The sequence below is a fragment of the Sphingomonas sp. CCH21-G11 genome (assembly GCF_001555965.1).
In the GTDB taxonomy this organism is placed as follows: Bacteria; Pseudomonadota; Alphaproteobacteria; order Sphingomonadales; family Sphingomonadaceae; genus Sphingomonas.
Genome location: NZ_LSHX01000001.1, coordinates 1 through 50582, shown reverse-complemented (window position 1 = coordinate 50582; position 50582 = coordinate 1). Strand labels below are relative to the sequence as shown.

The following is a 50582-nucleotide window of genomic DNA, read 5'->3' as shown; positions in this document are numbered from 1 at the left end:
CGCCGCCCGTGCCGGCCACCCAACCCAGCGTCGCGCCCGCGCCTGCCACACCCGCGCCGCCGATCATCCTGCTGCCGCGCGACCAGCTCGCCGCGGCCGACATCGCGCGCGCCCCCGCCGCGCCCCCGACGGCCGGACCACCGGCACCGCGCCGCGTCTATGGCCCGCCCGACAATCGACCGCCCTCCAACGACACGCCGCGCGTCGCGGGCAGCGGCCCCAATGGCGAGCCGCTCTATGCCGCGTCCTGGTATCGCGAGCCCTATGACGACGAACTGAGCGGATACCTGTCGACGGCCAAGGGGCCGGGCTGGGGGCTGATCGCGTGCCGCACCGTCCCCGACTATCGCGTCGAGGACTGCTATGCGCTGGGCGAGGGGCCGGAGGGATCGAACATCGCGCGCGCGGTGCTGGCGGCCGCGTGGCAATTCCGCGTGCGCCCGCCGCGTCTGGGCGGGCGGCTGAAATATGGCGAATGGGTCGCCATCCGCATCGATTACGGCACGCGTGCAAGGCTGCGCTGACGCATGGCGCTGTTGTCCCGCGCTGGGTCTGGCCAGTTTGCCGTAAGGTAAATCGGAGAAACAGGCGTCGGTTGATGGGCTGAGATCAAGTGCATGCACGGCACACGTAAATAATGGCCGGATCGGGCTTGTCGTTGCGGCCGATTCTTGAAATAAACCTCATATCGGCCAGCGCGTTCATCGGATTGACGCCTTTGGGGATTGGTGCATTTGACGAGCCTCTATTTCGTCGCGCCGGGCAACCTGGAATGGCGAGCGCAGGAATCGCCGCGCCTGATCGATGGGGGTGACGCGCTGGTTCGCCCGGTGGTCGCGACGACGTGCGACATTGATCCGCTGATCATCTCTGGCCGCGCGCCGCTGCGCGGGCCGTTTGCGATCGGTCACGAAGCGATCGGCGAAGTGGTCGAAGTCGGGCGCGATGTTGCCGGTATGCGCCCCGGCGACCGGGTCGTGATGAGTTATTATGATGCGTGCGGCCACTGCGCGCGCTGCGGCCAGGCGCGCCCCAACCGCTGTCTGGAAAACAGCCCGGACCTCGTGCGGCGCAACTGGCATGGTATCGGCTTTACGCCGACGGGCTATTTTTCCGACCTCGTCCGGGTCCCGGCTGCGGACTATGCGCTGCGCGTCCTGCCGGCTGAAGTCGAACCGACCCATCTCGCCAGCCTGGGCGACAATATCGGTTTCGCCTGGGAATATGTCGTCCCGCATCTCGATCGCACCCCGGGCGCGGACGTGCTGGTGATGGGCGGGTCAGGGTCGATCGGGCTCTATGCCGTCGGGATCGCGATCGCCGCCGGCGCGAACGCCGTCACCTATGTCGATCAGGTGCCGGCTCGGCTCGCAATCGCCGAACGCTATGGCGCGACCGTCGTCGAGGGGCCGCCCCCCAGGTCAATTGGCAGCTTTCCGATCACGGTCGATGCCAGTGCCGACGCGGCCAGCCTGGTCTGCGCGTTGCGCTCGACCGAGGTCGAGGGGCATTGTTCGTCGGTCGGCGGCCATTTCGCGCCGGTCGAACTCCCCCTTTTCGAGATGTACGCGCGTGGTGTCCATTTCTACACGGGACCCGGGCGCGGCATTCCGAATGTCGATCCCGCGCTGGCGTTGATCCAGTCCGGGCGTTTCGATCCCGCGCCGGTGACGAGCGGGCTTTTTCCGTTCGACGATGCAGCCAAAGTGCTGACCGAGCCCGGATTGAAGCCGGTCTTCGTCCGATGAAGCGCCAGTGGGTGCCGGGACTGTTCAGGCCCGATCAGTAGAAGCGACGGAGCGTCAGCTCGCGGACGCGGCCGTCGCACAGGGCGAGCGTCACCACCCGGCCGGGCGTGTCGGTCAGCCAGGTCACGTCGGTGCTGCCCGTCGGGCCGGGGGTCACGTCCTTGCCGTCGACCGCGCAGATCAGGTCGTCGACCTGCCACCCCGCCTTTGCGGCCGGGCTGTTCGCCATGACGTGCAGCACCTTTAGCCGCCCGGTCTGCTGGCCGAGCAGCAAGCCGCTGGTCGAGCGTTTGGGTACGTCGAGCGCACGAGCGCCGGGCACGAAGATCATGTGGCCCGCCATGGGGTCGAGCAGCACGCGGTAGCGCATCAGAAAGCCCGAGCCGATCCGCCCGGTCGTGCCCGTGCTCGCCGCAAAGCCGCTCTGCGGTTCGATGCGGACCTCGACATTGTGCGCAGCAAGCGTGGCGACGCGCAGCTCGGGGACGATCGCCATCTGGGACACCACGGGGCCGCCCAGCCCGTAAGCGAGCGTGGTGGTGAGGCCGGGGGTGGCAACTCGCGCGCGCTGCCAGACGGGCCGGGTGACGGTGACCGACGAGCCGTCGCCGGTATCGATCAGCACCGGTCGCACGGTTTGTGCGCCCAGCATCAGCTCGCTGACATAGACCTGGCGGTCGGCGGACAGCCGCAGCGGCGCGCGCGCCCCGGTATAGGGCAGGCGACCGCTGGGCAGCAGGCGAAAGCGGCGCGCATCATAATCGATGTCCAGCGCGCAGCAGGACAGGATGTCCGCCCCGACCAGCGCGTCGATCGGCGACGCGGTCGCGGTGGCGGCCGCGGCGAGCGGCAGGATGCCGACCCGGCCGCCGGTGCGCGTCAGTCCGCCGATGCGGACCTGCCGCGCCTGGCCCCAGCGCAGGTTGATCTGGCCGCCGATCGCGATGGCGCGACCTTCCCCGGCGGGGGCCAGACCCGCACGGCCGGCGAATTCGGTCGACACGACGGTGTGACTGACCCCGGTGTCGAGGATCGCGCGGCCGGCGACACCGTTGATCTCGACGTCGAACAGCAGCTGGTTGCCCGGTGTCGTCTGAAACGCCACCCAGCGCGCCTCCGCATCGGGGGCGAGCGTGACGGCGACGGGAACAGGCGTGGCGGCCTCGACCGCCTTCGCCCGGCGCTGGACCGGTTCGGCCCGGCTTGCCGGAACCGCCGACGCCAGCAGCGTGGCGGGAATCATCAGGACGCAGCAACGCATTCGCGGCACAGCCTAGCGCGCGCGATCGCCGCTCGCCACTTCCGAATTACCCGCGAGGATCAGAGGCAGGCTTCGAGCAGTGCCTGGTCGAAGCCGAACTGCTTGGCCTTTTCAAGCGTGTAGGGACGCAGGCCCATCGCGCGATATTCGCCGATGATCTTGCCGTCGGCGCTTTCGTCCAGATACTCGAACTTGAAAAGCTCCTGCGTCACGATCACGGGACCTTCCATGCCGATCACTTCGGTGATGTTGGTCACGCGGCGCGAGCCGTCGCGCAGGCGCTTGACCTGGACGATCAGGTCGACCGAGTCGGCGATCTGGCGGCTGATCGCTTCCTTGGGCACCTTGATGTCCGACATCATCACCATGTTCTCCATACGCGCCAGGCATTCGCGTGGGGAATTGGAGTGGAGCGTCGCCATCGAGCCGTCATGGCCGGTGTTCATCGCGGCGAGCAGGTCGAAACACTCGCTGCCACGAATTTCGCCCAGGATGATGCGGTCGGGACGCATACGCAGCGCGTTCTTGACCAGATCGCGGATCGTGATCTCGCCCTGGCCCTCCAGATTTGGCGGGCGGGTTTCGAGCGGCAGCCAGTGCGGCTGCTGCAGCCGGAGTTCGGCCGCGTCCTCGATCGTCAGCACGCGCTCGCCCGGGTCGATCATCTTGGACAGGGCGTTGAGCATCGTCGTCTTGCCCGAGCCGGTACCGCCCGAGATGACGATGTTGAAGCGGCTCGCGCCCGCGACCTTGAGCGCGGTCGCCATCTTCTCCGACATCGATCCGCCCTTGGCCATCATGTCGAGCGTGATCGGCTTGGCGGAAAACTTACGGATCGAGATCGCGGTGCCCTTGAGGCTCAAGGGCGGCACGATCACGTTGACACGGCTGCCGTCCTTCAGGCGGGCGTCGGCGAGCGGCGTCGTCTGGTCGACGCGGCGGCCGACCTGGTTGACGATACGCTGGGCGATCTGGAACAGATGCTCCTCGTCGCGGAACTGGATGTTGGCGATCTCGAGCTTGCCCTTGCGCTCGACAAAGGTCTGGTCCGGCCCGTTGACCATGATGTCGCTGATCGCGGGGTCGGAGAGCAATTCCTCGAGCGGCCCCAGCCCGAGCAGCTCGTCGACCAGCACCTTTTCCAGCGCGAACTGTTCGCGGCGGTTGAGGGTGAGCTTCAGCTCGGCGAGCACCTCGCCGATGATCGGGCGAAACTCCTCGGCCAGCTCGTCCTTGTTGAGCGTGGCGGCGGCTTCGGGATCGACGCGTTCGAGCAGGCGCGGCAGCACCTGTTCCTTGATGCGGTGGATCGAGCTCTCAAAGCCCTCGACCCGGCTGTTCGCGGCGTCGCCCGACGCCTGCTGGCGTTCGTCGAGCCGCGCCATCGCGTCGAGCCCCTGGGCGCTGACCAGCGGGCTGATCTCTTCGCTGGGGCTGGCACCGGGGACGGGGATCTGCGGGAACTGCGTTGCGACATCGGGTTCGCCGGGGCGGGCCGGACCGCCCTGCATCGGGCGCGCCACGCCGAACGAAGGGCGCCCGCCGCCCGCACCATTTACGCCACTGCGTCGCCCGAATGCGTTCACGTCTGTCTCTCGCCCGGCCAAAACTATTGACCCCAGCGATAGGCGCGAACCTTTTACAATTGCCTAACCACGTCGCGAAACCGTCGGTCCGGCGGCGCGGATCAGGCCTCGGCGCGCTCGGCGAGCACGGTCAGGCCGCGCGCGTTAACCTCCGCAAAGCCGCCTTCGATGCGGATCGTTTCGGGTTCGCCACGCTCGGTACGATAGATGGCGAGCGCGCCGTCGCGGATCGTCGACATCAGCGGTGCGTGTCCTTCCAGCACACCGAAATCGCCGTCAGTGCCCGGCACGACGACCATATGCACCGATTCGGAGCGAACGAGCTTTTCGGGCGTGACGAGTTCGAAGTGGAGCATTTGTCGGTCCTTCTCCCTCTCCCCCGTGGGGAGAGGTTCGGGGAGAGGGGGTGCTGGAAGAGGCGGCGTCGGGCGTTTGGCCTTCCCCTCTCCCAACCCTCTCCCCACGGGGAGAGGGCGATGTTCGTTTACGCCTCGCTGGCCATTTTGGCGGCCTTGGCGATCGCTTCGTCGATGCCGCCGACCATGTAGAAGGCGCTTTCGGGCAGGTGGTCATATTCGCCGTTCACCACCGCCTTGAACGACTTGATGGTGTCTTCCAGCTGGACGAACTTGCCGGGGATGCCGGTGAAGACTTCCGCGACGTGGAACGGCTGGCTGAGGAAGCGCTGGATCTTGCGCGCGCGGCTGACCGTCAGCTTGTCCTCTTCCGACAGCTCGTCCATGCCAAGGATGGCGATGATGTCCTGAAGCGACTTGTACTTCTGCAGCGTCGACTGGACGGCGCGCGCGGTTTCGTAATGCTCTTGGCCGACGACGCGCGGCTCGAGCACGCGCGAGGTGGAGTCGAGCGGATCGACCGCCGGGTAGATGCCCAGCTCCGAAATCGCGCGGTTGAGCACGGTCGTCGCATCCAAGTGGGCGAACGAGGTGGCCGGCGCGGGGTCGGTCAAGTCGTCGGCGGGCACGTAGATCGCCTGCACCGAGGTGATCGACCCCTTGTTGGTCGAGGTGATGCGCTCCTGCAGCGCGCCCATGTCGGTCGACAGCGTCGGCTGGTAACCCACCGCCGACGGGATGCGGCCGAGCAGCGCCGACACTTCCGAACCGGCCTGGGTGAAGCGGAAGATGTTGTCGACGAAGAACAGCACGTCCTGGCCTTCGACATCGCGGAAATATTCGGCGATGGTCAGGCCAGAAAGGGCCACGCGCGCGCGTGCCCCGGGGGGCTCGTTCATCTGGCCATAGACCAGCGCGACCTTCGATCCTTCGCTGATCGCCTCGCCCGCCTCGTTCTTGGCGATTACGCCCGCGTCGAGGAATTCGTGATAGAGGTCGTTGCCCTCGCGGGTGCGCTCACCCACGCCCGCGAACACCGACGTGCCGCCATGCCCCTTGGCGATGTTGTTGATCAGTTCCTGGATGAGCACGGTCTTGCCCACGCCCGCGCCGCCGAACAGGCCGATCTTGCCGCCCTTGGCATAGGGCGCCAGCAGATCGATGACCTTGATGCCGGTGACGAGGATGCTGGCTTCGGTCGACTGGTCGACGAACTCGGGCGCCTTGGCATGGATGGGGGCGGTGGTTTCCGCGCCGATCGGGCCGCGCTCGTCAATCGGCTCGCCGACCACGTTCATGATGCGGCCCAGCGTCTTGGGGCCGACGGGCACGCGGATCTGCGCACCGGTGTCGGTGACGGTCTGACCGCGGGTCAGGCCCTCGGTCGAGTCCATCGCGATCGTGCGAACGGTGTTCTCGCCCAGATGCTGCGCGACTTCGAGCACCAGCCGGTTGCCGTTATTGTCGGTTTCGAGCGCCGACAGGATCGCGGGCAGCGTGCCGTCGAACTGCACGTCGACGACGGCGCCGATCACCTGGGCGATACGGCCGACATTGTTGGTGGTCCCGGCGGCGCGGGTCATTTCAGGCGCGGTTGCCATCTGCTTGTCCTTGGTCTGGCTGATTGTCCGGCGCCTTAGCGTCCGGACGCGTGAAAGTCACGGTGATGCGGCGCACGCCGTCCTCACCTTCGGTCGTATCGATCCGCACCGGCGTGCCGGCGATGCGGGTTTCGGCATCGGCTTCGCCAGCGACGGCGGCCAGCGCGTCGCCGGGTTCGAGGTCGAACTGGAACAGGAAATCGCCGATCACCTTGGCAAAGCGGCCCTTGGCGGTGTCGGCATAGTCGGGATCGGTCAGCGCGAGGGTGAAGTCGATGCGGTCGATCCGCGCCGCCGTCGCGCCGCTCACCTCGACCGTGCCTTCGTTCGGGGCCGGGCGATCCGATTGCGACAGGATGATCGGCTCGCCCCTGGTCGCGGCACCCTCGCCGGCCTGGCCATAGTCGGCGAGGCGGAAGCCGAACTGGTTGAGCGCGGCGACGGTGTCCGACGGCACGCCGAACACGCGGTCCCATTGCTTGAGGTCGGCGGTCGAATTGACCAGCTCGGCTTCCTGCTCGCGCACGGTCGGCTCGGCCGGCTGCGAATTGCAGCCGCCCAGCACCGTCGCCACCAGCAGGATCGCCAGCGCCGGCCGCATCAGAGCGCCTCCGCTCCCGAAATGATCTCGACCAGCTCGGTGGTGATCGCCGCCTGGCGCGTGCGGTTATATTCGATGTTGAGCCGCTTGATCAGGTCGCCGGCGTTGCGGGTCGCATTGTCCATGGCGGTCATCTTGCTGCCCTGCTCGGACGCCGCATTCTCGCGCATCGCGCGGAACAGCTGGATCGCGACGTTGCGCGGCAGCAGGTCGGCGAGGATCGATTCCTCGTCGGGCTCATATTCGACCACTGCGCCGCCATCGGTCGCCGGCGCGCCCTCGGCCGCTGCGGGAATCGCGACGGGCAGGATCTGCTGCTCGGTCGGTTCCTGGGTCAGCACCGACTTGAAGGTCGAATAGAACAGGTGCGCGACGTCGAACTCGCCGGCGTGGAAACGCGCGATCAGGTCGTCGGCATAGCCTTTGGCATCGGCGAAGCGCAGCTTGCCGAGATCGCCCGGCTCGATCGAATGCACCATCTGGTCGCGGAAGCTGCGCGCCAGCACCGCGCGGCCCTTGCGGCCGATGGTGTAGAACTTGACCGTCTTGCCCTGGGCGACCAGCTCTTCGGCACGGCGGCGCGCGAGGCGCGCGATGTTGGTGTTGAATGCACCCGCCAGCCCCTTGTCGCTGGTCGCGACGACGAACAGGTGCACCTGGTCACGCCCGGTGCCCGACAGCAGCAGCGGCCCGCCATCCTTGCGGCCGACGCGGGCGGCGAGCGAGGCGACGACGGCTTCCAGCCGCTGGGCATAGGGACGCCCGGCCTCGGCCGCGTCCTGGGCCCGGCGCAGCTTGGCGGCGGCGACCATCTTCATCGCCTTGGTGATCTTCTGGGTCGACTTGACCGACCCGATCCGCATTTTCAGTGCCTTGAGCGAGGCCATGTTACCCTTTTCCTCCCTCCCCCTGGAGGGGGAGGATACGAAGACTTGCCGGCGTGCCGGCTAGTCGAAGTTGGAGAGGGTGGTGCCTGTGGCGGCCCCTCTCCCAACCCTCTCCCCGTGGGGAAGAGGGCTTTCAAATCACGCGAACGTCTTGCCGAACGCAGTCAGCGCGTCCTTCAGCTTCGCCTTGGTGTCGTCCGACAGGTCCTTGCTGTCGCGGATCGCGCCGAGCACGTCGGCGTATTGCGAGCGCATCGCGCTCAACATCGCGGCTTCGTAGCGGACGACGTCCTGCACCGCGACCGCGTCCAGATAGCCCTGGGTGCCCGCGAAGATCGACACGACCTGTTCCTCGAACGGCATCGGGTTGAACTGCGCCTGCTTGAGCAGCTCGGTCAGGCGCGCGCCGCGGTTGAGCAGCTTCTGGGTCGAGGCGTCGAGGTCGGAGCCGAACTGGGCGAAAGCCGCCATTTCGCGGTACTGCGCCAGCTCCAGCTTGATCGAGCCGGCGACCTTCTTCATCGCCTTGGTCTGCGCGGCCGATCCCACCCGGCTGACCGACAGGCCGACGTTGATCGCGGGGCGGATGCCCGCGAAGAACAGGTCGGTTTCGAGGAAGATCTGGCCGTCGGTGATCGAGATCACGTTGGTCGGAATGTACGCCGACACGTCACCCGCCTGGGTTTCGATGATCGGCAGCGCGGTCAGCGAACCCGAGCCATGGTCCTTGCCCATCTTGGCCGCGCGCTCGAGCAGGCGGCTGTGCAGGTAGAACACGTCGCCGGGATAGGCTTCGCGGCCCGGCGGGCGGCGCAGCAGCAGCGACATCTGGCGATAGGCGACCGCCTGCTTGGACAGATCGTCATAGACGATGACCGCGTGCATGCCGTTGTCGCGGAAGAACTCGCCCATCGCGCAGCCGGTGTAGGGCGCGAGGAACTGGAGCGGCGCGGGCTCCGACGCGGTCGCGGCGACGACGATCGAATATTCCATCGCGCCCGATTCCTCGAGCTGGCGGACGATCTGCGCGACGGTCGAACGCTTCTGGCCGATCGCGACATAGATGCAGTAGAGCTTCTTGGATTCGTCGTCGCCCTTGTTCGCTTCCTTCTGGTTGATGAAAGTGTCGATGGCGACGGCGGTCTTGCCGGTCTGGCGGTCGCCGATGATCAGCTCGCGCTGGCCGCGGCCGACGGGGACGAGCGCATCCAGCGCCTTTAGGCCCGTCTGCATCGGCTCGTGCACCGAGGTGCGCGGGATGATGCCGGGTGCCTTGACCTCTACGCGGCTGCGCTGGTCGGCGACGATCGGGCCCTTGCCGTCGATCGGGTTGCCGAGCGCGTCGACGACGCGGCCGAGCAGGCCGCGACCGACCGGCACGTCGACGATGGTGCCGGTGCGCTTGACGACGTCGCCTTCCTTGATCTCGCTGTCCGACCCGAAGATCACGACGCCGACATTGTCGGCTTCGAGGTTGAGCGCCATGCCCTGGATGCCGTTGGCGAACTCGACCATCTCGCCGGCCTGGACATTGTCCAGGCCGTGGATGCGGGCGATGCCGTCGCCGACCGACAGCACCTGACCGGTTTCGGAAACCTGGGCTTCGGTGCCGAAGCTGGCGATCTGGTCCTTGATGACCTTCGAGATTTCTGCGGCGCGGATATCCATTGCGAGTGCCTTAACCTTTCATCGCGTGCGCGAGTGCGTTCAAACGGGTGCGGATCGAGCTGTCGATCATCTGGCTGCCGATGCGGACGACCAGGCCGCCGAGCAGCGCGGGGTCGACCGACAGGTCGACGGTGACGTCGCGGCCGGTGCGGGCGCGCAGCTGCTGCTTCAGCGCGTCGACCTGGGCCGGGGCAAGGGGGTGGGCGGAGACGACTTCGGCCGTCGTCTCGCCGCGATGGCGCGCGGCCAGCATGCGGAAGTCGCGCACGACCCGCTCCAGCTCGCCGAGGCGGCGGTTCTGGGCGAGCACGCCCAGCAGGTTGCGCGTGATCTCGCCGAGCGCCAGCGCGTCGGCGGCCGCCGCGATCGCGCGGCCGGCTTCGGTGCGCCCGACCACCGGGCTGGTGACCAGCCGGCGCAGCATATCCGATTCGCGCAGCCCCTGACGCACCCGATCCAGGTCGGATTCGACCGCGTCGATCGCCTTCGCCTCGCGCGCAAGCTCGAACAGTGCGATGGCGTAACGTCCGCTGATCGTTGCCTGAATACCGCCGGAAATATCCACGGGTCGCGGGTTCCTCTTAAGGGATCGGGTTGGTCCCATGGGGAAAGGGGGCGCCGGTCGGGCGCCCTCTAATGGGTCGCGGCGCGGTTAGCATCGGGTTCGCCGCGATGCAAGCGGGGCGCTGGCGGCGTGCCGACGCCGTCCCGGGCGGCGCGACGCGGCATCGCTGCGCGCCAAATCGCTTTGATCGCAATTGGCGGGACGGCGGGGCCGGTGCGGCGCTATATCAGGTCTGCATGTCCACGATCCTTCCCGATCCCGATCAGGCGATGGCCGCGTTCGAACGGCGCGACCGCGCCTGGGACGGCCGCGTCATCATCGCGGTCACCACGACCGGCATCTATTGCAAGCCGAGTTGCCCGGCGCGCCACCCGCGCCGCGAGCATGTCCGGCTGTATCCCGATGCCGATGCCGCGCGAGCCGCCGGTTTCCGCGCCTGTCTGCGCTGCAAACCCGATGAGGTCGGGCGCGAGCGCGTCGCGGTCGCCCGCGCCATCGACCTGATCGAGGCGGCGGAAGACGCGCTGTCGCTCGACGCGCTGGCGGGGCGGGTCGGCTATGCGCCCCACCATTTCCACCGCGTGTTCAAGCGCGCGACCGGCGTGACGCCCGCGGCCTATGCCCGCGGGCTTCGCGCGCGCCGCATGACCGCCGCACTTGCCGAGGAGGACCGCGTGACCGACGCCATCTACGAGGCGGGCTATTCCGCGCCCAGCCGCTTCTACGAGACCGCGCAGGCGCGGCTGGGCATGACGCCGAGCGCATGGAAGCGCGGCGGCGCGGGCGTCACCATACGCTGGACGGTGGCGCCGACGAGCCTGGGGCCGTTGCTGGTCGCCGCGACCGATCGCGGCATCTGTCGCGTGTCGTTCGACGAGGACGGCACCGCACTCGCCGCGCGTTTCCCGAATGCCGAACTGGTGCCCGGCGGTCAGGCGCTGGCGGAGCTGGTCACTCGCGTGGTCGCGATGGTCGAACAGCCCGGCCGGCATGTCGACCTGCCGATCGACGTTCGCGGCACCGCGTTTCAGGAAGCGGTGTGGCAGGCGCTGCGCGACGTGCCGCCGGGCGAGACGCGCACCTATGCCCAGATCGCCGCCGCCGCCGGCAATCCCAACGCGGTGCGTGCCGCAGGATCGGCCTGTGGGGCCAATCAGGTCGCGGTGCTTATCCCGTGCCATCGCGCGCTGCGCAGCGACGGGACGCTGGGCGGCTATGCCTATGGCCTCAAGCGCAAGGAAACGCTGCTCGAACGCGAGCGCGGCTGACGCCCGGGTTCAGCGCGCCCCTGCCGGTGCAGGCTTGCAGGCATAGACCAGCTTTTCGTTGGGCAACGGCGGCAGCGCGGCGCGGATCGCGTTTTGTGAATCGGCGAGCGCGGACTGCGCACCGGCATCGCCGTCGCATTGCCGGCCGTCGCGCGCGCCGCGCAGCCGGCGCGCCTCCGCCATCTGTGCCGCGCTCAGCAGATAGCGGGTGTTGACATAGACGCCGCTTGCCGGGGTGAAATCGAGCACCGAGACGGTCTGCTCCTCATCGGGTACCAGCACCCGCTGCCAGCCGGTGCCGGCGCGGACATACTGGGTGCGGCCGTTGACGCAGCCATCCTCGCGCCAGTCGAGTTCGACGTCGCCGCTGGTCGAGACGGTCACCCGGCTGCGTTCGGGCTGGAGCGTGCAGACCAGCCGTCCCTGCGGCGTCGCCGCGACGGGGGCCGGCGCGGGTTCCGCCGGCTCGGGCACCGCGGCCGACGCGTCGAAATCGGGGCGCAGCAGGAACAGCGCGACCGCGCCGATCATCAGCACGCCGCCGCCCGCCGCACTCCAGATCGCCGGGCGGCGGCGGCCGCGCGTCTCGAGCAGGCCGGCACCGCCGACCGCCATCGCGCCCAGCACGAGCAGCACCGCCGCGCCCGCGATGAAGTTCTCGCGCACTTCCTCGTTGCTGGCGCGCGCTTCCTCGATGGCCGCCTCGCGCTCCGACGCGGCGCGCGACAGGCGCGCGCGCTCGGCCGCAATCGCCTCGGCGGCGGCGCGCGCATCGGCGTCGCGGGTCTGGGCCAGCTGCTCCTCGATGCCGACGCACGTGCTCGCCACGGTCGCCACCTTCTGCCCCGCGCCGCGCAGGAACCCGGTAAGCTCGCTGTTGGCGACGGCGAAGCCGAAACCGGCATCGCCATCGTCGGCGCGGGTCAGCGCCGAGTTGACGCCCAGCACCCGGCCGCAGCGGTCGAGCAGCGGGCCCCCCGAATTGCCGCGCGCGATGTTCGCGGTGTGCAGGATCACCATCGTCCCCGCGAGCGTGCGCAGCCCGGAAAAATTGCCCTGGGTCCGCACCGGACTGACCGGCGTGATGAAGTCGGCCGCCGACCGGGCGGTGGCAAGGTCGACATTGCCCGGATAGCCGAGCGCCACCGCCTCGCTGCCGTCGCCGGGCGGGCCGGTGAACAGGGTGAGCGGGGGCAGTCCGGGACCGTCGAATTCGATCAGTGCCAGGTCGCGCTCCGGATCGACCGCGATCAGCCGGCCCTGGAACGACTTGTCGCCTTCCGACGGCACCACGCCGATGACGACATTGCCGGGATAGCGCGCGGCGGCCTCCACGACATGGGCGTTGGTGACAATCCGATTGGGCGCGACGGCAAAGCCGCTGCCGTGACCGAAGCCGACGACTTCGTCGTCCATGACCGCGATCGTGACGATGCGCACCACCCCGCGCCCCGCCGCGGAGATGTCGTCGGCGCGCGCCGGCGGCGCGGCGAATAGCCCCGCCAGGCATAATGCCCCCGCAACGATCCAGGCATAGCAGCGCGACATTCGATCCTCCGACCCGTCCCCGTCGCCGCTTTCGGGCAAAGCGCGCCGCGGTTCAAGCGGTCGCAGGGGCATATCGGGCGTTCGCGTCTTCGTCCGGCCGGGCATGCGCCCGCACGGGGCCCGTCACTCCGCGATGAAGCGGCGGACGATGTCCTTGGCGACGCGGATCGGACGGCGGGTCGAGGCGTCGAGCGCACACCAGCTGCTCTGCACTTCGGCCAGCACCTCCTCGCCGCGGCGAATGACCGTGGTGAAGAAGGCGCGTGCGCCCTCGACCCGCTCCGCGATCACGGTGGCGATCACGTCGTCTTCGAGGAAAGCCGGGCGGCGATAGGTGATTTCGTGCTTGAGCGCGACCCAGAGGTGGCGGGCCACTTCCTCCGCCGGCGCGACCTTTTCCCAATAGGCGACGACCGCGTCCTGCACCCAGCTCAGATACACCGCATTGTTGACATGACCCATATGGTCGATGTCGCCGGGGGCGATCGAGACGCTGTGCCGGTGGGGAACCGCAATTTCGGGCATGTCCATGGCATGACCCTGCCGGACAAAGGTGTCAATCGGGTTAGCGGGAAATCAGCTCCGTTCGACCTCGCTGACCGCGTCGACCGCGCGCAGCCCGGCGATCAGCCGCATCAGATGCGTTGAATCGCGGACCTCCACGTCGATCGTGTTGGTGTGGAAGGTGGTATCGCGATTGTCCATGCGCAGGCCGAGGATGTTGGCCTTGTGCTGGCCGATGATGGTCGCCACTGTCCCCAACGCGCCGGGTTCGTTCTTCAGCGTGACGTTGATCCGCGCCACGCCGCCTTCCGCCTTGTCGCCCCAGTTCAGGTCGACCCAGTCGGCGTCGCTCATGTCGCTCAGCACATGGCAGTCGATGGCATGGACCTCGATCCCCTCGCCGGGGCGGCGGATGCCGACGATGCGGTCGCCGGGCACCGGGCGGCAGCAGTCGGCAAGGTTGAAGGCGACGCCCGGCGTCAGCCCCTTGATGATGATTGCGTGACGCTGCGGCGGGACACCGGCATCGGCACCGCTCGCCGAACCGGGCATCAGCGCCTCCATGATGGTCGCGTCATCCCATTTCTGGCGGGCGATGGCCTCCATCAACGCGGTGTCGTCGGCGACCTTGAGCCGCCTGAGCGCATCCGCCAGCGCATCGTCGCCGAGCTTGGCGGGCAGGCGGTCGACGATGTCGTCGTAGAGCTTGCGGCCGAGCGCGACCCGCTCGTCGCGTTCCTTGTGCCGCAGGTGCCGGCGGATCGCGGCGCGCGCCTTGCCGGTGATCGCGAAGTTCAGCCAGTTCTCCCGCGGGCGCTGCGCCTTAGACCGCAGGATCTGGACCTGGTCGCCATTGGCGATCTCCTCGCGCAGCGGCACGACGCGGCCGTTGATCTTGGCCCCCACCGCCTGGTCGCCAAGGTCGGTATGGACGGCATAGGCGAAATCGATCGGGGTCGCGCCCTTGGGCAGCTGGATCAGCTCGCCCTTCGGCGTGAAGGCGAAGATGCGATCCTGGTACATCGCCATCTTGGTATGCTCGATCAGCTCTTCCGGACTTTCGGCATTCTCAAGGATCTCGATGAGGTCGCGGATCCAGCGGACCTGGGTATCGGGGCGGACCGCGTCCTGCTTGTACGCCCAGTGCGCGGCCAGCCCGTATTCGGCCTGGGCGTGCATCTCGCGCGTGCGGATCTGCACCTCGATCCGCGTGTCGCCGGCATGGATGATGCTGGAATGGAGTGACCGGTAGCCGTTTCGCTTGGGCGTCGAGATATAGTCCTTGAACCGGCCGGGCACCATCGGCCAGCGGCGGTGGATGACGCCGAGCGCGCGATAGCATTCCTCCTCGGTCGCCACGATCGCGCGGAACGCCATGATATCGGACAGCTGCTCGAGGCTGATGTGACGCTCGGACATCTTGCGCCAGATCGAATAGGGGTGCTTCTCGCGTCCCGACACCTCCGCCTCGATGCCGCCGCGCGACAGCAGCGACCCGAGGCCGCTCGCAATCTTCGCGATCTTGTCGCCGCCGTCCTGCTTGAGCGATTCGAGCCGGCGGGTGACCGACTCATACGCTTCGGGTTCGAGCTGCTGAAAGGCGAGCGTCTGCATCTCCTTCATGAACTCGTACATGCCGATCCGCTCGGCGAGCGGGGCATAGATGTCCATCGTCTCACGCGCGATGCGGCGTCGCTTTTCCTCGTTCTTGATGTGATGGAGCGTGCGCATGTTGTGCAGCCGGTCGGCAAGCTTGACCAGCAGCACGCGGATGTCGTCCGACATGGCGAGCAGGAACTTGCGCAGATTTTCGGCCGCGCGCTCGCTTTCGGTCTGCGCCTCGATCTTGCTGAGCTTGGTCACGCCGTCGACCATGCGCGCGACGGCGGGGCCGAACTTGCTCAGGATCTCTTCCGGCGTGGCGACCGTGTCCTCGATGGTGTCGTGCAGGATCGCGGTCGCGATCGTCTCGTCATCGAGATGAAGATCGGTCAGGATGCCCGCCACCTCGATCGGATGGCTGAAATAGGGATCGCCGCTGGCGCGCTTCTGGCTGCCATGCGCCTGCATCGAAAAGACATAGGCGCGGTTGAGCAGGGCCTCGTCCGCAGACGGATCATAGCCCTTTACCCGTTCGACCAGTTCATATTGGCGCAACACCCGGCCAAGATTGGCCGGGTGCCGCTGCTTTGCAATATTTGTTTTTGCGGTTGCGTGGCCGCCGCGCGAATTACTTGGCGCGCGCGTTGCACTTTTCCATCGCGGCGGCGTCGAACGCCGAGCCGTTGGCGGTGAAGCTGGCGAGCTGGCCCATTTCCTTGGCCGCCAGTTCGCACATGACCTGGTCACGATTGCCGGCCTTCGGCGCGGCGCAGGTCGCCCCGTCGCACTTCCACACAACCGAGCGGGTGACGAAGCTCGCCTCCGTCGGCGCGACGGCGGGAGTGGCGGTGTAATAGGACTTGGCGAGCGCCGGGGTGGCGCCGAGCACCAGGGCCGAACCGGCAAGCGTGAGAGCGAGCAGATGACGCATGAGGACCTCCATCGACGGCTGGGGAAGAAAGTTTCGATTCGCTACTTACAACGATGTCGTTAAAGCCTCGCGATATAAGTTGCAAGTAGAAACTTTTGCTGCGATGCAGTGTCTTTGTTGTTTTCATCCCGCGCCAAAAGCGGATAGAATAGAGGGCTATGGGTCATTCCGGATTGCGCGAGCCGCTCCGCGAGCTCGCCAATAACTGCAGCCTGCCGGCGGCGCTTGAGGCGATGGGTGAACGCTGGTCGTTCCTGATCCTGCGCGCGGCCTTCAACGGCCTGCATCATTTCGAGGAATATCAGTCGGAACTGGGCATCGCCCGCAACATCCTGGCCAACCGGCTGGCCCGGCTGGTCGGTCACGGCATTCTCGAGCGCCACGCGCTGCCCGAGGACCGGCGCAAGATCGCCTATTGCCTGACCGAAAAGGGCTTTGCGCTGCTGCCGACCATGGTCGCGCTGCGGCAATGGGGCGAGCGGTGGGAAACCGGCACGCCCGCGACGCCGATCCTGGTCGACAGCCGGGATATGAAACCGATCGCACCGGTCGCAGTCCACGCGCATGACGGCCGGGTGCTCAGCAAGGAAGACCTGCTCTGGGCGCTTCCCGACGACGTGAACGGGCGGGGCGGGCTTTAGCACCTCCGTTTCTCGACTTCGCTCGAAACGAACGGTCGGTGGCGAGTGAGCCGTTACCAGCCTTTAGATGCACTCCCCCGCTCGTTTCGAGCGAAGTCGAGAAACGCAGATCGCTCAAGCCACCCGGGTGTCCAACGCCATCAGCGCCGCACGCACTTCGTCCGGGATCGGCGTTGCGCGGCCGGCGGCCAGATCGACATGCGCGCTGACGATCTCGATCACCGTATGCAGCGCACCCGTATCGGCGTGGACCAGCTCGACGCGCGTCGTCATGCTGGAATTGCCGATGCGGTCGATGCGCACCCACGCCTCGATCATGTCGTCGTAGCGGAAGGGCGCTTTGTACTGGACGGTCGCCTGCACGACGTTGAACTCGGCCTCGGTCCAGACCGGCCCGAGCGCGTCCATGCCGCTCCAGCGCCAGAACTCGGTGACCGCGACATCGGCATATTCGAGGTAGCGCGAGTTGAAGACGATCCTCTGCCCGTCGATCTCGGCATAACGGACGCGAAAGCGGGTGGAGAAGGCGAAGCCGGGACGGGTCATGGTGCGCGGCAGTGGCGCAGCCCGGGCGCTGAGACAAGGGGCACCCAGAGTGGTGAGAGGCCCCGGCCTCCGCCGGGGCGACGAAATCTGGGCGTCGTCCCGGCGGAGGATGGGACCCTCGACCGATTACGCGCCGCGCCTCATCCCGCGTTGGCGGCCGGGGTGTTGACCCCCATCGACTGGAGATATTTGCGCACGTTGCGCGCCGCCTGGCGCAGCCGCTGTTCGTTCTCGACCATCGCGATGCGAACGTAACCCTCGCCATTCTCGCCATAGCCGACGCCCGGTGCGACCGCGACCTTGGCGTGGGTGAGCAGCTGCTTGGAGAACTCCAGGCTGCCCAGATGCGCAAGTGCCGGGGGCAGGGGGGCCCAGGCGAACATCGACGCGCGCGGCGGCGGGATGTCCCAGCCGGCGCGCCCGAAGCTTTCGACCAGCACGTCGCGGCGCTTGTGATAGAGCAGGCGATTGGCCTCGACGATGTCCTGCGGCCCGTTGAGCGCCGCGCACGCCGCCGCTTGGATTGGCGTGAACGCGCCATAGTCGAGATAGGATTTCACCCGCGTCATCGCCGCGATCAGCCGGGCATTGCCGACCGCAAATCCGATCCGCCAGCCGGCCATGCTGTAGGTCTTGCTGAGCGAGGTGAATTCGACCGCGACATCCTTGCCGCCCTTGACCTGCAGGATCGACGGGGTTGGATGGCCGTCATAGTAAAGCTCGGAATAGGCCAGGTCGGAGAGGATCCACAGCCCCTGGTCCTTCGCGAACGCGACCAGCCGCTCGTAAAAGGCGAGGTCGACCGTTTCGGCGGTCGGGTTGGAAGGATAATTGACCACCAGCACGCTCGGCCGCGGCACGGTGAACGCCATCGCGCGTTCCAGGCTTTCAAAATAGCGTTCGTCGGGCGTGGTCGGCACCGCGCGGATCGTGGCACCGGCCAGGATGAAGCCGAAGGTATGGATGGGATAGCTGGGGTTGGGCGCCAGCACGACGTCGCCCGGCGCGGTGATCGCGGTGGCGAGGCTCGCCAGCCCCTCCTTCGACCCCATCGTCACCACGACCTCGCGCTCGGGGTCGAGCTCGACCCCGAAGCGGCGGCCGTAATAATTGGCCTGAGCACGGCGAAGTCCGGGGATGCCCTTCGACTGCGAATAGCCGTGCGCGTCGGGCTTCTGCGCGACCTCGATCAGCTTGTCGATGACGTGGGCAGGCGGCGGCAGGTCGGGGTTGCCCATGCCCAGGTCGATGATGTCCTCACCGCCTGCGCGCGCCGCTGCCCGCATCGCATTCACTTCGGCGATGACATAGGGCGGAAGGCGCTTCATGCGGTAGAATTCGTCGGACATCATCCTGCTCTGCTTCGAAATACGGATCGTCGCTTTACGCGATCGTGCCGGCGCGTGGAATCATCTTTGAACGCAATTGGCCGGAAATGCGAAATATCCTGACGCGCGCAATGGCTGACGAAACGGATCCGACGGGGTAAGGTGGCAAAAAAGCGTGAGAGGCAAGGCCGATGGCGGACAACGAACCCAAGACCAGCACCACGCTGGAGGACCTGCAGCACTGGACCTATGTGCTCGGCCGCGCGCAGCAGATGATGCTGGAGCATGGGCATTACACGATGAGCACGACGCCGCTGTCCGCGATGACCGATCCGACCGCGTTCGCGCGCGCCAGCGCCGATTTCTGGGCGGATTCGATGCGGCTGTGGCAACGTTTCCTCGACCCCGGCCGCGCGCCTGCGTTCGAGGAGACGCCGGAACAGGCGCGCGACAAGCGGTTCAAGGCACCGCAATGGCGCGAGGACCCGCTGTTCGACTTTCTGCGCCAGAGCTATTTCCTGATCGCCGACCACCTGCTCAAGAATGTCGAGGCGCTGCCGGGCATTGAGGGCAAGCAGAAGGAGCAGGTGCGTTTTGCCACCAAGGGCCTGATCGACGCGATCAGCCCGACCAACTTTCCCGCGACCAACCCGGTGGTGATCGAGCGGATCATCGAGACGCGCGGCGAGAACCTGCTGAAGGGGCTCGGCAACATGCTCGCCGACCTGGCGCGCGGGCAGGTGACGCATACCGACGCGACCGCGTTCGAGCTTGGCCGCAACATCGCGGTCACCCCGGGCAAGGTCGTCAAGCGCACGCCGCTCTATGAGCTCATCCAGTATTCGCCCACCACCGAAACGGTGTTCGAGACGCCGCTCGTCATCTTTCCGCCGTGGATTAACCGCTACTACATCCTCGACCTCACGCCCGAAAAGAGCTTCATCAAATGGGCTGTCGACCAGGGGCTGACGGTGTTCGTCGTGTCGTGGAAGTCGGCCGACGCGTCGATGAAGGATGTGACCTGGGCCGATTATGTCGAGCAGGGGCAGATCGACGCGATCGACACGGTGCGCGAACTGCTGGGCGTGCCGGGCGTCCACACCATCGGTTATTGCGTGGCGGGCACGACGCTGGCGGCGACGCTCGCGGTGCTGGCCGCGCGCGGCGAGGCGGAGAAGGTCAGGTCCGCAACCTATTTCACCGCGCAGGTCGATTTCAGCGAAGCCGGCGAGCTGAGCCTGTTCGTCGATGACGAGCAATTGCGGATGATCCAGTCCGCGGCAACCGACGGCTATCTGGACGGGCGCTATCTGGCCGCGACGTTCAACCTGCTGCGCGGGCGCGAGTTGATCTGGAACTATGTCACCAACAATTACCTGCTCGGCGACGACTATCCGCCCTTCGACCTGCTGCACTGGAACGCCGACGTCACCAACCTGCCGGCGCGCTGGCACCTCAGCTATCTGACCGACCTGTATCGCGACAACCGGCTGGTGGTGCCGGGCGCGCTGGAGATCAACGGCACGCCGATCGACCTATCGCGGATCGCGACACCGACCTATATCCAGGCGGGTCGCGAGGACCATATCGCACCCGCCGCCAGCGTGTGGAAGCTGCAGACGCACCTGAAGGGTCCGGTCCGTTTCGTGCTGGCGGGATCGGGGCACATCGCCGGCGTGGTCAACCCGCCTGCTTCGGGCAAATACCAGTACTGGCTCAACCCGAACCCGACCGAAACGCTCGACGATTTCGTCGCCGGCGCGGTCGAGACCAAGGGGAGCTGGTGGCCCGACTGGATCGAATGGATCGCCGCCCAGGCGCCGAATCATGTTGCGGTGGCAAAGGCGCGCATACCCGGCAAGGGACGCCTGCCCGCACTCGACGACGCGCCGGGGATGTACGTGAAAGCTAGATGATCCCAACAGGTTAGATTGCAGCAATTTAACATTGTTGCACTGCACAATAAACCCTTGCGAAGCCGGAAGTGCCACGCTATATGCTGCGCCGCAGCGACGTGTGTCCGTAACTTTCAGGAGTCGAGATGGCGAGCAAGGGTCCAGACCAAGGTGGCAAGAAGTCCGCCAGTCAGAAGCCGGCTGCCGGTGCCGGCAAGCCGGTGACGAGCGCGGTGAAGACGACGGCGCCGGCTAACCCGGCAAAGGCCCCGCCCGCGGTCGCGTCAACGCCGGTCGCGCCCGCGGCGCCGAAGGCTCCGGCGCCCGCGCCGATGGCCAAGGTCGCCAAGCCTGCGCCTGTTGCCGCCAAGCCGGTGCCGCCGGTCGCCGCGGCCAAGATCGAGGCGCCGGTCAAGGCGCCCGTGTCCGCGAAGCCCGTCACCCCGACGGCGCTGCCCAAGGCAGCGTCGCCGGCTCCGGTCGTCAACCCGCCGGTCGAGGCTGCGGCCTCGGCGTCGATTCCGGCGATTGCGGTCGGCACATCAGATCATCCGGCGGAAACCGCCACCCCCGAAAAGTCCGTTGAGAAGGAACGCACCATCATGACCACCATCGAAAACACCATGCACAAGACCCAGACCATGTTCACCGACATGAACGACCGCGCCAAGCAGGCTATGGAAAAGAACGCCAAGCTGGTCGAGGAAATGAACGAGCTGGCCAAGGGCAATGTCGAAGCGGTCGTCGAATCGACCCGCATCGCCGCCAAGGGCATGGAAACGCTGGGCCAGGAAGCCGCCGAGTTCAGCCGCAAGTCGTTCGAGCAGGCGAGCGCGATGATGAAGTCGCTGGCCGCCGCCAAGTCGCCGACCGAATTCATGAAGGTCCAGAGCGACTTCTTCCGCACCTCGTTCGACACCTATGTCGCCGAAGCGTCGAAGCACACCGAAGCGATGCTGAAGCTGGCCGGCGACGCCGCCCAGCCGATCTCGAGCCGCGTTGCGGTCGCCGCCGAGAAGATCAAGGTCGCGGCCTGATCATTCGCGCGAAAGCGTAGCGTAAAATGAGGGGCGGTCGCGCGATGCGGCCGCCCCTTTTTTTGGCGGCGTGCGTGATGCGCGGCATCCCGCGCCCGGCCGGGCGGATCGCCCTAAAAGGCGTGTCCGACTGCGACCCCCAGCACCACCGCATCCTCGGCGTCCGAAAAGTCATAATGCGCCTGCGGTGACAGGGTGAAACCGCCGCCCAGTTCGAATTCGTAGAGCGCGCCGAGCCGGACGACGAACGCCGTCGCGCCCTCGGCGAATTCGACGCCGGGGCCAGTCTGGATGGCCAGCCCCCGCCACAGATGGATGTCGGCGGTCGCGAGCAATGTGGTCGAATCGAGTGGCCCGAAGGCACGCTCCGCCACCGCACCCAGCCCGATGCGCTCGCTTACCCGATATTCGTAATCGAGCCCCAGCGTGAAGGCGCTGTCGCTTTCGTCTTCGTCGAGGATCGTCGCGCCCGCGATGACCGACAGGTGATGCCGGCCCGCATCATCGACGACGCGCGCCTGAGCCGTCGCCGGCCGGGGCGAGGTGGCGCAGGACAGGGTGGCGAGGGCCGCGAGGGTCAGAAGGCGCGTTCGCATCATGGCGCGGGCATAGCCGAGGCGCGGTCGGGCATTCTTTTAGAATGGCGCGGTGATTGTCGGCGCCGCGCACAGGCTCGACCCTTTGTCCAAAGCTGTGCGGGTGGCATTTTGTTCGGTCGCCGGCTCCGCCACGCCTCAGCAATGGTTCGCGCCACCGTGCGGGCTGCTTCAGCGCAAAGTCGCGCGAAGAGGCGGGCGAATCGGTCCGGATGCGAACCGCGGTGCTCTGGATGCGGGCCAGGCAGATATCCGCAGTTTCGAGGCGGCGATTTCGAGGCGGCGATGATTTAGGTGCTGCACGGCGGGCCTGGCATTGGACGAATCCCGGCGCGCATGCCCGTTTCTAGCCCCGGCCGGCATTTTTCGGCGGCGCTTGCCCCTTGCCCTTGGCCGGGTCGATGCCATATTTTGTGCCAACGATGGCAGAGCATCTCCCGACCCCCATTTCGATGGCCGAAGACAAGGACGATGAGGGCGGCGGCAACTCATTGGGTGTCGCCACGCGCACGCGCGCCAAGACCAAGAAGCCGACACCCTACCGCGTCCTGATGCTCAACGACGATTATACGCCGATGGAGTTTGTCGTCCTCGTCCTCCAGCGGTTCTTCCGCATGGACATGGAGGAGGCGACCCGCGTGATGCTCCACGTTCACCAGCGCGGCGTCGGGGTGTGCGGCGTGTTCAGCTACGAAGTCGCCGAGACCAAGGTCAGCCAGGTGATCGATTTCGCCCGACAGAACCAGCACCCGCTGCAGTGCACGCTCGAAAAGGCCTGATCGGCTGACCTTCAGTTCGGGTCGGGCAGCCAGTCGAGCCGCAGGCCCTGGTACCGGTCGACATAATCCGACGCATCGGCCAGCGCGGCGGCATCACGCAAGGTGACGCGACTGCCCTCGCGCGCGATCAACCCCTCGCGCTCCAGCTGACGCAGCATCCGGTTGACGTGAACCGAGGTCAGCCCGGTCGCGTCGCCGATCTCCTCCTGGGTCAAGGCGAGCGTGAAGCTGTCGCCGATCGACGAATCGGTCGTGCGCATCCGATTGCGCCATTCGAGCAGGAGCGCGCCGACCCGTGCCTTGGCCGAGGTGCGGCCGAGCATCGCCAGTCGGTCGGTCAGCGCGACGCGCTCGACCTGGTTGACGACGAGCAGGAGCGCGGCGAGCCGGGGATGCGAGGCGACCAAAGCCGACAGCGCCGCCCGCTCGAACGGGCAGACGACGCAGTCGGAGAGTGCGCAGATGCTTTCCGGCGCGGTGTCATAGATCATCGCCGACACGCCGAGCACGTCGCCCGGAAAGAAGAAGCGCAGGATCTGGCGGCTGCCGTCCGACATCAGGGCGTAGCTCATCATCAGCCCCTTGCGCAGCACGAACATCTCGGCGCTCGGCTCGTTCTCGCGCTGCACGAACGCGCCGCGCCGGATGTCGCGACGATGCTCCTCCAGCCGCTCGAGCGCGGTGCGCTCGCCCGGCGTGAGTGCGACGAGATTCCCCAGCACTTCCGCGAAACAACTCCCCGAAGCCGCCACAAACGCCCCCTCTTTTCGCTTCGCAAAAGCATTGGTTCGCGATCGTCGCATTAAAGTGGGTTAATCGCCAGACGCCCGTCGCGAATGTGACAAGATCGACCGTGCTCTTGTGTCGTCCCGCACATTCTTTAGTAACCCCGCGATGGACCGTATCCTCATCCGCGGCGGCAACCGCCTGACCGGCCGAATCGCCATTTCGGGCGCAAAGAACGCGGCGCTCACGCTGATGCCCTGCGCGCTGCTGACCGACGAGCCGCTGACGCTGCGCAACCTGCCGCGGCTCGCCGACGTCGACGGTTTCGGCCACCTGCTCAACCAGCTGGGCGTGTCGACCATGGTCGAGGGCGCGCACCCGACCGATTTCGGGCGGGTGATGACGATGCGCGCGGCGCGGCTGACATCGACCGTCGCGCCCTACGACATCGTGCGCAAGATGCGCGCGTCGATCCTGGTGCTGGGGCCGCTGGTCGGACGTGCGGGGGAGGCGACGGTGTCGCTGCCCGGCGGCTGCGCGATCGGCACCTTTCCGATCGTGTCGGTCGGCGCGACCGAAAATGCGCTGATGGCCGCCGTGACCGCCAGCGGCGGGTCGGTGATCGAGAACGCCGCGCGCGAGCCGGAGATTGTCGACCTGTGCCGCTGCCTGGTCGCGATGGGCGCGTCGATCAGCGGCATCGGGACGGAGACGCTGGAGATCGAGGGGCGCGACCGGCTGCACGGTGCGACCTATCGCGTCATGCCCGACCGGATCGAAGCGGGCAGCTATGCCTGTGCCGCCGCAATCACCGGCGGCGCGCTCGACCTGGTCGGGGCGGAGGCCGCGGACATGCGCGCAACCATCGCCGCGCTGGTCGAGGCGGGCGTGACGGTGGAGCCGCGCGGCGATGCGTTGCATGTCGCCGCCAGCAACGGCATCGGGCCGCTGACGCTGTCGACCGCGCCCTATCCGGGGTTCGCCACCGACATGCAGGCGCAGTTCATGGCGATGCTTTGCAAGGGCAAGGGTGCCAGCGTGCTGACCGAAACGATTTTCGAGAACCGCTACATGCACGTGCCCGAGCTGGCGCGGATGGGCGCGGACATTACGGTCAAGGGACGCTCGGCGGTGGTGCGCGGCGTCGACCGGCTGGTGGGTGCGCCGGTGATGGCGACGGATTTGCGCGCGTCGATGAGCCTGATCCTTGCGGGATTGGCGGCGGAGGGTGAGACCCAGGTCAGCCGCGTCTATCACCTCGACCGCGGCTATGAGCGGCTGGAGGAAAAGCTCCAGGCGGTCGGTGCGGACATCGAGCGGGTTGGCGATGGGTGAACGCCCGGCCGGCGGATAAGGGTAATCGCGCGAAGGCGTAAACGCGCGAAGGGGTTTTTCTCGCGGAGGCGCAGAGGACGCCGAGACGCTGAAATTCCGTGCGTCGCCCCGGCGTAGGCCGGGGCCTTTAGCCATTTATGCGCCCGCCTGCGGGCAGTGAGGTTCGATCCCGGATAACCCAGAGGCCCCGGCCTACGCCGGGGCGACGCAGATGGATATGCGTTCGACCACGCCTTTGCGCGATCCCCGTCTCCGCGTCTCCGCGTGAACCTCCCCTTCGCGCCTTCGCGCCTTCGCGCGATTGACCTTCTGGCCTACGCCGTCCGCTCCGGCACTTCGGCGGCGTCCTGGGCGATCACGCTGTCGGGGGCCATCGCTTCCCACGGGAAGATGAACCAGTCCTTGGTCACCGCGCGGTCGATGGTGCGGGCGGCATATTCGACGCGCTGGCCGGAGCGGATATTGTCGAGCAGGGTGGCGAAGCGCACATGGTCCATCACCGCCCCCTTGGCGGCCAGCCGCGCGCGCAGCCGGGCGATCGTCCCGCCCGTGTCATTGATGTCGTCGAGGAACAGCAGCGTCTCGCCCTCGCGGGTGCGTGCCGCCAGCCGGTCGAGCGGGGCTTCGGAAAAATCCTCGACCTTCGACGAATAATCGACTGACAGCGTGGCGAGGCCCGTCGCGTGGCTGAGATAGACCCCGGGGGCGAGCCCGCCCCGGCCGATGCCGATGATGAAGTCGGGTCGCCAGTCGCCCGTCATCAGCGCGTTCGCCAGCGTGCGGACCAGCGCGGCGAACTCGTCATGCGGGATGGGCGTGAAAACAGGCATCAGGCGTGCGCCGATGCATAGGCGTCGATCGCGGCGAGATGGCGGTCGACGTCCGCGGGGTCGAGGAAGCTGCCGGTGAAGCTGTTGCGGGCGAGCTGGACGAGCGCGGCACGGTCGAGCCCGCGCGCTTCGGCCACCGCGCGGTAATTATCGGCGACATAGCCGCCGAAATAGGCCGGATCGTCGGAATTGATCGTGGCGCGGAGGCCGGCGGCGAGCATCCGGTCGATCGGATGATCCTCCAGCCGGTCGACGACGCAGAGCTTGTGGTTGGACAAGGGACAGACGGTCAGCGTCATGCCGTCGCGCGCCAGCCGCTCGACCAGTTCAGCGTCTTCGAGGCTGCGATTGCCATGGTCCAGCCGGTCGATGTGGAGCAGGTCGAGCGCCTGGCGGACATAATCGGGTGGCCCTTCCTCGCCGGCATGGGCGACGCGCTTGAGGCCGAGTCCTGCGGCGGCGGCGAAGACGCGCGCAAACTTCTCCGGCGGGTGACCCAGCTCCGACGAGTCGAGGCCCACGGCGGCGATGTGCGACAGCCACGGCTTCGCCTGTTCGAGCGTCACGAACGCATCCGCCTCGTCGAGATGGCGCAGGAAGCACAGGATCAGGCGTGACGTGATGCCGTGCGTTGCCTGCGCCTCGGCACAGGCGGACAGCAGCCCGCGAATTACCGTGTCGAACGCGATACCGCGCGCGGTGTGCGTCTGGGGATCGAACATCAGCTCGGCATGGACGACGCCGTCGCGCGCCACCCGGTCGAAATAGGCCATCGCCAGGTCGTGGAAATCACGCTCGGTGATCAGCACGCCCGCGCCCTGGTAATAGATGTCGAGAAAGTCCTGGAGCCGGGTGAAGCTGTAGGCGGCGCGCACCTCCTCCACGCTGGCGAACGGGATTGCCACACCGTTGCGCGCGGCGAGTTCGAACATCAGCTCGGGCTCGAGGCTCCCCTCGATATGCAGGTGCAGTTCGGCCTTGGGAAGGCCGGCGATGAAAGCGTCGAGATCGGACATGCAGCGACTGTGCTGCATCGCGGCGGGGGCGTCAAATGGCGGTGGAGCAGGACAGATGCCAAGCCGTCGCCCCGGCGCAGACCGGGGCCGCTGGCCGAATTGAACCTGTCGCGCCAGAGCGTAGATCGTTCGTTGCGCGAACATTGCCAGCGGCCCCGGCCTGCGCCGGGGCGACGTGCCTGTTCCCGCGCAATTTCGCCGCGGCTCCGCGCGAAACGCCTCCGCGCGGCTCCCCCAGCCCGCTCACACCGCGGTCAGCGCCTGGTCGAAATCGGCGATCAGGTCGTCGGCATCCTCGACCCCGATCGAGATGCGGACGAGATTGTCGGTGATGCCCAGCGCCTGCTTGCGCTCGGCGGGCACCGACAGGTGCGTCATCCCGGCCGGGTGGCTTGCCAGCGTCTCCGTCCCGCCCAGCGACACGGCCAGCTTGGCGATCTTGAGCGCGTCGAGGAAGGCGAACGCCTCCGCCTCGCCGCCCTTGAGGTAGAGCGAAAAGGTCGAGCCCGCGCCCGTGCAGTGGCGGCGATAGATGTCGGCCTGACGCGCATCCGCACCGCCCTCGAGGAAACCGAGATAGCCGACGCGCTCGACCTTCGGATGGTCGCGCAGGAACGCGCAGACCTTTGCCGCATTCTCGCCCGCGCGGCTCATGCGCAGTTCCAGCGTCTCCAGGCTGCGCAGCAGCATCCAGGCGGTGTTGGGGTCACAGATCGTGCCGATCGTGTTGCGCATCAGCCGGATGGTGTCGATGTGCGCCTTGCTGCCCAGCACGCCGCCCGCAACGAGGTCCGAATGGCCGCCGGCATATTTGGTCAGCGAATAGACGACGATGTCGGCGCCGTGCTTCAGCGGCTGGTGCCACAGCGGGCCGAGGAAGGTGTTGTCGATCGCGATCGGCGGCTTTTCGGCCGCATTGGCGAAGATCGCGTCACGGCTGGCGGCGACCGCCTCGACATCGACCAGCGCGTTGGTCGGATTGGCCGGGCTTTCAAGGTAGATCAGCGCGACGCGGCCCGATGCTGCCTTGCCCAGCACCGCGTCGATTTCCTCGCGCGTCGCCCCGGCGGGGAAGTCGAGCCAGTGCACGCCGAAGCGGCCCAGGATACGCGCGATCAGCGTCTCGGTCGCGGCATAGAGCGGCCCGGAATGGACGATGGTGTCGCCGGGGCGGACCATCGACAGAAACAGGGTCGCGATCGCCGACATGCCGGAGGAGAAAGCGAGCGCGTCCTCGGCCTCTTCCCACACGCCCAGCCGGTCCTCCAGGATTTCCTGATTGGGACCGTTGAAGCGCGAATAGACAAGGCCCTCGGCCCCGCCGGGCCGCTTGCCGGTCACGCCCTCGAAATGGCGCTTGCCGGCGGCAGCGTTCGGAAAAACGAAAGTCGAGGTGGCGAAGATCGGCGGCTTCAGCGCGCCCTCCGACAATGCGGGATCGAAGCCATGCCCCATCATCAGCGTCGAGGGCTTGAGCTTGCGCCCGCCCAGTTCGACGATGTCGGGCTTGGGGCGGCGGCGCGGGGTGACGCCGGTCAGCTCGGCTTCGGTGGGTTTGGTCATCGGGAAGAAACTCCGGCAGCAGGTCGCCCGTCTGATGCGGGCCAATGCGCCGGCTCTACCCGATGATTGCCGGGTGGGGGAGGGGGGTCACAACGCGATCAGGCTGATCTGCCGCCCATAATCGGGCTCGTCGCGATGGGTTGCGCGGCGAAAGCTGTAGAAGCGGTCTTCGTCCACATAGGTGTCGAGCCCAAGCAGCTCGACCCGCCGCAACCCGGCGGTGGCGAGCCGGTGCGCGACATAGGCTTCCAGGTCGAACTGCGCGTGGTCCGGCCGCCCGGGGGAAAAGAAGCGATCATTCGCCGGGTCCTGATCGCAAAACCGCGCGACGAAGCCGTTGTCGACCTCATAGCTCGCCCGCGCAATGCACGGGCCGATCGCGGCGACGATGCGGCCGCGATCCGCGCCCAGCGCCTCCATCGCCGCGATTGTCGCATCGGTGACGCCGGCAATCGCGCCCTTCCACCCGGCATGAGCGGCGCCGATCACACCCGCGTCAACATCGGCGAACAGCACCGGCGCGCAATCGGCGGTGAGGATGCCGAGGGCGAGGCCCGGCGTTGCGGTGACCAGCGCGTCGGCGCGCGGGCGTTCGGCGGGTACGTCGTCGATGGTGACCACGTCGGCGGAATGAACCTGATACACCGTGACCAGCGCCGCCCCCGGCGCGACCGCGGCCAAGGCACGTCGGCGGTTTTCGGCAATCGCCTCCGGATCATCCGCGCTGCCCAGCCCGACATTCAGCCCGGCGACGATGCCGGTAGATACCCCGCCCCGCCGGCCGAGAAAACCGTGGCGCACGCCCGCAAGCGCCGGCGCGCGGACGACCTCGACGTTCACAGCGCCAGCCGCATGACGATGTCCTCGTCCTCATGGTTGCCGACCTTGAAGACATAGGGGCCGACCGCTTCGAAGCCGTAGCGATCATAGAAGCGCCGGGCACGGTGATTGTCGGTGAAGACCGAGAGATAGAGGTCGCTCGCGCCGCCGGCCCGCGCGGTATCGATCACCCACGCCATCAGTTCGGCCGCAGCGCCCGAGCCCTGCCAGGGCTTGAGGATATAGAATTGGCGCAGTTCGATCGAGGGACCGCGCGGCTTGAAGGGCAGGCTGGGCGGGCCGACCTTGGCATAGGCAACCGCCGCACCGTCCGCCTCGCCGACCCGAACGCGAAATGCGGGGTCGGTCAGCTCGTCATGCCAGCGTGGCGTGCTGTGCCCGGCCAGGAACAGCGCGAGGTCGTCGGGATGATAGAGGTGGCCGAAGGTTTCGGTGAAGCTGTCGCGCGCCAGTTTGGCGAGCGCCGGGGCGTCTTCGGCCACCGCATCGCGAAAAACGATCGTCATGCAAACCCCGCGGGTGCGGGCCAGCCCGGCGCGGTGACCGCCAGCCCCTTGAACAGCGCGCCCATCTGATCCGGCGCGACCAGGCGATTGCGGTCGGCGGCGATCTGGTCCGCGCGCTCCGGCGCGGTGCGGGCCAGCCCTGCGGCGCGCGTGTCGATGCCGAGCGCGACGAGCAGCTGCCCCTGATCGACCGGGCCGTACGCGAGCGCGTCTTCGGCCCGTGCCGCCTCCGCTAGCGTCGCGAAATCGACATGCGCGGTCAGGTCGCGACTGCCCGGCTGCTCGAACGGATTTGCAAAGGCGTGGCCGGACACGGCCTGAAGCGTATCGCCGATCGCCGGACCTGAATAGCCATAGTCGAGGATGATCGCCGCGCCGCCGCCCGCCACCAGCCGACGGGCGAGCCCGCGCATCGTCGCGACCGCGGCGGGCGAGGTTTCCAGGATATCGCCGGGCTGCGCATCGCCAAAGGCGGGTGGCACCACCGCGTCGAAGCTGTCCCTGCCCGTGATCGGCAGAAAGAGCGTGTCCTGGCACGCGACCAGCCGTTCGCGCCAGCCATCGCCGGTGCGGATCAGCTGGCGGATCGGGAGCGCGTCGAAAAATTCGTTTGCGACGACGATCAGCGGCACGTCGTCGGGCACGCTGAACAGGTCGATATGCCATTCGGCACCGGGCACGCGTTCCGCCTGTTCCGCGCGCAGGACCGGGCTCGTCTCGATGAAATGAACCGGCGGGGTCAGCCCGACCGTCGCCATCGCGCGCAGCGCGTCGGCGGCGAGCGTGCCGCGGCCGGGCCCATATTCGACATAGCGCAGATCGGGGCGCCCGGCGCGATCCCACAGGTCGGCGAGCGCAAGGCCGATCAGCTCGCCGAACATCTGGCTGATTTCGGGTGCAGTGGTGAAGTCGCCCCGCGCACCCAGCGGATCGCGCGTCGCATAATATTCGGCGTTCGCCGCCTGCATGAACTGCGACAGCGGGATCGGACCGGCCAGCGTGATCGCGCGGGCCAGGCGGTCGGGCAACGTGCCTTCGGCGTCGGACGACACGGCCGCGCGCCCCTTCAGGCGATGCTTTCCTGGCCGGCGACGGCCTCGACGCGGTGGCGTCGCGACCTGGCGGTGGCGATCAGGAACACGCCGCCCGCGATCATCGGCAGACAGAGCAGCTGGCCCATATGGATCGTCGTGGCGAAGAACGTGCCCTCGAACTGCTGGTCGGGTTCGCGGAAGAACTCGACGAAGAAACGGGCGACGCCGTAGCCGAGCAGAAAGATGCCGACCAGCCGGCCGGGCTCGTAGCGCGCACGGGTTCGCCAGAAGAAGAAGGCGAGGACGAGGAACAGCACGATGCCCTCGAGCCCGGCCTCGTACAGCTGGCTCGGATGACGTGCGGGATCGAGCCCGCCCGCAACGGTGCGCGGAAAGACAATCGCCCAGGCGACGTCGGTCGGCTTGCCCCACAGCTCGCCATTCACGAAATTGGCGATACGACCGAAAAACAGGCCGAACGGGACGACGCATGCGACATAGTCATGGACGCGCAGCCAGTTGAGCCCGTGCTTGCGCGCCAGCAGCATGATCCCGATCGAGGTGCCGATGACGCCGCCGTGAAAGGACATTCCGCCATCCCACAGCCGCAGGATTCGGATCGGATTGGCGAACAGGTCGGGCGCGTAGAAGAGGACATAGCCAAGCCGCCCGCCCAGGATGATGCCGAGCGTCGCGTAGAAGACGAGGTCGTCGGCATGACGCCGCGCCATCGGCGCGCCCGGCTGGTCGAGCAGCTTGAGCAGATACCACCAGCCGATCAGGATGCCGGCGATATAAGCCAGCGAATACCATTTGAGCTGGAAGAAGCCGAGGTCGAGCGCCACCGGATCCAGCCCGAGATCGGTGAATTGGAGATGGCCGGTGCTGGCGGCGAGCAGGGGCAGGATCAAGATATGGGCTCCGGCAAAGGGCGATGCCGCCGCTTTACCGGGCTGTCAGGTCAAACCCAAGCGCTTATCCGCATGCCGCTACCGGCAAAGGCGGGTCAGGCGGTGACCTGATCGCGCGCTTCGCGCGCGGCGCGGGCGGTTTCGACGCGTTCCTGGCGCTCGGCCATGCCGATCCAGGCGGCTTCGGCACGCAGCGCGCGATCGCGGACATTGGCGAGCGTTGCGTTCTCGGCTTCGGTACGCGCGCGTTCGGCCTGTTGGCGATAGGTGAGAACGGTCATGCGGGCCCTCCTTCTTGGGTGCGCGCGAAAAGTGCGGGCAGGGTCAATGGTGACAACGCACCAGTGGCCGGATGGTTCGATCGGAGGGGCCGGACGCGCCGCGGACGACGCGCCCGGGACCGGATCAGTCCGCAGCCTGCAGATTGACCGCGCTGGTGCGGCCGCGCTTGTCCTGCTCCAGCTCGTACGAAACGCGCTGGTTCTGGTTCAGCGTCGCCATGCCGGCGCGCTCGACCGCGGTGATGTGGACAAAGGCGTCCTGGCCACCATTGTCGGGGGCGATGAAGCCATAACCCTTGTCGCTGTTGAAAAACTTGACGGTTCCGACGGTGCTCATGTTCATTTCCTTCATGTTGTCGGCCGCCCGGACGTCGAGCGACCTCGCGCTGCAAGGGGCAGGGAAAGAAGGAATGAGGGGCCGCAAAGCTCCAAAAGACCGTCGATTTGCGACTGTAGCGCCCGCGATATGGGCGCGATCGGGCAAAATAGCAAGCTGCAGTGCCGTGACCCGCCAAAAAAGAAACGGGCGCCCGGTATCCCGGACGCCCGTCGATCGGGATATCGATCCGTCGATCAGCCGGAATAATACATGTCGTATTCGACCGGGCTTGGCGTGGTTTCGAAGCGGATAACGTCGTTCCACTTCAATTCGGCGTAGGCTTCGATCTGGTCCTTGCTGAATACATCGCCCTTCAGCAGGAAATCATGATCCTCCTGCAGCGCGATCAGCGCCTCGCGCAGCGAACCGCAGACGGTCGGCACGTTGACCAGCTCGGCGGGCGGCAGGTCGTAGAGATTCTTGTCCATCGCCTCGCCGGGATGAATTTTGTTCTGGATGCCGTCCAGGCCGGCCATCAGCAGCGCCGAATAGGCGAGATAGGGGTTGGCGAGCGCATCGGGGAAGCGGAATTCGACGCGCTTGGCCTTGGCCCCGGTGCCATAGGGGATACGGCATGACGCCGAGCGGTTGCGGCTGGAGTAAGCGAGCAGCACGGGTGCCTCGAACCCCGGCACCAGCCGCTTGTAGCTGTTGGTCGTGGGATTGGTGAAGGCGTTCAATGCGCGCGCATGCTTGATGACGCCGCCGATGAAATACAGGCACATGTCCGACAGACCGGCATAGCCATTGCCCGCGAACAGCGGCGTGCCCTTGTCCCAGATCGACATATGGGTGTGCATGCCCGACCCGTTGTCGTCCTTGATCGGCTTGGGCATGAAGGTCGCGGTCTTGCCATAGGCCTGCGCGACCTGGTGCACGACATATTTGTAGATCTGCATCCGGTCGGCGGTGGTGGTGAGCGTCCCGAAGGTCAGGCCCAGCTCGTGCTGCGCCGCGGCGACCTCGTGGTGGTGCTTGTCGCAGGGCAGGCCCATCTCGATCATCGTCGAGACCATCTCGGCACGGATGTCGACCGCGCTGTCGACCGGCGCAACGGGGAAATAGCCGCCCTTGGCCCGCGGACGGTGCGCCAGGTTGCCGGCTTCATACGCCTTGCCCGAATTGGTTGGCAGCTCGATGTCGTCGATCTTGAAGTAGCTGGTGTTGTAGGCGGTTTCGAACTGGACGTCGTCGAACATGAAGAACTCGGCCTCGGGCCCGACATAGACGGTGTCGCCGATCCCGGTGTTCTTCAGATACGCCTCGGCCCGCTTCGCGGTCGAGCGCGGGTCGCGGGCATACAGCTCGCCGGTCGACGGCTCGACGATGTCGCAGAACAGCACCAGCATCGGCGTGGCCGAGAAGGGGTCGACATAGACCGCGTCGAGATCGGGGCGCAGGATCATGTCCGACTCATTGATCGCCTTCCACCCTTCGATCGACGACCCGTCGAACATCAGGCCATCGGTCAGCTCATCCTCGCCGAGCACGCCGGCCACCATGGTCAGGTGCTGCCACTTGCCCTTGGGATCGGTGAAACGCAGGTCGATCCACTCGATTTCCTGGTCCTTGATCATCTTCAGGATCGTGCCGGCGTTATTGGCCATCTCAATTCATCCCTTTCGTCTGGAAAACCGCTCGCCGCGAATCGCACAATGAAATTGCGGCCGACGCGATATGTCTCACAAGAATGCTGCGCCGCGTCAAATCGCGTCGTTGTCCCGTTCGCCGGTGCGGATGCGCAACGCGGTCTCGACGGGAATCACGAAGATCTTGCCGTCGCCGATGCGGCCGGTCTGCGCCGAGTTTGCGATCGCCTCGACCACGCGGTCGGCCAGCCCGTCCTCGATCACCACCTCAAGCTTCACCTTGGGCAGGAAGTCGACGACATATTCGGCACCGCGATACAGTTCGGTATGTCCCTTCTGTCGCCCGAAGCCCTTGGCTTCGGTGACGGTGATGCCGCTGACGCCGACTTCGTGCAGCGCTTCCTTCACCTCATCGAGCTTGAACGGCTTGATGACGGCCTCGATCTTCTTCACGCGCTGACCCCTCGTGATGTGCTTGCCCCGGTGACTGCGCAGCCATGTTACAACAAGCGTGCCAGCCATGCGAGGCGCAGTTTCGTGCGGTGCCGTCGCGCCGGGCAGGCGTCATCATTGCCTAGCAATTAGGCAGGCGCATCGGGATGCACGCCGATCAAGCAGCCGGCGTGTCGTGCACCGACGCCATGGCCAGCACCGCCTGCGCGCGCTTCAGGTGTGGCAGGTCGAACATCGCGCCGTCGATCCCGATCGTGCCCGCGCCCGGCGCGGCGGCAAAGGCGGCGACGATCCGCTGCGCCTGTTCAATTTCGGCGGGGGAGGGACTGAATGCCGCATTGATCACGGGCACTTGGTCGGGGTGGATCGCCATCATGCCGCGAAACCCGGCCCGGCGCGCCCGGGCGGCGACCCGCGCCAGGCCGTCGAGGTCGCGAAAATCGGCGTGGATCGTCTCGATCGGGGCGACGCCCGCCGCCGCGGCCCCCGCGAGGCACAGCGCGCGGAACAGCTGGTAGGGAAAGTCGTACTCGCCCGTCTCGTCACGATTGCCCGTCGCGCCGAGCGCGGTCGCGCTGTCCTCCGCGCCCCAGGTGAGGGCGGCAAGCCGCGGCGTGCCGGCATAGTCGCCGAGGCCGAACAACGCGGGTGCGGTCTCCGTCGCGATTGCGATCACCGCGATGCCGCCCGGCGGCAGGCCGGCGGCAGCTTCGAGCGCGGTGAGATAATGGTGCAGCCGGTCGGCGTCGGCGCGCGTCGCCTTGGGCAGCATGATGCCGTCGGGCCGCGCCGCAACCACTGCCGCAAGGTCCGCCAGCGCGTGCGGGCCGTCAAGCGGGTTGATCCGCACCCATTGCGGCTGGGGGCGGGGGCCGGCGCGAAGATGTTCGGCCACCGCGGCGCGCGCAGCGGGCTTGTTGGCTTCGACGACCGAATCTTCCAGGTCGATCAGGATCAGGTCGGCGCCGCTCGTGCCCGCGCGCGCGATCTTGCGCTCCGAGTCGCCCGGCGCGAACAACAGCGAGCGGGCAGTAAGGGCTTGCGACATCGGGGCTCCGCGGAAGGTGTGGCTCACCCCGCGACATGCCCGTTCGGCGGCGTCGGGAAAAGGGTCAAACGTGCCGCGGGCGCGGGGCGGCGACCGCGATCACGCGGTGACGCAGCGCCAGGACCTCCATCGCGAGCAGGGCGGCGGAAAGCGCGATCAGATCGACGATCCAGTCGTCCAGGCTGGCGACGCGGCCGATCGCCATATAGCCCTGGACCAGTTCGATCGCTGCCCCGAACCCGGCAAAGATCGCAAATTGCCCCCACGGCGACAGGCGGGGCCAGCCGATCGTCGCGAGCACGGGCAGCACCAGAAAGGCGAAGCCGTGGCGGACCGTGTCCGATTCGACCATGCCCGCCCATGGCGTGACGGTCAGCGCGAGAAAAAGGACTGCCGCCAGGGCCAGCACAAACGCGAATTTGAAGATCTGCAACAGCATGACGTCGCCTTCGCAGATGCGAAAGAAAAGGCCAAGGGCCACGTGACGGCCGGGCCAGTTCTTTGCCCGGCCGGTCGCTTCAGGTCACGTGCAATGGCGCGTCGCCAGGACACGCGATCAACAGGTCGGCGCCGTCGGCGGCGTCGATCCGCGCCGTCCCCTGAAGCAACAGGCATTCGCCCGCTCGCCAGGCCAGCGTGTCCGCCTGGCCCGAGCCGGTGATCGGGACCAGCCATCCTTCACGTCCCGGCGGAAGGTGGAGGGTGCGGTCGCCCGCCGACCAGCGTTCGAGCACGAATTTGGGGCCGGGCGAAAGCAGGGTACGGCCCCCGCCGAGCGCGATCGGCGTCGACTGCGCGACGAAGGGCCGCGCGTCGGAAACCGCGACGCCTTCCTCCAGATGCAGCTCGCGCGGGCGGCCATAATCGTAGAGGCGATAGGTCAGGTCGACATTCTGCTGCACCTCGATCAGCGTGATGCCGGCGCCGATCGCGTGGACGGTGCCCGCCGCCGAATAGAAATAGTCGCCTGCGCGCACCGGCTTCCAGTCGAGCAGCCCTTCGATCGATCCGTCGAGCGACGCGGTGCGCAGTTCATCATGCGAAAGCGGCTCGCGCGTGCCGAGCGCGATCGTCGAGCCGGGCTCGGCGGCCAGGATGAGCCACGCTTCGTCCTTGCCGCGCGGATAGCCGGCACGGCGGGCGCGCTCGTCGTCGGGATGAACCTGAACCGACAGCCGTTCGCTGGTGAAAAGATATTTGACCAGAAGCTCGAAATTCCCCCCTTCGGGGTCCTGAAACCAGGCCTCGCCGACCGGTTCGCGGTCGGGCGCCGGATCGGCAAAGCCGGGCCAGAGCCGGTGGCGTCCCCATGGCTTTTCGACCAGCCGGGTCGTCATCGCGCGTGTGCTCATCTCATGTCTCCGACGTTTCGCACCTTGGCGTGCGCGATATGAACGGATCAACCGCCTGTCGAGTTCGATCGCGCAATCACGCGGCGATCAGGCGAAGAATCCGGTCGGCATCCGCGCGATGACAGATCAGGAAGTCGGGCACCGACGGCTCGGGCTGATTGTAGCGAATCGGCGACCCGTCGATGCGCGAGACATGCAGGCCCGCCGCCATTGCGACCGCGGCAGGGGCGCAATTGTCCCATTCATACTGCCCGCCCGAATGGAAATAGATGTCGGCGGAGCCCATCAGGATTGCCATCGCCTTCGCTCCCGCCGATCCCATCGGGATCGTCTCCGCATCAAGCGCCTGGCACAGCGGGCCGCATGCCTCGGCCGGACGTGTGCGGCTGACGACCATGCGGCGGCGCGGGGCGGGTGCGGGCAGGGGAAACGGCGGATCGCTGGCGAAGACGCGGCCGAGCGCGGGGAGCGCCACCGCGCCGATTGCGGGGCGACCCTCGATCGCCAGTGCGACGTGCACCGCCCAATCGTCGCGCCCCTCGGCATATTCGCGGGTGCCGTCGAGCGGATCGACGATCCAGACCCGGCTGCGGTCGAGCCGGGACCGATCGCAAACGCGTTCTTCCGACAGGATCGCGTCGTCGGGGCGCGCGCCGGCGAGCAGCTGGTGGATCAGGTCGTCGGCGGCGCGATCACCCGCCGCGCCGAGCGCCGGACCCGCCAGTCCCGACGTCCGCCGCAGGTCCATCAGCAGCGCGCCCGCCCGTTCGGCGATATCCCGCGCAAGAGCGACGTCGCTTTGCGCGCCAGCGGTCAAATCACCGGGCTCCAGATGCCGATGATCGAATCGACGATCTGCTGGGCGGCCTCCTCCGCGCTCTGGCGGGTGGTATCGATGACGATCTCCGCCGCTTCGGGCCTTTCATAGGGGCTGTCGATCCCGGTGAAATGGGCAATCTCGCCCGCGCGCGCCTTGCGATAGAGCCCCTTGGGATCGCGGCCCTCTGCCACCTCGATCGGCGTGTCGACGAAGATTTCGATGAACGCGCCGGCCGGCAGCATCGCGCGCACCAGGTCGCGTTCGGCCCGGAAGGGCGAGATGAAGGCGGTCAGCACGATCAGCCCGGCATCGGCCATCAGCTTGGCGACTTCGCCGACGCGGCGGATATTCTCGATCCGGTCGGCGTCGGTGAAGCCCAGGTCGCGGTTGAGCCCATGGCGGATATTGTCGCCGTCGAGCAGGTAGCTGTGCTTGCCGAGCGCGTGGAGCTTCTTTTCGACCAGGTTGGCGATGGTCGATTTGCCCGAACCCGACAGCCCGGTGAACCACAGCACGCGCGCGCTTTGGTGCTTCATCGCGGCGCGCGCCTCGCCCGTCACCTCGATCGACTGCCAGTGGATATTCTGGCTGCGGCGCAGCGCGAAGTCGATCATCCCGGCGGCGACGGTCGCGTTGGTGATCCGGTCGATCAGGATGAACCCGCCCAGGTCGCGATTGTCGCGATAGGCCTCGAACGCGATGTTGCGGTCGACAAAGACCTCCGCGATGCCGATGTCGTTGAGGCTGAGCGTCGCCGCCGACAGCTCGGCCATGGTGTTCACGTCGATGACCGCACGCGGCGGCTGGACGGTGGCGCTCAGCATCCGCGTGCCGATCTTCATCCAATAGGACCGCCCGGGCAGCAGCGGCTCGGCATCGAGCCAGACGATCCGCGTCATGAACTGGTCGGCCAGCTGGGGCGCATCATCGGCCGCGGCGATGACGTCGCCGCGCGAACAATCGACTTCGTCGGCAAGCGTCAGCGTCACCGACTGGCCTGCGACCGCGACATCCAGGTCGCCGTCGAAGCCGACGATGCGCGCGATCCGCGTCTCGCGTCCCGAGGGGAGGATGCGGACCGGATCGCCGGGCCGCACACGGCCGCCGGCGATCATGCCGGCAAAGCCGCGAAAGTCGAGATCGGGGCGATTGACCCATTGCACCGGCATCCGGAACGGCCGGGCCGCGGCGCTGTCGCTGTCGACCTCCACCTGCTCGAGATGCTCGATCAGCGTCGGCCCGCGATACCAGGGCATGGCGTCCGACGCCGCCGCGATATTGTCGCCCGCCAGCCCGGAGATCGGGATCGCGGTGAAATCGGCGATGCCGATGGAGGCTGCGAATGCCCGATAATCGGCAACGATCGCGTCGAAGCGCGACGGGTCATAGCCGACCAGATCCATCTTGTTCACCGCCAGCACGACGTGGCGGATGCCGATCAGGTGCGCGAGGAAGCTGTGCCGCCGCGTCTGGGTGAGCACGCCCTTGCGCGCATCGATCAGGATGACGGCGAGGTCCGCGGTCGACGCACCCGTCACCATGTTGCGGGTATATTGTTCGTGCCCCGGCGTATCGGCGACGATGAATTTGCGGCGTTCGGTGGTGAAGAAGCGATAGGCGACATCGATGGTGATGCCCTGTTCGCGCTCGGCGGCCAGCCCGTCGACGAGCAGCGCGAAATCGATGTTCGCGCCCTGCGTGCCCACCCGGGCGGAATCAGCTTCCAGCGCGGCGAGCTGGTCGTCGAAGATCATCTTGCTGTCATAGAGCAGGCGGCCGATCAGCGTCGACTTGCCGTCATCGACCGACCCGCAGGTGATGAAACGCAGCAGCGACTTTTGCTGATGCGCGGCCAGATAGGCGTCGATGTCCTCCGCGATCATCGCGTCGGGGGCGTAGGCGGGGGCCGTCGCCATCAGAAATACCCTTCCTGCTTCTTCTTCTCCATGCTGGCGGCCTGGTCATGGTCGATCGCACGGCCCTGACGTTCCGACGTCGTGGCGAGCAGCGTTTCGCGGATCACGGCGGTCAGCGTATCGGCGGTGCTTTCGACCGCGCCGGTCAGCGGGTAGCAGCCGAGCGTGCGGAAGCGGACCGAGCGTTCGACCGGCACTTCCCCGGGGGCGAGGCGGAAGCGGTCGTCGTCGACCATCAGGATCATGCCGTCGCGAACCACCGTCGGGCGCGGCGCAGCAAAGTAGAGCGGCACGATCTCGATATTCTCGGCCAGGATGTACTGCCAGATGTCGAGTTCGGTCCAGTTGGACAGCGGGAAGACGCGGATCGATTCGCCGCGCGCCTTGCGGGCATTATAGAGGCGCCACAGTTCAGGACGCTGCGCCTTGGGGTCCCAGCGGTGGTTGGCGGTGCGAAAGCTGAAGACACGTTCCTTGGCGCGGCTCTTCTCCTCGTCGCGCCGCGCGCCGCCGAATGCCGCGTCAAAGCCGTATTTGACCAGCGCCTGTTTGAGCCCCTCCGTCTTCCACATGTCGGTGTGCAGCCCGCCATGGTCGAACGGGTTGATGCCGCGCGCCTTGGCCTCCGGATTCTGGTGGACGAGCAGTTCCATCCCCGCGTCCGCCGCCGCTTTTTCGCGCAGCGCGTACATCGCGCGGAATTTCCAGGTGGTGTCGACGTGAAGGAGCGGGAAGGGCGGCGGCGCGGGATAGAACGCCTTTCGCGCCAGATGCAGCATCACCGCCGAATCCTTGCCGATCGAATAAAGCATCACGGGCCGTTCGGCCTCGGCAACCACTTCGCGCAGGATGTGAATGCTCTCCGCCTCCAGCTGCTGGAGGTGGGTCAAGCGCCGATTCGCCGGCGTGGAATCCAGTTCGAGATCGACAAGCGCCATATGCGAGCAGGTGGCCCCGGCGCCCCGATCATGAAAGAAGGAATTGCTGCGCGGCCGTGCAGATCTGCTTTAGCCGCCGCCGACGCATGCCTCCGCTTTCAAGCAAAAGAAACGGTTGCTCAAAGGCTTGAGCCCTTGACGTCATCCCGTCAACATCACCGAAACGTCCGGGTCGGCACTTCGTCAGCCCGACCCGGACTGCGTTCGTCAGTAGGGACGAATTTCTTCGCCGTACGTGTCGCGAAACGCGAGTGAAAAGAAAGCGAACATTGTCATTCTCCGATTTGCGCGTGAAGCGCCATGTCTTTCTTAACAAAAAATTAAGCATGGAACAAACGTAATTCGGGCCGATTTCGGGACGGATGCGGGCCAGTTTAACCGTTCGTTCAAGACTGGGACGCTAGGGCAAGGATGAATGAGCAAAGCTGCCGACCTTGCGCGCACGGCGTCTGCCGAAGCCCAGAGCCTTGCCGTGGCGAACGACGCCCGCGCAAAGCCGAAGCCTGGCAAGTCGACATCGCCCGGCGCCGACCGCGTCGTCGCCCGGCGCTCCGCCGCGTCGGTGAAATCTATCGCGCGCGCGGACAGCCGTGCGGACACGCCCGAGGGGGCGATCCAATTCTATGCGATCGTGCGCATTGCCGATTACGCGATGTTGCGTCGCGCGATTGGTGTCATGCGCGCCGAACGCGTGGCCGAGCAGCTGGCGGTGGAGGCCGCCGCGTTCAGTTCATCGCTGCGCGCCCGGACGCTCGGGCGCGATTGCATCGAGGTCACGGGGTCGGCGGCAAGCAACGCGGACGTCGCGACGCTGCTTGACCGGCTTCGCCAGAAGCTGGCGTCGCCGATCCTGGTCGGCGATGAACTCTGCGCGGTGCAGGTGCGCGTCGGCGCGGCGATGGCCGAACGCGGCGCAAGCGATCCGATCCGAATGATCGAATTTGCCGAAGCTGCGCTTCGGCAAGCGGGCGACGGCATGGTGGCGCTGCGCGACCTCCGGCAGGAGGGGGAGGAGGACCCGCTCGCGCTTCTCCATGACCTGAACGCCGCAATCCGGCGCGGCGAAATGTTCCTGCAATTCCAGCCGAAGATCAATGTCCGGCGCGAGCAGGTGGTCAGTGCCGAGGCGCTGATCCGCTGGCGCCATCCGTTGCGGGGCCTGATCCTGCCGGGCGATTTCATTCCGCTCGCGGAGCAGGCCGGACAGATCACCGCGCTGACTTTGTGGACGTTGGAAGAGGCAATCCGGGAGTATCATGTCCTGGCGGACGCCGGATTCGCGATCCCGGTCTTCGTCAACATCTCGGGTACGCTGCTGGGCGACCGTCGCTTCGTCGATCAGGCCCGCGATCTGATACGGGGGTCGAATGCGAAGCTGGGTTTCGAGATCACCGAAACGGCGGTCATTCGCGATCCCGACACGGCGATCGCGCACCTCAAGCTTTTTGCCGATATCGGCGTGGCGCTGGCGATCGACGATTACGGGGCCGGATTGTCCTCGCTCGCCTATTTGAAGCGGCTGCCCGCAGGCGAGCTGAAGATCGACAAGCTGTTCATCACGCAGCTGACCAGCAGCAATCGTGACCCGTTGATCGTTCGTTCGACCATCGACCTCGCGCATGCGCTCGAGATGGAAGTCACCGCCGAGGGGGTCGAAACGTCGGCAACGCTCGCACTGCTGTCGGTGATGGGTTGCGACATGGTCCAGGGCTATTTGCTCAGCCGTCCGATCGAGATGGCAGCATTCCTCACCTATCTGCGCGAGGACCGCCACTTGCCACCGATCCAGCGCCCGCGACCCACCTTTCGCCGAAAGCTTTCCAGCTCCTGATACCGCCGATTTTAGCCAGTGGTTAACCGCATTCTGGCATCACCTGAGACATGGGCTTGCAGACGCTCCGGTCCCGCTTCGCGGCAATCACAGTTTCTTCACTGGCGGTGGCTGCGCTGAGCTTTGCTACGCCAGCCCGATCCGAACATAGTGGCTCCGACCGGGAGACTGACCGGATGATCCACGCGGCCGAGGCGGCAATGTTTGCCGATCCTACGCGAGCATTGTCGATCGCCGATCGGATTTTCGCCAGAATGCGTACCGCTTCGATCACGCCGGAGCGAACTCACGTCATTGCGATAGCCAACGGACTTAAGGGAGAGGCGCTGACGCGGCTTGATCGACCGGAACAGGCAAGGCCGTATATCGACGCGGGATTGGCGCTCGTGCGCAGGAGTGGCGACGATCTTCAACTTCGCGGCAAGCTGCTGCTTTCGCTCGCTGCCATTCAAATTGCCGGCTCGCAGCCGGCCGAAGCTTTGCAGAGCTATCAGCGGGCCTTCACCGTTTTCCGATCGATAGACGACAAGCGCAGTCAGGCGATCAGCCTGCAGGGCATCGCCTGGCTGTATCGCGAGGCGCGGGATTTCGACCGGGCGGCGCGCTACTATCAGCAATCGGCCGAAATCTATGCCGGCGACCCGGCGGTTCGCATTGCCGCACATAATAACCGCGGCAACGTCCTTCGACAGGTCGAGAAGTTCGCCGAAGCAGATCGCGAATATCAGTCGGCACTGGCGCTCGCGCGCACGCTGGGCAGCGTGGGCATCGAATCCCAGGTATTGCGCAACGTCGCCCGCAACCTGCTCGAATCGGGCGAGATCGCCCGCGCCGAAAAGGTCATCCGTGAAGAAGTCGCCCTGACCGGCGGGACCAGCCACAATTCGCTGGCGCTGCGTGCCCAGGCCGCGCTGGCGCGTGGCGACCTCGGCGTTGCGCGACGCCTGATCGCGGAGAGCTTCAGCGGGGTCGACATCACCGCGACCGACGCGCCCTTTGCGGAGGCGCACGCGCTCGCGCATGACATTTTTGCGCGTGCAGGCGAGACGCGTTTGGCGCTCCAGCATCTCGAAGCCGCCAAGCGGCTGAACGACGAGGCGACTCGCGTCGCCGCATCGACCGGCTCGGCGCTGATGTCGGCACGCTTCGATTTCCAGAACCAGGAGCTGCGCATCGCTCAGCTCAAGGCGGAAGAACTCAAGCGCAGCATCGATTTCGAGCGTGCGCGCGCGCGGCTGCAATGGATCCTGTTCGCCGCGATCGCCGCAGCCGTCACGGTCGTGATCGCGTTGCTCAGCTTCGGCGTCGTCAAGCTTCGCCGCAGCCGCAACGAGGTCCGGGCCGCGAACACCGGGCTGGCCGCCAGCAATCTCGCGCTCGAAAAGGCCCTCGCGGCGAAGACCGAGTTCCTGGCGACGACCAGCCACGAAATCCGCACCCCGCTCAACGGCATCCTCGGCATGACCCAGGTGATGCTGGCCGATCCGCGGCTGGGCCACGAAATGCGCGACCGGATCGGCGTGGTCCATGGCGCCGGCGTGACGATGCGCGCGCTGGTCGACGACATCCTGGATGTCGCCAAGATGGAGACCGGCAACCTGACGGTCGAACAAATGCCCGTCGACCTGGTCGCGACGCTGACCGACGTGTCTCGCATGTGGCGCGAACAGGCCGAGGCGCGGGGGCTGGACTTCACGCTCGCGCTTGCCGAGGCGCCGGGCTGGATCGAATCCGATCCAGCGCGCCTGCGCCAGATCGCGTTCAACCTCCTGTCCAATGCGATCAAGTTTACCGAGGCAGGCGGCATCACCCTGGCGGTGGCGCAGCTCGATACCGACGACGCACGCTGGATCGAGATTCGCGTCAGCGACACCGGGATCGGTATTCCAGCCGAAAAGCAGGCGATGATCTTCGAATCGTTCCGACAGGTCGACGCGGGCACGACCCGGCGGTTCGGCGGCACCGGGCTGGGGCTGGCGATCTGCCGCAACCTGGCGGTCGCGCTCGGCGGGTCGATCCACGTCGAAAGCACGCCCGGAGTGGGCTCGACCTTCATCGTGCGGCTGCCGCGAATCGATGCGGTCGCCCCGACCGCAAGCGTGCCGGACGGCGATTCCGGCCTCCTGATCGTCGATCGCAACCCGATTGCGCGCAACACGCTCAAGGCGCTGCTCGAGCCCCATGCAGGGTCGGTCATCCTGGCGAGCGATCCGGACGAAGCCCTCGCCATGCTCGCCTCACGCCGTCTCGCGCTCGTGCTGATCGATCAGGCGACGCTGGCACAGTCGGGTGAGGTTGTTCCGGCAATGCAACGTCTTGCGTCCGTTGCCTCGACACAGGGTGCACGCACGGCGATCCTGTGGGCGGCACCGGATGAGGCGGATCGTGTCGCCGCCGACGCGGCAGGGATCGACCTTTTCCTCGCCAAACCGATCGCCGCGCGCGCGCTCGTCGCAGCGCTGTTTGAGCGCGCGGCGACCGACGCGACCCCTTCTCCCCTTGTGCCGCAGGCGGCGTGAGGCGTAGGGGGAGAGGCAAGATGAAGCGCAAAACCGCCTGGCCGTCACGATCGGAGCAAGGGTCGTGAACATTTTGTTCATTGAGGACGATCCGATGAATCGGCGGGTCGTCCGCGACATGCTCGACGTCGCGGGTGCGACGATGGTCGAGGCGTCGCTGGCCGAAGAAGGACTGCAGCGCATCGACGAGGAGGCGTTCGACGTCGTGCTCGTCGACCTGCGCATGCCCGGCATGGACGGGATGGAGGCGATCCGCCGCATCCGCGCCCGCGCCGACGCCAAGGCACATGTGCCGGTGATCGTGGTGACCGCGGATGCGGCGGTCGACCTGCGCGAACGCTGCCTGGAGGTCGGCGCCGACGAGGTGCTGTTCAAGCCGGTCGCGATGGATGCGCTGTTCGAGGCGATCGGCCGGATCATCGCGACGCGCGGCGGCGACGGGATGCTGCTCTAGTCCTCGACGATCAGGCTGTGGCGGCGGGTGTCGCGCATGCGCAGATAGACGATCAGCGAGACGCCGATCATCACCGTGACATAGAGGTAGAAGCCGCGCTCCCACCCGGCGTTCTTCAGCCATAGCGCGAAATATTCCGCAGTCCCGCCGAACACCGCGTTGGCCACGGCATAGGGCAGCGCCACGCCGAGCGTGCGGATGTGCGCCGGGTACATCTCCGCCTTCACCACGCCGCTGATCGCGCTGTAACCGCTGACGATGACGAGCGCGCCCATCACGATCGCAAAGGCGAGCCAGGGATCGCGGACCGTTTCCAGCGTGGTGAAGATCGGCCAGGTGAAGGCGACGCCGAGCACCCCAAAGGCCACCATCAGCGGCTTGCGCCCGACCCGGTCCGACAGCGCGCCGACGATCGGCTGGAGCAGCATGAAGCCGAAGAGGCTGCCCGCGCTGATCGCCGATGCGGTCGGTTTCGAGAAGCCCGAGGTGTTGACCAGGAATTTCTGCATGTAGATCGAATAGGCGTAGAAGGCGAGCGTGCCGCCCGCCGTCAGCAGCATCACCGTCGACGTCTCACGCGGATGTTCGCGCAGCAGGGCGACGAAACCCGAGCGCCGTGTCGCTGCGCGGTCGGCATTGCGAAAGCTTTCGGTTTCGGCCAGTCCGCGCCGCAGCCAGAACACGCTGATCGCGAGCAGCCCGCCGATCGCAAACGGGATGCGCCAGCCCCAGGCTTCGAGCGCGTCGGCGGCCATGACGCGCTGCAGGATCAGGAGCACGCCCAAGGCGAGCAGCTGCCCCGCGATCAACGTGACATACTGGAAGCTGGCGAAGAATCCCCGTCGCTTCTCGCCCGCCATCTCGGACAGATAGGTCGCGCTCGCGCCATATTCGCCGCCGACCGACAGCCCCTGCATCAGCCGCGCGAGCAGCAGCAAAGCGGGCGCCGCGATGCCGATCGTTGAATAGCCCGGCGTCAGCGCGATCAACAGCGATCCGGCGCACATCAGCGTGACCGACAGGGTCAGCCCGGCCTTGCGGCCGTGGCGGTCGGAATAGACGCCCATCAGCCAGCCGCCGATCGGCCGCATCAGGAAACCGAGCGCGAAAACCCCGGCCGCCTGGAGCAGCTCCACCGTCGGATCGGCGGCGGGAAAGAAATGCGGCGCGAAGTAAAGGGTGAACGCCGCATAGGCGTACCAGTCATACCATTCGACGAGGTTGCCCGCAGATCCGCCGATGATCGAACGCAGCCGTGTCGACCGCGCCGGGGCCGCACCGCTCATGTCGACCGTGCGAGCGCGCGATCCAGCTGCGCCCGGTCGAGCTGGCCCTCCCAGCGCGCGACGACGACGGTCGCGACCGCGTTGCCGATGAAGTTGGTCAGGCTGCGGCATTCGCTCATGAAGCGGTCGACGCCCAGGATCAGCGCCATGCCGGCGACGGGCACCGACGGCACGATCGACAGCGTGGCGGCGAGCGTGATGAAGCCCGCCCCGGTCACGCCCGCCGCGCCCTTGGAACTCAGCATCGCGACGCCGAGCAGCAGCAGCTGGTCGCCCAGGCTCAGGTCGACGCCGGTCGCCTGTGCGATGAACAGCGCGGCCAGCGTCATGTAGATGTTGGTGCCGTCGAGGTTGAAGGAGTAGCCGGTCGGGACGACCAGGCCGACGACCGCCTTGGCGCAGCCGGCGTCCTCCATCTTGCCGATCAGCGCCGGCAGCGCCGCCTCCGACGAGGAGGTGCCGAGCACCAGCAGCAGCTCGGCGCGCAGATAGCGGATGAGCCGGAGGATCGAGAAACCGGCCGCACGTGCGATCGCGCCCAGCACCAGCAGCACGAACAGAAGGGACGTCGCATAGAAGGTCGCGACCAGCTTGCCCAGGCCGACCAGGCTTTCAAGGCCGTACTGGCCGATGGTGAAGGCGATCGCCCCGAATGCGCCGACCGGTGCCAGCCGCATCAACAACCCGACGATCCGGAATACGACCGCGCTCAACCGCTCGAGCAGGTCGAGCACGGGCTGGCCGCGATCGCCGACCAGCACGAACGCGACGCCGAACAGGATCGATACCAGCAGGACCTGGAGGATGTTGCCGCCCGTGAACGGGCTGACCAGCGTGGTCGGAATGATGTCGAGCAGAAATCCGGTCAGCGTGGTCTCGTGCGCCTTGGCCGAATAGTCGGCGGTCGCGGCGGGATCGAGCGTCGCGGGATCGATGTTCAGCCCGGCACCGGGCCGGACCGTGTTGGCGACGATCAGCCCGACGACCAGCGCCAGCGTCGAGACGGTGATGAAATAGGCAAATGCCTTGCCGGCGACGCGCCCGACTTCGGCCAGGTCGCGGATCGCCGCGATGCCGGTGACCAGCGTCAGGAAGATGACGGGTGCGATGATCATCTTGACCAGCTTGATGAACGCATCGCCCAGCGGCTTGAGCGCGGTACCGAAATCCGGCCAGAAATGGCCGACGATCGCCCCGGCCGCGATCGCGACCAATACCTGGATGTAAAGATGTCGCCACCAGCGCGGCCTGGCGGAGGGTGCGGCCGGCGCGACAGGGGGATCGACGGGGGTGACCATGGATTGCGGCCCTTTCTGGCCCGACTTGGCGGGCGGCGCAACGATGCACTTTGCAAGCGCGCGCCAATCGGCTAGCGGGCGCCACCTTGTAGATTGTTCGAGCGGTCGTTGTGATGATCAGTCGCGTTGTCGGTTTGGTGGGTTGCGTTCAGGGCCGTCACGAGCGCGATGCGGCGCGCGCCGTCCCCGATGGCGACCAGTATGTCAGCCGCTGCGCCCATTGCGGGGTGCCGATGCGCCGTCTGGCCAAGCGGAAATGGGTGGTCGAGCGCCGCCGCTGATCGGCGTGCCGCCTGTGGGCGGAATCGCTTGAAATCGACATGCAACGCTGTTAGGGGCCGCGATAACGTCGCGAACCCACGTTCCGGCGAACCCTATTCTATTGAGAACCAGATTCTCTGTTGAGAACAAATTCGGAGTCCGACGGCTTTATGCAAATCATCGTGCGCGACAATAACGTCGACCAGGCGCTGCGGGCGCTCAAGAAGAAGCTGCAGCGTGAAGGCGTTTATCGCGAGATGAAGCTCCGTCGTCACTATGAGAAGCCGAGCGAGAAGCGCGCGCGCGAGCGTGCGGCCGCGATCCGCCGGGCGCGCAAGATGGACCGCAAGCGTGCGGAGCGCGACGGCGTCCGTTGATCGGATTTGCGGTTTTCGCGGCACAGATGTCGCGCAAATCGATCGATCGATGACCTGAGTATCGAAACGGGGAGGGGCACGATCATCGTGCCGCTCCCTTTTTCTTGCGCGTTTTTGATGCGGTCGGGCGTCGACGCCCTTGCCCTTCGCGGCAATTCGCGCAATTTGCCCGCCGCGACGCACCGTCACCAAATCGGGAAACCTCCATGTCGATCACTGCCGTCCCCATCGCACCGACCAAGCGACGCTATCTCGTCTGGCTGTGGATCGGCATCGCGGCCGCCACCCTGTCGGGGGTGGCGCTGGCGTGGCAGGGGACCGCGAGCGTGGTCGCGACGCGCGGCACCAACGAACAGTTCCTGGCGTGGAATCGTGGCCAACCGGGCGTCGTCGAGACCGCGAGCGGCCTGCAATATCGCGTGATCGAACCGGGCGAGGGGCCGACCCCGACCGACACCGACCTGACGCTGATCAACTACACCGGCACGTTTCGCAACGGCGAGACCTTTGACGCCAGCCGCCAGCCGACCCCGATGTCGCCGGCGCAGGTCGTTCCCGGTTTCGGCGAGGGGCTGAAGCTGATGCCGAAGGGCGCCAAGTTCCGCTTCTGGATCAAGCCCGAGCTGGCCTATGGCGCGGAGGCGCGTACCGACCCGCAAACGGGGCGCGAGGCCATGCCGGCCAACTCGCTGCTGATCTTCGATGTCGAGATGATCGACTTCGTGCCCGAGGCGGTCGTTCGTCAGATGCAGATGCAGCAGCAGCTCCAGCAACAGGGCATTCCGGGCGGCCCCGGCGGCCCCGGTGGCCCGCCCCCGGGCGTGCGCTGACCCCCGCGACGTCCTGATCGGCGGCTAGGCCGATCCGGCGCCGCCGGTCAGCTCGGCGATCTCGGCGAGCAGCCGCTGCCGGAACTCGGCCTGGGAAAAATGCCGGTCGAACACGTTGCGGCCGGCCGCGGCGATTTCGGGCAGCCGCGCGCGGCTGGCGAGCGCCCGCGAAAGCAGTTCGGCCACCGCCGGTCCGCTGGCATCCGCGGCGATCAATCCGCTGACATTGTCGGTGATCCAGTTGCGGGTGCCGACGCCGGGCAGCAGCATGAGCACGCGGCCGCAGCCCAGCGCATCGAGCGATACGAGCGGCAGCGTATCCTCACGCGAGCACACCAGAACCGCGTCGACGTCGAGCATGGCGCGATGGCAGCTCGCGGCATCGAGCTCGCCACCATAGTCGAACAGGCCCTGTGCCTTGGCGCGCGCGAGCACCGGCCGGGCGAACGCGGGATCGAGCACGCGGCCGAAGACGCGGACGTCGAGCTCGGCAAGCTGCGCCGGGTTCAGCAATTCGAGGCCGTCGGCGAGCAGGTCCTGGCCCTTGCGCGCTTCGACCGATCCGAACACCCCGATCCTCAGCTGTCCGTCGGTGCGCGGCGGCGGCGCTTCGCCGATCGGCGCCATGCCATAGGGGAAGACGCGGACATCGGCTCTGCCCGCACGCGCGATCGCCGCGCTGATCTCGCTCCCGGACCAGACCCGCGCGGCACGCGCGAAGGGCAGGCGCAGCCGGCCGCGATCGATCAGGTCCTTGAGCAGGCTGAGTTCGTGCAGATACCAGATTGTCGGGACGCGGTCGCCCCAGGCTGCGACGAAGCCCGCCGTAACGACGGTGTTGCACAGTGCGATCGTCGCGCGATCGGCCAGGTCGCGCAGATAGGCCGATGTCGCACCCGGCGTGGGATCGATCAGCACCGGGATGCCCAGTTCCTCGAACGCCCCGCGCATCGGCCCTTCAGCCATGCTGAACACGATGACGCGATATCCCTGTTCGAGGAGCGGCGCGGCAATTTCCAGCACGGTGCGCGGTGCGCCGCTGCGGCTCAGGTCGTGGGTGGCGAGAAGCGCGAGGGGCCGGGTCGAGCGGTCGGCAGCGATCGCGCGCAGGGCCGGGCGACGCAGCAGCGCATAGCCGGGTCCGCGCAACCGTCGCGGCAACCGCGCGAGCAACCGTGCAAACGGCGTGTCGACGCCTGCATTCGGCAGGTCGGCGGGGGCGGGGGAGGCGGCATTCATCG

General features: G+C 66.9%; 50 protein-coding genes and 1 pseudogene. 14 read left to right on the top strand and 37 right to left on the bottom strand.

What is annotated here, in order from left to right; genetic code table 11:
- Together AX676_RS17990 and AX676_RS00240 are read left to right on the top strand one after the other, a co-directional pair.
- Positions 1-524, top strand: a pseudogene (locus AX676_RS17990) (hypothetical protein); the annotation flags it as partial.
- A 210-nt stretch (positions 525-734) separates the two neighbouring features.
- Entirely contained in the window at positions 735-1748 is a 1014-nt protein-coding gene (locus AX676_RS00240) for a zinc-dependent alcohol dehydrogenase (protein ID WP_066480623.1), read from the top strand.
- A 34-nt stretch (positions 1749-1782) separates the two neighbouring features.
- Here the strand turns inward: AX676_RS00240 and AX676_RS00235 are convergent, their stop codons facing one another.
- From AX676_RS00235 to AX676_RS00200, 8 genes are all read right to left on the bottom strand, one after another.
- Positions 1783-3009 carry an aspartyl protease family protein gene (locus AX676_RS00235; protein WP_066480470.1) on the bottom strand — a complete coding sequence of 409 codons (1227 nt, stop codon included), beginning with the start codon at positions 3007-3009 and terminating at the stop codon, positions 1783-1785.
- 59 nt (positions 3010-3068) lie between these two features.
- On the bottom strand, positions 3069-4595 hold the full coding sequence (locus AX676_RS00230; protein ID WP_197417143.1) for a CpaF family protein: 1527 nt from the start codon (positions 4593-4595) through the stop codon (positions 3069-3071).
- Between the two features lie 101 nt (positions 4596-4696).
- A complete protein-coding gene (locus AX676_RS00225; protein WP_066480473.1) occupies positions 4697-4951 on the bottom strand; it encodes an ATP synthase F1 subunit epsilon in 255 nt (84 codons plus the stop codon).
- A 128-nt stretch (positions 4952-5079) separates the two neighbouring features.
- On the bottom strand, positions 5080-6534 hold the full coding sequence (atpD, locus tag AX676_RS00220; protein WP_197417144.1) for a F0F1 ATP synthase subunit beta: 1455 nt from the start codon (positions 6532-6534) through the stop codon (positions 5080-5082).
- Between the two features lies 1 nt (position 6535).
- Positions 6536-7153, bottom strand: coding sequence for a hypothetical protein (locus AX676_RS00215; protein ID WP_066480475.1), 618 nt, complete (start codon positions 7151-7153; stop codon positions 6536-6538).
- Positions 7153-8040 carry a F0F1 ATP synthase subunit gamma gene (locus tag AX676_RS00210; protein WP_066480476.1) on the bottom strand — a complete coding sequence of 296 codons (888 nt, stop codon included), beginning with the start codon at positions 8038-8040 and terminating at the stop codon, positions 7153-7155. The genes AX676_RS00215 and AX676_RS00210 overlap by 1 nt, the downstream gene beginning before the upstream one ends.
- A gap of 138 nt (positions 8041-8178) precedes the next feature.
- The gene (gene atpA / locus AX676_RS00205) at positions 8179-9708 is read right to left on the bottom strand and encodes a F0F1 ATP synthase subunit alpha (RefSeq protein ID WP_066480477.1); all 1530 of its coding nucleotides are present in this window, start codon (positions 9706-9708) and stop codon (positions 8179-8181) included.
- 10 nt (positions 9709-9718) lie between these two features.
- Positions 9719-10273: a F0F1 ATP synthase subunit delta gene (locus AX676_RS00200; RefSeq protein ID WP_066480479.1), complete on the bottom strand. Its 555-nt coding sequence runs from the start codon at positions 10271-10273 to the stop codon at positions 9719-9721.
- Between the two features lie 236 nt (positions 10274-10509).
- Here AX676_RS00200 and ada point away from each other — a divergent pair, with 236 nt between their 5' ends.
- Positions 10510-11541 (top strand): bifunctional DNA-binding transcriptional regulator/O6-methylguanine-DNA methyltransferase Ada, encoded by a 1032-nt coding sequence (gene ada, locus AX676_RS00195; RefSeq protein WP_066480624.1) that lies wholly within the window; start codon positions 10510-10512, stop codon positions 11539-11541.
- Between the two features lie 9 nt (positions 11542-11550).
- On the opposite strand, the gene AX676_RS00190 is transcribed toward ada, so the two are convergent.
- The 4 genes from AX676_RS00190 to AX676_RS00175 form a co-directional block, all read right to left on the bottom strand.
- Complete coding sequence (locus AX676_RS00190; protein ID WP_082730966.1) at positions 11551-13089, bottom strand: S1C family serine protease; 1539 nt, start codon at positions 13087-13089, stop codon at positions 11551-11553.
- A gap of 123 nt (positions 13090-13212) precedes the next feature.
- Positions 13213-13614, bottom strand: a complete 402-nt coding sequence (locus AX676_RS00185; protein WP_066480628.1) for an acyl-CoA thioesterase — start codon at positions 13612-13614, stop codon at positions 13213-13215.
- 51 nt (positions 13615-13665) lie between these two features.
- Positions 13666-15753 carry a RelA/SpoT family protein gene (locus tag AX676_RS00180; RefSeq protein WP_066480480.1) on the bottom strand — a complete coding sequence of 696 codons (2088 nt, stop codon included), beginning with the start codon at positions 15751-15753 and terminating at the stop codon, positions 13666-13668.
- Between the two features lie 70 nt (positions 15754-15823).
- Positions 15824-16126, bottom strand: a complete 303-nt coding sequence (locus AX676_RS00175; RefSeq protein WP_082730969.1) for a CC_3452 family protein — start codon at positions 16124-16126, stop codon at positions 15824-15826.
- 158 nt (positions 16127-16284) lie between these two features.
- Between AX676_RS00175 and AX676_RS00170 the strand changes: the two genes are divergently transcribed.
- Positions 16285-16767, top strand: a complete 483-nt coding sequence (locus tag AX676_RS00170) for a winged helix-turn-helix transcriptional regulator (RefSeq protein ID WP_066480483.1) — start codon at positions 16285-16287, stop codon at positions 16765-16767.
- A 114-nt stretch (positions 16768-16881) separates the two neighbouring features.
- Here the strand turns inward: AX676_RS00170 and AX676_RS00165 are convergent, their stop codons facing one another.
- Positions 16882-17313 (bottom strand): acyl-CoA thioesterase, encoded by a 432-nt coding sequence (locus tag AX676_RS00165; protein WP_066480484.1) that lies wholly within the window; start codon positions 17311-17313, stop codon positions 16882-16884.
- A 140-nt stretch (positions 17314-17453) separates the two neighbouring features.
- Positions 17454-18662 (bottom strand): LL-diaminopimelate aminotransferase, encoded by a 1209-nt coding sequence (locus AX676_RS00160; RefSeq protein ID WP_066480630.1) that lies wholly within the window; start codon positions 18660-18662, stop codon positions 17454-17456.
- 170 nt (positions 18663-18832) lie between these two features.
- Here AX676_RS00160 and AX676_RS00155 point away from each other — a divergent pair, with 170 nt between their 5' ends.
- Positions 18833-20557 (top strand): PHA/PHB synthase family protein, encoded by a 1725-nt coding sequence (locus AX676_RS00155; RefSeq protein ID WP_066480485.1) that lies wholly within the window; start codon positions 18833-18835, stop codon positions 20555-20557.
- A 169-nt stretch (positions 20558-20726) separates the two neighbouring features.
- On the opposite strand, the gene AX676_RS18190 is transcribed toward AX676_RS00155, so the two are convergent.
- Positions 20727-21077, bottom strand: coding sequence for a hypothetical protein (locus tag AX676_RS18190; protein WP_231726512.1), 351 nt, complete (start codon positions 21075-21077; stop codon positions 20727-20729).
- Between the two features lie 61 nt (positions 21078-21138).
- Here AX676_RS18190 and AX676_RS18185 point away from each other — a divergent pair, with 61 nt between their 5' ends.
- Positions 21139-21573 (top strand): phasin family protein, encoded by a 435-nt coding sequence (locus AX676_RS18185; protein ID WP_231726511.1) that lies wholly within the window; start codon positions 21139-21141, stop codon positions 21571-21573.
- A 113-nt stretch (positions 21574-21686) separates the two neighbouring features.
- Here the strand turns inward: AX676_RS18185 and AX676_RS00145 are convergent, their stop codons facing one another.
- Entirely contained in the window at positions 21687-22169 is a 483-nt protein-coding gene (locus tag AX676_RS00145; RefSeq protein ID WP_156437757.1) for a hypothetical protein, read from the bottom strand.
- A gap of 422 nt (positions 22170-22591) precedes the next feature.
- On the opposite strand from AX676_RS00145, the gene clpS reads away from it, so the two are divergent.
- Positions 22592-22948 carry an ATP-dependent Clp protease adapter ClpS gene (clpS, locus tag AX676_RS00140; RefSeq protein WP_066480632.1) on the top strand — a complete coding sequence of 119 codons (357 nt, stop codon included), beginning with the start codon at positions 22592-22594 and terminating at the stop codon, positions 22946-22948.
- An 11-nt stretch (positions 22949-22959) separates the two neighbouring features.
- Here clpS and AX676_RS00135 read toward each other — a convergent pair whose 3' ends face one another.
- Positions 22960-23700 carry a Crp/Fnr family transcriptional regulator gene (locus AX676_RS00135; RefSeq protein ID WP_231726027.1) on the bottom strand — a complete coding sequence of 247 codons (741 nt, stop codon included), beginning with the start codon at positions 23698-23700 and terminating at the stop codon, positions 22960-22962.
- Positions 23701-23842: 142 nt separating this feature from the next.
- Here AX676_RS00135 and AX676_RS00130 point away from each other — a divergent pair, with 142 nt between their 5' ends.
- Entirely contained in the window at positions 23843-25009 is a 1167-nt protein-coding gene (locus AX676_RS00130; RefSeq protein WP_066544020.1) for a UDP-N-acetylglucosamine 1-carboxyvinyltransferase, read from the top strand.
- Between the two features lie 314 nt (positions 25010-25323).
- Here AX676_RS00130 and AX676_RS00125 read toward each other — a convergent pair whose 3' ends face one another.
- From AX676_RS00125 to cysD, 17 genes are all read right to left on the bottom strand, one after another.
- The gene (locus AX676_RS00125; RefSeq protein WP_066480490.1) at positions 25324-25839 is read right to left on the bottom strand and encodes a phosphoribosyltransferase; all 516 of its coding nucleotides are present in this window, start codon (positions 25837-25839) and stop codon (positions 25324-25326) included.
- On the bottom strand, positions 25839-26855 hold the full coding sequence (locus AX676_RS00120) for an adenosine deaminase (protein ID WP_066480493.1): 1017 nt from the start codon (positions 26853-26855) through the stop codon (positions 25839-25841). Before AX676_RS00120 ends, AX676_RS00125 begins: the two co-directional genes overlap by 1 nt.
- A 243-nt stretch (positions 26856-27098) precedes the next feature.
- Positions 27099-28418, bottom strand: coding sequence for a cystathionine gamma-synthase family protein (locus AX676_RS00115; RefSeq protein ID WP_066480496.1), 1320 nt, complete (start codon positions 28416-28418; stop codon positions 27099-27101).
- 87 nt (positions 28419-28505) lie between these two features.
- Entirely contained in the window at positions 28506-29258 is a 753-nt protein-coding gene (gene pgeF, locus AX676_RS00110; RefSeq protein ID WP_066480497.1) for a peptidoglycan editing factor PgeF, read from the bottom strand.
- Positions 29255-29764, bottom strand: a complete 510-nt coding sequence (locus AX676_RS00105) for a GNAT family N-acetyltransferase (protein ID WP_066480498.1) — start codon at positions 29762-29764, stop codon at positions 29255-29257. The genes pgeF and AX676_RS00105 overlap by 4 nt, the downstream gene beginning before the upstream one ends.
- Positions 29761-30732 (bottom strand): class I SAM-dependent methyltransferase, encoded by a 972-nt coding sequence (locus AX676_RS00100; RefSeq protein ID WP_082730862.1) that lies wholly within the window; start codon positions 30730-30732, stop codon positions 29761-29763. The genes AX676_RS00105 and AX676_RS00100 overlap by 4 nt, the downstream gene beginning before the upstream one ends.
- A gap of 98 nt (positions 30733-30830) precedes the next feature.
- Positions 30831-31709, bottom strand: coding sequence for a prolipoprotein diacylglyceryl transferase (gene lgt / locus AX676_RS00095; protein ID WP_066480501.1), 879 nt, complete (start codon positions 31707-31709; stop codon positions 30831-30833).
- Between the two features lie 95 nt (positions 31710-31804).
- Entirely contained in the window at positions 31805-31990 is a 186-nt protein-coding gene (locus AX676_RS00090) for a hypothetical protein (RefSeq protein WP_066480502.1), read from the bottom strand.
- A 124-nt stretch (positions 31991-32114) separates the two neighbouring features.
- The gene (locus AX676_RS00085) at positions 32115-32327 is read right to left on the bottom strand and encodes a cold-shock protein (protein WP_066480633.1); all 213 of its coding nucleotides are present in this window, start codon (positions 32325-32327) and stop codon (positions 32115-32117) included.
- A gap of 236 nt (positions 32328-32563) precedes the next feature.
- The gene (glnA, locus tag AX676_RS00080) at positions 32564-33976 is read right to left on the bottom strand and encodes a type I glutamate--ammonia ligase (RefSeq protein ID WP_066480503.1); all 1413 of its coding nucleotides are present in this window, start codon (positions 33974-33976) and stop codon (positions 32564-32566) included.
- A 96-nt stretch (positions 33977-34072) separates the two neighbouring features.
- On the bottom strand, positions 34073-34411 hold the full coding sequence (locus AX676_RS00075) for a P-II family nitrogen regulator (RefSeq protein WP_066480505.1): 339 nt from the start codon (positions 34409-34411) through the stop codon (positions 34073-34075).
- A 157-nt stretch (positions 34412-34568) separates the two neighbouring features.
- Positions 34569-35459 carry an HpcH/HpaI aldolase/citrate lyase family protein gene (locus AX676_RS00070; protein ID WP_066480506.1) on the bottom strand — a complete coding sequence of 297 codons (891 nt, stop codon included), beginning with the start codon at positions 35457-35459 and terminating at the stop codon, positions 34569-34571.
- A 64-nt stretch (positions 35460-35523) separates the two neighbouring features.
- Entirely contained in the window at positions 35524-35898 is a 375-nt protein-coding gene (locus AX676_RS00065; RefSeq protein ID WP_066544018.1) for a hypothetical protein, read from the bottom strand.
- A gap of 79 nt (positions 35899-35977) precedes the next feature.
- Positions 35978-36811: a class I mannose-6-phosphate isomerase gene (locus AX676_RS00060; RefSeq protein ID WP_066480508.1), complete on the bottom strand. Its 834-nt coding sequence runs from the start codon at positions 36809-36811 to the stop codon at positions 35978-35980.
- Between the two features lie 76 nt (positions 36812-36887).
- Positions 36888-37628 carry a 3'(2'),5'-bisphosphate nucleotidase CysQ gene (locus AX676_RS00055; protein WP_066480509.1) on the bottom strand — a complete coding sequence of 247 codons (741 nt, stop codon included), beginning with the start codon at positions 37626-37628 and terminating at the stop codon, positions 36888-36890.
- Positions 37625-39547 carry a sulfate adenylyltransferase subunit CysN gene (gene cysN, locus AX676_RS00050; protein WP_066480511.1) on the bottom strand — a complete coding sequence of 641 codons (1923 nt, stop codon included), beginning with the start codon at positions 39545-39547 and terminating at the stop codon, positions 37625-37627. Before cysN ends, AX676_RS00055 begins: the two co-directional genes overlap by 4 nt.
- A complete protein-coding gene (gene cysD, locus AX676_RS00045) occupies positions 39547-40485 on the bottom strand; it encodes a sulfate adenylyltransferase subunit CysD (protein WP_066480512.1) in 939 nt (312 codons plus the stop codon). The genes cysN and cysD overlap by 1 nt, the downstream gene beginning before the upstream one ends.
- Positions 40486-40900: 415 nt before the next feature.
- On the opposite strand from cysD, the gene AX676_RS00040 reads away from it, so the two are divergent.
- The 3 genes from AX676_RS00040 (at position 40901) to AX676_RS00030 (ending at position 45289) form a co-directional block, all read left to right on the top strand.
- On the top strand, positions 40901-42316 hold the full coding sequence (locus tag AX676_RS00040; RefSeq protein ID WP_231726026.1) for a GGDEF domain-containing phosphodiesterase: 1416 nt from the start codon (positions 40901-40903) through the stop codon (positions 42314-42316).
- A 254-nt stretch (positions 42317-42570) separates the two neighbouring features.
- The gene (locus AX676_RS00035; RefSeq protein WP_197417067.1) at positions 42571-44835 is read left to right on the top strand and encodes an ATP-binding response regulator; all 2265 of its coding nucleotides are present in this window, start codon (positions 42571-42573) and stop codon (positions 44833-44835) included.
- Between the two features lie 64 nt (positions 44836-44899).
- A complete protein-coding gene (locus AX676_RS00030; protein WP_066480513.1) occupies positions 44900-45289 on the top strand; it encodes a response regulator in 390 nt (129 codons plus the stop codon).
- Here the strand turns inward: AX676_RS00030 and AX676_RS00025 are convergent.
- The gene (locus AX676_RS00025; protein WP_066480515.1) at positions 45286-46575 is read right to left on the bottom strand and encodes an MFS transporter; all 1290 of its coding nucleotides are present in this window, start codon (positions 46573-46575) and stop codon (positions 45286-45288) included. The genes AX676_RS00030 and AX676_RS00025 overlap by 4 nt on opposite strands.
- A complete protein-coding gene (locus AX676_RS00020; RefSeq protein ID WP_066480516.1) occupies positions 46572-47873 on the bottom strand; it encodes a dicarboxylate/amino acid:cation symporter in 1302 nt (433 codons plus the stop codon). The genes AX676_RS00025 and AX676_RS00020 overlap by 4 nt, the downstream gene beginning before the upstream one ends.
- Before the next feature lie 113 nt (positions 47874-47986).
- Between AX676_RS00020 and AX676_RS17570 the strand changes: the two genes are divergently transcribed.
- The 3 genes from AX676_RS17570 (at position 47987) to AX676_RS00010 (ending at position 49341) form a co-directional block, all read left to right on the top strand.
- Positions 47987-48154 (top strand): hypothetical protein, encoded by a 168-nt coding sequence (locus AX676_RS17570; protein ID WP_156437758.1) that lies wholly within the window; start codon positions 47987-47989, stop codon positions 48152-48154.
- Positions 48155-48304: 150 nt separating this feature from the next.
- On the top strand, positions 48305-48511 hold the full coding sequence (gene rpsU, locus AX676_RS00015; RefSeq protein WP_066480517.1) for a 30S ribosomal protein S21: 207 nt from the start codon (positions 48305-48307) through the stop codon (positions 48509-48511).
- A gap of 206 nt (positions 48512-48717) precedes the next feature.
- Positions 48718-49341 carry an FKBP-type peptidyl-prolyl cis-trans isomerase gene (locus tag AX676_RS00010; RefSeq protein ID WP_066480518.1) on the top strand — a complete coding sequence of 208 codons (624 nt, stop codon included), beginning with the start codon at positions 48718-48720 and terminating at the stop codon, positions 49339-49341.
- A gap of 24 nt (positions 49342-49365) precedes the next feature.
- On the opposite strand, the gene AX676_RS00005 is transcribed toward AX676_RS00010, so the two are convergent.
- Positions 49366-50582 (bottom strand): glycosyltransferase family 4 protein (locus AX676_RS00005; RefSeq protein WP_066480520.1); only part of this gene is annotated, 1217 nt, incomplete at its 5' end.

Bases quoted from the DNA above. Each gene is read 5' to 3' on its own strand.
- AX676_RS00025 (WP_066480515.1), bottom strand. From the start codon at position 46,575: ATGAGCGGTGCGGCCCCGGCGCGGTCGACACGGCTGCGTTCGATCATC.
- AX676_RS00100 (WP_082730862.1), bottom strand. From the start codon at position 30,732: ATGCAGGCGGCGAACGCCGAATATTATGCGACGCGCGATCCGCTGGGT.
- AX676_RS00175 (WP_082730969.1), bottom strand. From the start codon at position 16,126: ATGCGTCATCTGCTCGCTCTCACGCTTGCCGGTTCGGCCCTGGTGCTC.
- cysD (WP_066480512.1), bottom strand. From the start codon at position 40,485: ATGGCGCTTGTCGATCTCGAACTGGATTCCACGCCGGCGAATCGGCGC.
- AX676_RS00065 (WP_066544018.1), bottom strand. From the start codon at position 35,898: ATGCTGTTGCAGATCTTCAAATTCGCGTTTGTGCTGGCCCTGGCGGCA.
- AX676_RS00010 (WP_066480518.1), top strand. From the start codon at position 48,718: ATGTCGATCACTGCCGTCCCCATCGCACCGACCAAGCGACGCTATCTC.
- AX676_RS00105 (WP_066480498.1), bottom strand. From the start codon at position 29,764: ATGACGATCGTTTTTCGCGATGCGGTGGCCGAAGACGCCCCGGCGCTC.
- clpS (WP_066480632.1), top strand. From the start codon at position 22,592: ATGGCAGAGCATCTCCCGACCCCCATTTCGATGGCCGAAGACAAGGAC.
- AX676_RS00185 (WP_066480628.1), bottom strand. From the start codon at position 13,614: ATGCCCGAAATTGCGGTTCCCCACCGGCACAGCGTCTCGATCGCCCCC.
- AX676_RS00130 (WP_066544020.1), top strand. From the start codon at position 23,843: ATGGACCGTATCCTCATCCGCGGCGGCAACCGCCTGACCGGCCGAATC.
- glnA (WP_066480503.1), bottom strand. From the start codon at position 33,976: ATGGCCAATAACGCCGGCACGATCCTGAAGATGATCAAGGACCAGGAA.
- rpsU (WP_066480517.1), top strand. From the start codon at position 48,305: ATGCAAATCATCGTGCGCGACAATAACGTCGACCAGGCGCTGCGGGCG.
- AX676_RS00040 (WP_231726026.1), top strand. From the start codon at position 40,901: ATGAGCAAAGCTGCCGACCTTGCGCGCACGGCGTCTGCCGAAGCCCAG.
- AX676_RS00235 (WP_066480470.1), bottom strand. From the start codon at position 3,009: ATGCGTTGCTGCGTCCTGATGATTCCCGCCACGCTGCTGGCGTCGGCG.
- AX676_RS00215 (WP_066480475.1), bottom strand. From the start codon at position 7,153: ATGCGGCCGGCGCTGGCGATCCTGCTGGTGGCGACGGTGCTGGGCGGC.
- AX676_RS00020 (WP_066480516.1), bottom strand. From the start codon at position 47,873: ATGGTCACCCCCGTCGATCCCCCTGTCGCGCCGGCCGCACCCTCCGCC.
- AX676_RS00090 (WP_066480502.1), bottom strand. From the start codon at position 31,990: ATGACCGTTCTCACCTATCGCCAACAGGCCGAACGCGCGCGTACCGAA.
- AX676_RS17570 (WP_156437758.1), top strand. From the start codon at position 47,987: ATGATCAGTCGCGTTGTCGGTTTGGTGGGTTGCGTTCAGGGCCGTCAC.
- atpA (WP_066480477.1), bottom strand. From the start codon at position 9,708: ATGGATATCCGCGCCGCAGAAATCTCGAAGGTCATCAAGGACCAGATC.
- AX676_RS00145 (WP_156437757.1), bottom strand. From the start codon at position 22,169: ATGCGAACGCGCCTTCTGACCCTCGCGGCCCTCGCCACCCTGTCCTGC.
- AX676_RS00190 (WP_082730966.1), bottom strand. From the start codon at position 13,089: ATGTCGCGCTGCTATGCCTGGATCGTTGCGGGGGCATTATGCCTGGCG.
- AX676_RS00115 (WP_066480496.1), bottom strand. From the start codon at position 28,418: ATGACCAAACCCACCGAAGCCGAGCTGACCGGCGTCACCCCGCGCCGC.
- AX676_RS18185 (WP_231726511.1), top strand. From the start codon at position 21,139: ATGACCACCATCGAAAACACCATGCACAAGACCCAGACCATGTTCACC.
- AX676_RS00125 (WP_066480490.1), bottom strand. From the start codon at position 25,839: ATGCCTGTTTTCACGCCCATCCCGCATGACGAGTTCGCCGCGCTGGTC.
- AX676_RS00210 (WP_066480476.1), bottom strand. From the start codon at position 8,040: ATGGCCTCGCTCAAGGCACTGAAAATGCGGATCGGGTCGGTCAAGTCG.
- AX676_RS00060 (WP_066480508.1), bottom strand. From the start codon at position 36,811: ATGAGCACACGCGCGATGACGACCCGGCTGGTCGAAAAGCCATGGGGA.
- AX676_RS00225 (WP_066480473.1), bottom strand. From the start codon at position 4,951: ATGCTCCACTTCGAACTCGTCACGCCCGAAAAGCTCGTTCGCTCCGAA.
- AX676_RS00070 (WP_066480506.1), bottom strand. From the start codon at position 35,459: ATGTCGCAAGCCCTTACTGCCCGCTCGCTGTTGTTCGCGCCGGGCGAC.
- AX676_RS00035 (WP_197417067.1), top strand. From the start codon at position 42,571: ATGCGTACCGCTTCGATCACGCCGGAGCGAACTCACGTCATTGCGATA.
- atpD (WP_197417144.1), bottom strand. From the start codon at position 6,534: ATGACCCGCGCCGCCGGGACCACCAACAATGTCGGCCGTATCGCCCAG.
- AX676_RS00155 (WP_066480485.1), top strand. From the start codon at position 18,833: ATGGCGGACAACGAACCCAAGACCAGCACCACGCTGGAGGACCTGCAG.
- AX676_RS00170 (WP_066480483.1), top strand. From the start codon at position 16,285: ATGGGTCATTCCGGATTGCGCGAGCCGCTCCGCGAGCTCGCCAATAAC.
- AX676_RS00120 (WP_066480493.1), bottom strand. From the start codon at position 26,855: ATGTCCGATCTCGACGCTTTCATCGCCGGCCTTCCCAAGGCCGAACTG.
- AX676_RS00085 (WP_066480633.1), bottom strand. From the start codon at position 32,327: ATGAGCACCGTCGGAACCGTCAAGTTTTTCAACAGCGACAAGGGTTAT.
- cysN (WP_066480511.1), bottom strand. From the start codon at position 39,547: ATGGCGACGGCCCCCGCCTACGCCCCCGACGCGATGATCGCGGAGGAC.
- AX676_RS00165 (WP_066480484.1), bottom strand. From the start codon at position 17,313: ATGACCCGTCCCGGCTTCGCCTTCTCCACCCGCTTTCGCGTCCGTTAT.
- AX676_RS00160 (WP_066480630.1), bottom strand. From the start codon at position 18,662: ATGTCCGACGAATTCTACCGCATGAAGCGCCTTCCGCCCTATGTCATC.
- ada (WP_066480624.1), top strand. From the start codon at position 10,510: ATGTCCACGATCCTTCCCGATCCCGATCAGGCGATGGCCGCGTTCGAA.